This window comes from Actinomadura mexicana (assembly GCF_900188105.1).
Lineage (GTDB): Bacteria > Actinomycetota > Actinomycetes > Streptosporangiales > Streptosporangiaceae > Spirillospora > Spirillospora mexicana.
Genome location: NZ_FZNP01000002.1, coordinates 340990 through 397882 on the forward strand (window position 1 = coordinate 340990; position 56893 = coordinate 397882).

Sequence of the window (56893 nt, forward strand, 5' to 3'; positions counted from 1 at the left end):
CGGGTGTTCGACGCGGCGCAGTTCGTGGACGCGGTCCGCCGGGTCGCCGCGGGCGGCACCGCCATGGACCCCGAGGTCATCTCCCGGCTCGTGGCCCGCAACACCCGCGACACCCCGCTCGGCCGCCTCACCCCGCGCGAGACCGAGGTCCTGGAGCTGATGGCGCAGGGACGCTCCAACGCGGCGATCGCGGAGCGGCTCGTGGTCACCGAGCGCGCGGTGACCAAGCACACCGCGAACATCTTCGCCAAGCTCGACCTGTCCGTGACCGGCGACGACAACCGCCGCGTCCTCGCCGTCCTGGCCTACCTCAACCGCTGAGTCGTCCGCCGACGGGCGCGGCGGTGGCGTAGTCTGCCCCGCGAGCAGGCCCGGGGAGGGCGCGATGACGGTGATTCTGGTTCTGCTGTGCCTGGCCATCGCCGGGCGGGAGCTGTGGCTGGCGTTCGAGCGCGGGCGGACGCCGGGCGCGCCCGAGATCGCCGACATCCGCACGCAGCTGCGCGCCCTCAAGGGGACCCGGGACGAGCTGGCGGAGTTCCGCGCGTCCCAGCGCGAGCGCCTCGACCGGCTCGCCGCCGACCAGGAGAGCGACCGCGCGGCCTTCGGCGAGGCCGACGCCCGGATCCGGTCGCTCGTCACGCAGATCAACGACCGGCTGGTACCGGACGTGAGCGGCCGGCTGAAGGAGCAGCGGGAAGCGGCCGAGGAGCAGCGCGCGGCCGTGGAGCGGCTGGCCGCCGAGATGGCCGTGCTCCGCGGGCACCTCGCCCGGCGGCTCGACCAGGCCGCCGCCGCGTCCCTCGGCGCCGACCCCGCCGACCTGGTCACCGGGTCCCTCGCCGTCGTGCCGGCGGAGGCGCGCCCGGCGCTCTCCGGCCCCTTCGAGCGGTTCGCCGAGCACCACGGGCTGCGCGTCGAGCTGACCGACGGAGACCGCTACTACCTGTCCGGACGCAGCCCACGCGGCCTGGAACTCGACTTCATCGACCTGCTGACCGCGCTGCGCGAGCGCTGCGTGGAGTCCACCGGCCCGGCACCGGCCCTGCTCGGCGCGCTGCGCGACGTCGACCGGGGCGGCGCGCAGATCGGGCCGCTGCTGATCGTGCGGACGCCGGAGTCGCTGGTGTGCGGGGTGCTGCCGCTCGCCGAGCTGCGCCGCCCCGACGCCGCCGGGCTGCTCGGCGACCCGGACGCCGCCGCCCGGCGCCTCCACCGCCTCCCCGAGGGCCGGTTCTGCGACGTGTCCGCCTGGCCCGCGCTCAACGCCTGACCCTCACCACCGGGCTCCCACCACGGGGCTCTCACCGCGGGGCTTTCACCGCAGGCGGGACTTCCAGGGGAACTCGGGCGCGCGGCGTTCGAGGAACGCGGCGATGCCCTCCGAGACCTCCCCGCTGGCGGCGACCTCCGCGAGCCACCGCTGCGTCTTCTCCCCGACAGGGCCCGCGGCGACGATGGCGTCCACGATGTCCTTGGTCGCCTGCTGGGTGAGCAGGGAACGGGACGCGAGGGTCTCGGTGAACGCGGCGACGCGGTCGTGCAGGGCGCCCTCGGGGACGACCTCGTCCAGCAGCCCGATGCGCAGCGCGTGCGCGGCGTCGACCAGGTCGGCGGAGTAGAGCAGGTACTTCGCCGCCGACGGCCCCACCAGCCGGACGAGCCGCGCCGTCGCGGCGGCCGGGTAGACCAGGCCGAGCCTGGCCGGCGTGATCCCGAAACGCGCGTCCCCCGCCGCGAACCGCAGGTCGCAGGCGGCCGCGAGCTGGCAGCCGCCGCCCACGCAGTACCCCTCGATCGCGGCGAGCGTCGGCTTGCCGAACGCGGCGAGCGCCCGCTCGGCGACCGTCGACAGGTGCGAGTCGTCGTCGCGGTGGATGTCGTCCAGCTCGGAGATGTCGGCGCCCGCGCAGAAGTTCCCTCCCGCCCCCGTCAGCACCACGACCCGGACGTCCGGATCGGCGGCGAACCCGTCCAGGATGCCGGGCAGCGCCCGCCACATGTCCGCCGACATGGCGTTCCGCTTGGCCGGCCGGTCGATCGTGACCGTCCCGACGCCCCCGGCCGCCTCGAACCGCAGCCCCTCGCCCATCGTCCTCCCTCGCCCCGCGCAGCGCGGCTCATCGTATGCGCCCGCCGCCCGGTGCCCCGCCGCCGGATGGCCGCCGGAACCCGGGGGCCGGTCCGGTAGTCATAACCATCGTGAGCACGGAACACCGGGGACGCGGGTCGGGGGACGCCGCGGCGCCGGACGGACGCAGGGGGACAACCGCGTGAAAGTCGTCACCGAGCTTGGGGAATGCGAAAGCGCCCTCGATTGCTGTACTGTCGAGACAACGTCCTTGGACTATCACGACTCGCGTCGAGGACGTCTCTTCCCCGCCCGGGCCATCTGAGCGCCCGGTGAGTTTCGGTCCGGCACGCACACGGCGTGCGGGGCCACCGCACAAGGGAGCCGACGTCAGCCCGGTGGACCGAGCTGCATCCTTCGCATTCCTCTCGCGTACGCGCCGCGGGTTCCGCCGCCGTACGCGGACTTCGACTCCGGGCGGCGCCGCCCGCCGCGCGCCCGCCTGAGAAGGGACCCGTATGTCCGCCCCCACACTCGAATCAGAACCCGCGGCAGGCCGCAAGGCCCCCGCACGCGGCGCGCACGCCGTGTCCGCGCAGAGCGCCCGCAAGGACGGGCGGCAGCAGCGGCGCCCGGCCGAGGACGCGCCGACCGTCCCCTTCCACGGCCTCCTCTCCCTCCAGGACAAGCACGCGTTCGTCCGCACGTCCGGCTACCTCGCCGGCCCGGAGGACGTGCACGTCTCCCTCGCCCAGGTCAAGGCGCACCACCTGCGTCCCGGCGACGTGGTCGCCGGCTTCGCCAAGGCGCCCAAGCAGGGCCGGGGCGACTCCCCCTCCCTCGCCCGCGTCGAGACGGTGAACGGCCTCCCGGTGGCGGAGGCGGCGAACCGGCCCGAGTTCGGCGCGCTGACCCCGCTGTTCCCCGACGAGCGGCTGCGCCTGGACACCGGCCCGCTCGCGACCCGCGTCATCGACCTGGTCGCGCCGATCGGCAAGGGGCAGCGCGGGCTCGTCGTGTCGCCGCCGAAGGTCGGCAAGACGATGGTGCTGCAGGCCCTCGCGAACGCCATCGCGGAGAACAACCCCGAAGTGCACCTGATGGTCCTGCTCATCGACGAGCGGCCCGAGGAGGTCACCGACCTGCAGCGGACCGTGCGCGGCGAGGTGATCCACTCGACCTTCGACCGTCCCGCACGCGACCACACCGCGCTCGCCGAGCTCGCCGTCGAGCGGGCCAAGCGCCTCGTCGAGCAGGGCCACGACGTCGTGATGCTGCTCGACTCGATCACCCGGCTCGGCCGCGCCTACAACCTCGCGGCGCCCTCCAGCAGCCGCATCCTCGCCGGCGGCGTAGCGACGACCGCGATCTACCCGCCGAAGAAGTTCTTCGGCGCCGCCCGCAACATCGAGAACGGCGGCTCGCTCACCATCCTCGCCACCGCGCTGGTGGAGACGGGGTCCCGCATGGACGACGTCTTCTTCGAGGAGTACAAGGGCACCGGCAACATGGAGCTGAAGCTCGACCGGAGCCTCGCCGACCGCCGCGTCTTCCCCGCCGTCGACATCGAGGCGTCCGGGACGCGCCGCGACGAGCTGCTCATGTCCCCCGAGGAGCTCGCCCTCTCCTGGCGCCTGCGCCGCGCCCTCCAGGGCCTGGACAAGCAGGCGGCCGTCGAGCAGCTCCTGGAGAAGATGAAGGGCACCTCCTCCAACGCCGAGTTCCTCCTGCGCCTCCAGCAGACGACCTGACCGCCCCCGCGATCCGGCCGGGGCTCAGCCGCCGTTCTCCGGCCTGAACGACTTGAGGATCCTGTCGTAGAGGCGCTGGCCCGGCGTCCACTCCGGGTCCGGCGCGTGGAAGCAGAACTCGTATCCGGCCGCGCGACCGCACAGCACGTGCCGGACGGCGTCGTGCACACCGTCCCGCCAGGTGAACTCCCATTCGGCGGCGCCGTCGACGACCTCGGGCACCGGTTCCAGCCGCAGCCGCTGGTAGCCGGGATAGCGGTGCTCCACCACGGCGCCGCGCTCCTCGGCGCGCAGCCCGGTCAGCGGGTCGCCGGGGACCGGGGCGATGCGCAGCCCCCGTCCGGTGCCGGCGTCCTTCCAGGTCATCACGCTGCCGCGCCGCTCCGCCTGCCAGCCCGCGGGCACCCGCACCGAGTAGGCGCCCGCCTCGTGGTACTTCGCCGTCTTCACCGACACGCCCGCCGCCGGACGCAGCGCGACCGCGTCGCCCTTGCCGATCGCCGTCCACCGGGCCGTCCAGGTGCCCGCCCCGGCCGCGAGCGCCGCGAGCAGCGCCACGCTGGCGACCGTCCCCGGCCGCAGCCGCCGCGACGGCAGCACCGGGACGCGCCACCCCGCCTGCCGCGAACCGCACGGCGGCATGCCGGACCGGTCGCCGGGCGGCCTGCCGCCGCGCAGCGTCCACGGGACCCGCGGCCCGCGCGGGACCGGCGCCCTCGGCGCGTCCCGCGACACCCAGGCGCCGCTGAGCGCCCACGGAACGCGGCGCCGCAGGACGGTGCGGTGCGCGGAGAAACGGCGGGGATGCGGCACCGGCGCGCGGGTGAACCCCGGTTCGGGGACCGTTCCGATAACCCTTTGCAGCATTTCCGCGGTCGCCTCGGCCGTCAATCTGTCCTCCGGCCGCTGCCGCAGCAGCCCTTCGATGACCGCACCGAGCGGCCCGGCCCGTACAGGGCGCGCATAGTCGCCCAGAAGAACCGCCACCATCGACGCGAGGGCGTGGCAACGCAGGAAAGGTGAGAAACCCTCGACCGCCGTGTAGAGCGTCGCGCCGAGCGACCAGAGGTCGGACGCCTCCACGCTCGGCAGGCCGTCCACCCGTTCCGGCGGGAGGTAGGCGGGAGAGCCCTCGATCCCGGCGAGCAGGGTGTCGGCCGGCTGCGGGCCCTTGCCGGTGTGGACGGCCAGCCCGAAGTCGCTGAGCAGGACCCGCCCGTCGTCGCACAGCAGGACGTTGCTGGGCTTGACGTCGCGGTGCAGGATGCCCGCCGCGTGCGACGCGCGGAGCACCGACAGGACCGCCGCGCCGATCTCCGCCGTCCGGCGCACGCCGAGCGGGCCGGCCTCCGTGACCAGCCTGTGCAGGGAGCACGACTCCAGGAACTCCATGACGATCCAGGGGCGGCCGTCCTCGATGATGAGGTCGTGCACCGCGACGACGCCTGGATGGCGCAGGGCGGCGGTGGCGCGGGCCTCGGAGAACAGGCGCCTGCACATCACCCTGCGCTCGCTCTCGGTGATGCGCGGGGGGAGGTGGACCTCCTTGACCGCGACGTCCCGGTCGAGCATCTCGTCGTACGCCCGCCAGACGGTGCCCATGCCGCCTCTGCCGACCACAGAGAGCAGGCGATACCGGCGCGCGAGCGGTATCAGCCGATCCCCACTCATGGGGCGGTTATTCGCCGGAACGCGCCCAAGGCACGCTCCCTCGGCATCAATTGATTCTTGACTGGCAGCCGCTGAGGAAAAAGTGCCTGAGCGTGGTATAACCCGCACACGGCGGCTTCACCAGGACCCTAGGCGAGCACGCTCCTGGCCCACTTGTAATCGGACTTCCCGACGGCGGTTCGCTGCACCTCGTCGACCAGAGTCATCTGCCGCGGGAGCTTGTAGCCGGCGAGACGTTCGCGGCAGTACTCGGTCAGATCGTCAAGGGTCACCGTCGCGCCGGCGCGCGGGGCGACGACGGCGGCGACGCGCTGCCCGAACCGCTCGTCCGGCAGGCCCACGACGACCGCGTCCTCCACGGCGGGGTGGTCCTTGAGCGCGACCTCGACCTCCTCCGGGTACACCTTCTCGCCGCCCGTGTTGATCACCAGGGAGCCGCGGCCGAGCAGGGTGATCGTCCCGTCCTCCTCCAGGCTCGCGAAGTCCCCGGGGACCGACCAGCGCGTCCCGTCTGCGGCGGTGAAGAACGTCGACGCCGTCTTCGCGGGATCGTTGTAGTAGCCGAGCGGGATGTGGCCGCTTCGGGCCAGCCTGCCGATCTCGCCGGGCCGGACGACGTTCAGGTCGTCGTCGAGGACGGTGATGCCGGGCTTCATCATGAACCGGGCCGTCCCCTCCTTGCCGCCGACGGACGGGCCGCACGCGCCGGTCTCCGACGCGCCGTAGTTGTCGAGGAACATGATGTTCGGCAGGTGCTCCCGCAGGGCGGCCTTCGCCCCCTCGGTCAGCGGCGCGCCGCCGGACGCGATCGCCATCAGCGAGGACGTGTCGTGGTCGCCGGAGGCGAGCGCCTTCGCGACCGGGCGCGCCATCACGTCGCCGACCAGCATCATCACGTTCGCCTGCTCCTCGGCGAGCAGCCGCAGGGCCTTGTCCGCGTCGAAGGCGTGGTCGGTGTAGAGGACGACCTTGGCGCCGCTGAACAACCCCATGAACGCTACCCACTGGCCCGCGCCGTGCATGACGGGCGCGCAGTCGAGCACGGCCATCGCGGGCTGGTCGGCGTTGGCGGCCAGCTCATCGGGGCTGCCGATGGGGTCGCCGAGGACGTTCCCGCCGCCGAGCGCGCCGAAGAAGATGTCCTCGCAGCGCCACTCGACGCCCTTCGGATAGCCCGTCGTGCCGCCGGTGTACATGATGTAGCGGTCGTCGCTGGAGCGTTCGGGGAAGTCGTCGTCCGGGGCGGCGCCCGCGAGCGCCTTCTCGTACTCGACCGCACCGGGGATCTCGGCCGCGGAGCCGTCCTCCAGCACGACGACGTGCCGCAGCGCCGGCAGTTCGCCGCGGATCTCCTGCACCCTCGCCAGCAGCGAACGCTCCCCGACCAGCGCCACCGAGTCGGAGTCGGCCAGGACATGGCGCAGCTCGGCGGCGACGTAGCGGAAGTTCACCGGGATCGGCACCGCTCGTATCTTGAACGCGCCGAGCATCGCCTCGATCCACTCGGCCCGGTTGTAGGCGAGGATCGCCACGTGCTCGCCCGGCCGCACCCCGGCCTCCGCGAGATGGTGCCCGACCCTGCTCGCCCGCTCGCTGAGCTGCCGGTACGTCCGCCGCTCCCCGCCGGCCACCAGGGCGGGGCGGTCCGGCCCCGCCGCGGCCAGGATCTCCAGCAGGTCGGCCAGGTTGTAGCTTCGCGCCATGCCACGTCCTCGCGTGTCGGGGTGGGGACTGTCCCCGATCCTCCCTGCGGACCGGCGCCGACTCAATCCTTGTCGACATTCGGTCCAATGAGATGAGTCACATCTCACGTGCCTGATCCGGCCACGCTCAAGGTTCTTACACGGCTCTTATCTGGGTACCGGCATGCTTGGCCGTAACGATTGAGCATCAGACGGGGGTAGTGGTGAGCGCAGCTGCGATGGCGTGGACCCCGCCGACGTGGGAAGAGATCGTCAGCGAGCACTCGACCCGGGTGTTCCGGCTGGCCTACCGGCTGACGGGCAACCGCCACGACGCCGAGGACCTGACCCAGGACGTCTTCATCCGGGTCTTCCGCTCCCTGTCCTCCTACAGTCCCGGCACCTTCGAGGGCTGGCTGCACCGGATCACGACGAACCTGTTCCTCGACCGCGCCCGCCGCAAGCAGCGCATCCGGTTCGACTCCCTCGCCGACGACGCCGCCGAGCGTCTGCAGGGCCGCGAGCCGGGCCCCGCGCAGACCTACGACGAGCGGCACCTCGACCACGACATCCAGAAGGCGCTGGACGGCCTCGCCCCCGAGTACCGCGCCGCCGTCGTCCTGTGCGACATCGAGGGCCTGTCGTACGAGGAGATCGCCGCGTCGCTGAACGTCAAGCTCGGCACCGTCCGCTCCCGCATCCACCGGGGCCGCGCGCAGCTGCGCACCGCCCTGGAGCACCGCCGCCCCGCCGCGTGCGCGGTGACGAGCATCACTAGTGACCGCTGAGTAACTTCCGGCCTAACCTTCGCCCGTGGACACAGCGCGGGTGAACATCGCTTTCGAGCGCCGCGGCGAGGGGCCGCCCCTCGTCCTGCTGCACGGCATCGGCCACCGCCGCCAGGGGTGGGCCCCGGTCATGGACCTGCTCGCCGCCGAACGCGAGGTCTTCGCGGTCGACCTGCCCGGCTTCGGCGACTCCCCGCCGCTGCCCGACGGCGCCCCCTACACGCTGGACGCGGCCGTCTCCGTCCTCGCGGACGCCTTCGCCGCCCTGGGCCTGGACCGTCCGCACATCGCGGGCAACTCCCTCGGCGGCCTGTTCGCCCTCGAAGCCGCCGACCGCGGCCTCGCCAGCTCGGCGACCGCCCTGTCCCCGGCCGGCTTCTTCAACAACCTGGAGTTCCGGTACGGCATGTCGGTGCTGCGCGCGTCGCGGCTCGGCGCCCGCGTCCCCGAGACGTTCCTCACCCGGCTGGCCCGCTCCCCGCGCCGCCGCACGCTCATGTTCGGCATGATCTACGGGCGTCCCGACCTGATGGACATCGAGACCCTCACGGGCGACGCCCGCGCCATGCGCGACGCCCCGGGCTTCGAGCCCACCCTCCGCGCGGGCCGCACCACCCGGTTCCTCGGCTCCTGCGCCGACGTCCCCGTGACCATCGCCTGGGGCACGAAGGACCGCCTGCTCCTGCGCAGCCAGGCCATCCGCGCCCAGCGCCGCCTTCCCGGCGCCCGCTTCGTCTGGCTGGAGGGCTGCGGCCACGTCCCCATGGCCGACGACCCGGCCCTCGTGGCGAAGGTCCTGCTGGAGGGCAGCGCGCACCCGCTGCGCGCCACCCGCCCCGAGGCCGCCGCGTCCTAGGCGTTCTGGGATGCCAGGCGCTCGGCCAGGTAGGCGAGGATCTCGTCCCTGGCCTGGAGCGTGGGGTGCCCGTCCTCGTCCACGAGGTGCGCGGTGACGACGCTGTGGGGGCTCGCGACCACGTCGCGGAAGAACGGCGGCGGGTCGGTGTTCGCGGCGCCGCCGGAGAGCACGCGACCGTCGAAGGCGTCCCCGAGCAGGGCCTGGTAGGCGGCGAACCGCTGACCGGTGCACCACCGGTCGTTGTCGAAGCGGTAGGCGAGGACGGTCAGGCCGTCGCGCGCGACGCGCTCTTTCACCGCGCGGGCGTCGTCGTCACCGAGTTCCAGGCCGGCGGGGTCGTCCAGCGGCAGTGACGGGTGGTTGACGACCGGCGCTATGACGGCCGGTTCGAGCGCCATGGTGAGGGCGAAGTTCCCGGTGAAGCAGAGCCCGATCGCGCCGACCCCCGGCCCGCCGCACTCGGCATGGGCCTGGCGTGCGAGCCCCCGCAGCCATGCCGTGACGGGACTGGTGCCGCCCCCGGCGAACGCGCGGAACTCGGCGCTCACGCACACCCGGCGGAAGACCCGCTCACCGTCCTCGGCCGTGGGGTAGGCGCCGTCGCGGCCGAAGAGCGAGGGAACGTGGACGGTGAAGCCCGCGTCCCGCACCCACCGCGCCAGCCGCAGGACGTCCGGACTGATGCCGGGCATCTCGGGCATCACCACGACGGCCGGGCCGGTGCCCGCGACGTACACCGCCTTCACCACCCCGTCCACGTCCACAAGCCGCCGGGAGAAATCCGCGATCGGATCGTCAAGGTGCCCGCCGCCTGGGGCCACCACACCGCCCGTGCCCTCGTCGGTGCCGGGGGTGTTCTCGGTGTTCGGGGTGTTCTCAGTGTTCGTGGCGTTCTCAGTGTTCGTGGCGTTCTCTGTGCTCATGGAGACAGCGTGGCCGGGCGAAGGCCCGCGGCGGGAGGGGCCGGATCGCCGTGTATGGGGGTAATCTCGCCACCAGTGGACGACGGGAGGCGGGCGCGTGGGCGCGTTGCGGGTGGGGGTGCTGGCCTATCCGGGCTGCTTCGCGTCGGAGGTGTTCGGCGTGCCCGACCTGCTGACGATGGCCGGGCATGTCGCCGGTCCGGATCGCGCCGGCTACGAGGTGTCGGTGGTGTCGCCGCGCCGCCGCGTCGTCGCCTCCGGAGGCGTGGCGCTGGCCGTCTCCCCGCTCCGGGAGGTCGACGTCCTCGTCGTGCCGGGGTTCGAACTCCATCCGGGACTCGACGTGGACGCGAAGCTCGCCGGGCTCGCCCCGGAGATCGCGGCCGTCCGGTCGCACGCCGCCGCGGGAGGCGCGGTGGTCTCGATCTGCGTCGGCGCGTTCCTGCTCGCCGCGGCCGGGCTCCTCGACCGGCGCCGGGCGACGACGGCGTGGCTGTTCGCGGACGAGCTGGCCCGGCGCTGCCCGTCCTGCGACGTCCGGCCCGACCTCCTGGTCGTCACCGACGCGGGCGTGACCACCACGGCGGCGTTCAGCGCCATGTACGACTTCGCCCTGGAGCTGGTGCGCCGGCACAGCGGCGCCGGCGTGGCGCGGGCGACCGCGCGGATGGCGCTCGTGGACGACGCGCGCTCGTCCCAGGCCCCCTACGTCGACGCCCGGCTCCTCCCGCAGCCCGGGCACGAGTTCTCCCGCCGGGTCATGCGGCACCTGGACCAGAGCCTCACCGCCCGGTACGACCTCGCCGCGCTGGCCGACGCGTTCAACGTCAGTACCCGGACGCTGCTGCGGCGCTTCGCGCAGGAGACGGGCCAGAGCCCGCTGGAGTACCTCCAGTCGGCCCGCGTCAGGCGGGCCCGCCATCTTCTGGAGACCACGGACCGGACGGTCGCCGCCATCGCCGCCGCGGTCGGGTACCAGGACCCCGGGACGTTCGCCGCCCTCTTCGCCAAGCACACCGGGCGGCGCCCGAAGGACTACCGCGTGACCTTCCGGCGTCCCGTCCGCTGACGGCCCGCGCCGGACGACCCGCACGGCAAAGGCCGGGGTCCGCGCGACGGCTGCGCGGACCCCGGCCTCATGCGGGCGGGCTCAGCCGGTGACCGGGAGGTCGCCGGGGACCGGGGTCGGGGCCGGGGCCTCGCCGGGCGGGGCCGAGGGCGACGAGGGCTTGCCCGGCTGGGACGGCTGGGACGGCTGACCGGGCTGACCGGGCTCGCCGGGCTGGCCGCCGCTCCTGCCGCAGCCGGCGGACGCGATGCTGATCGTCTGCGTCTTGCCCGCCAGGGTCGCCGACACCTCGATGGCTGTGACCGTGAGGTTCCCGTCGTGGCCGCGGACCTGCTTGTTCAGCGTGACCGTGACGGCGCCGAGGCCCTTCAGGTCGGTGGTGACGGTGGTGTTGGGCGTCGCACCGAGCTTCAGCGCCCGGGTGCCCAGCGTCGCGCCCACCACGTGGGAGACGCCGGTGCCGTTCTCGCACTTGGCGGAGACCGCGTGCGCGGACAGGCCGAGCTTGGCCACCCGCAGGTCGGCGACGGACGCGCGGCCGTGCCCGGCCCAGGCGGAGCCGTTCAGCAGCCGCGCCTCGACGAGCGGGTTGGCGGGCAGCTCCGCCACGCTCTTGCTGGTGGGCCGCTGCGCCGCGGACGCCACCGAGGAGGTCGGCGGGACGACGACGGAGCCGGTGGCGGCTATGGCGACCGCCGAGCCGGCGCCGCCCGGAGTGGCGGACGGGGCGGCGGAGGCGGGGGCGGCGGACAGGGCGAACGGCAGGGCCAGCGCGCCGGCGACGGCCGCGCACTTGGTGAGTGCCTGCAAACGCACGGTTCTCTCCTTAGGGGTTCGTGATCATGGGGTCGGGGGTGGGGTTCGGCGGCCCGGCCGTACGGCCGGGTGGATCGTGGGAGCGTCAGTCCGTGATCTGGACGGACGTACCGAGCGGGACCTTCGCGAGCTGCTTCAGCGCGTCGGCGGGCACCCGCACGCAGCCGTGCGTGACGGCCTTGCCGAACACCGACTTGGTCGGCCAGCCGTGGAACGCGACCGTCCCGGGGCCGCCGCCGAAGGTGTCGAGGGTGGCCGAGTGCGCGCCGACGGGCAGGACCAGCGGGCTGTAGGTCGGCTTCTCGGGGGCGAGAGAGGCGAGCAGGAACGTCCGTCCGGTGGGCGTCGGCGTCTTGGGCGCGCCGACCGCCACGGACCACGCGCCCATCTGGCGGCCGTTCCGGAGCAGGGTCAGCTTCTTGTCGCCGAGGTCCACCTCGACGGTGCTGGAGCTGCGCGCGGACTTCAGGCCGGAGTCGGGGATCCAGCCGGTCACGCCGTTCGGGCGGCTCGGCAGGAGCACCCGCCGCCAGCCGGGGCGGCTCTCCACGACGGGTACCCAGGTGGGGCCCTTGAGCTGGGTGCTCGGAAGCTCGGCCACGGCGGGCGCGCCCGGTTTCGCCGACACCGGGACCGTGTCGTTCGGGTGCACCACGGTCCCGTCGCTCCGGGCGGACGGGGCCTCGTCCCGCGGCAGGTCGTCCAGCGTCGTGTACGTGGTGGCCTCGGGCAGCTTCTCCAGGCCGCCGGCGGGGGACGCGCCGGCGGACGCCCCCTTGTGCCCTCCCCCGCATCCGGTCACGATCAGGGCCGTCACCAGCAGGGCCGGTGCAGCCGTCCGGGCCGTCCGCCAGGCGGCGCGCGGTGGTTCGTCGCTCACGAAGACTCCAAGTGTTACCGCCGGAGAGGGGCTCCGGCTCACCTCTGTGCCCGCTCTCTACGCACGAGGGCACGGGGAGGTTGCACGGTGTGCGGAAGGAGTTGCGATCCGTGCTCCGCCGCCTTGCCCGGCACCGCCGTCTCGGCACCCGCCGCCGCCGTCTCCGGCCGGTGCGGCTTGCCGGGAACAAGCCGGGATTGACATCTGTTTGAACCCTCAACTAACCTTCGACCAGTTCGTTGAAGATTCAAGCATTGTGACAGGAGACCCCATGAGCATCGCCGCCGTCGCCCCCGAGCTGACCGCCGGAACCTGGAACATCGACCCCGCCCACTCCGAGGTCACCTTCGTGATCCGGCACCTGATGTCCAAGGTGCGCGGCACGTTCACCGACTTCACCGGATCCGTACGGATCGCCGAGGAGCTGGCGGAGTCCACCGCCACCGCGGAGATCCAGGTCGCCTCGATCGACACCCGCCACGCCGACCGGGACGCCCACGTGCGGACCTCGGACGTCCTCGACGTGGAGAACCACCCGACCATGACGTTCACGACCAAGGGCGTCCGCGCGCAGGACGGCGAGTACCTCCTGGACGGCGAGCTGACGATCAAGGACGTCACCCGTCCGATCACCCTCACGGTCGAGTACAACGGCGTCGGCGAGGACCCCTGGGGCGGCACCCGCGCCGGCTTCTCCGCCACGACCACGATCAACCGCAAGGACTGGGGCATCGAGTTCAACGTGCCGCTGAAGGGCGACAAGGCCCTGCTCGGCGACAAGGTCGACATCCAGCTGGAGATCCAGGCCGTCCGCGCCTGAGCGTCCGGCCACTGCCGGAAAGGGCCGCCCGTCCCGGGCGGCCCTTTCCGCTATTCCAGGGGCAGGCGCAGGGCGAAGCGGGCGCCGGACGGGTGGTCCTCGACCCGCAGCGTCCCGCCGTGCGCCCGGGCGATCTCGCGGGCGATCGCGAGGCCGAGGCCGGCGCCGCCGGCGTCGCGGCTGCGCGCGGCGTCCAGGCGGGTGAAGCGCTCGAAGACGCGTTCCCGGTCGGCGGGCGCGATGCCGATGCCGTCGTCGGTGACGACGAGCAGCGCCCGGCCGCCCTGCCGGCCCACCTCCACCCCCACCCGCGACTCGGCGTAGCGCCCGGCGTTGTCGAGCAGGTTGCCCAGCAGCCGGACGAGCTGCATCCGCACCCCGCGCACCACGACGCCGCGGGACAGCTCGGTGACGATCTTCAGCTCGGACGAGCGGCGGTGGACCTCGGCGGCGGCGAGCGCGGCCAGGTCGATCGGCTCCTGCGCCGCGCTCCCCCCGGTGCCGATGCGGGCGAGCAGCAGCAGGTCGGTGACGATCGACTCCAGCCGGTCGGTGTCGCGCAGCGCCGAGGCGATGACGCCCCGCAGGTCGTTGTCCTCCGGGTGCATGGAGGCGTCCTCCAGGTTGGCCCGGAGCCCGGCGATCGGGGTGCGCAGCTCGTGCGAGGCGTCGGAGGCGAACTGCCGCTGCCGCGCGACGGCCCGCTCCAGCCGGTCCAGCGTCTCGTTGGCGGTGCGGGCGAGCTGCGCGATCTCGTCCTGGCCCGGCGGCTGCGGCACCCGGCGGCTGAGGTCGGTGGCGCTGATCTCCGCGAGCTGGACGCGGATCGCCTCGACGGGGTCGAGCGTGCGCCCGACGACGCGCCAGGTGATCCCCGCGGCGACGGCGGCCAGCAGCAGCACGCCCGAGCCGAGCACCCCCTCCAGCAGGCCGTCCACCAGGTAGGTCGGCTGCCGCGCGGCCGCGTACACGACGACGGAGTCGCGCGCGGTGCTGACCCGGATGGCCTCGGCCACGAAGCACTCGCGGCCCGGCCATCGGCCGCGGCACTCGGTGAAGTCCTGGACCCGCATGTTGCTCGGCGGCCAGAGTCTGCTCACCGGTGGTCTGTCCGTTGCGGCGGGTGTGGCGTTCGTCACCCGACCGCCGGGCTCGACGACCTGGATGAGGACCCGGCCGCGGGAGTCGTCGCGGATCGCGCCCTCCAGCGTCCCGTCGCGGACGCCGCCGCTGACGCGCCGGGCGTCCACCTGCGTCCGGCGGAGCAGTTCGGCCTTGACGGCGCTGCGCACGGCGACGTCCACGCCGATCGCGCTGACGCCGAACGCCAGTGCGGCGAGCACGGCGGCGACGAGCGTGTCCCTGGCCCGGATGGACCGGGGGCGCATGCGCATGGGCCCTCCACGAGGACGTACCGGTCTCCGGGCGTGACGACACACGCTACCGGCCGGTCACGAAACGGGGAGCCCGAAACGGCACGCCGTGTTTTCACCTTCCCTTACTGGGACATCCCGTTTTATGACGATTCCCTCCGGAGTACAGGGACGGACACACATGGGCAGGGACGTGGCTTCGGTCTCCATCAGCGGCGAGGACCGGCGGCGGTATCGCGACAAGGTGCGCAGGTGCCTCGACGTACTGGCCCGGATGCTGGGCGAATCCCAGTTCGACTTCGAGCGCCCGCACATCGGCCTGGAGATCGAGCTCAACCTGATCGACTCGCTCGGCGACCCGCTGATGCGCAACGCGGACGTGCTCAAGGCGATCGCGGACCCGGCGTGGGCGACCGAGCTGGGCCAGTTCAACCTGGAGATCAACGTTCCGCCCCGCGAGCTCGGCGGCGAGGGCACCGGAGCCCTGGAGACGGAGGTCCGCGACCATCTCGCGCACGCCGACGACCGGGCCCGCGAGGTCGGCGGCCGGCTCGTGATGATCGGCATCCTGCCGACCCTGCGGCGCACCGACATCGGTGAGGAGACCCTGTCCTCCAACGCCCGCTACAAGATGCTGAACGACCAGATCTTCGCCGCACGGGGGGAGGAGATGCGCATCGCCATCGACGGTCCCGAGCCGCTGCGCATGCACACCGACACGATCATCCCCGAGGCCGCCTGCACCAGCGTCCAGTTCCACCTCCAGGTCAGCCCCGAGGAGTTCGGCGCGTACTGGAACGCCGCCCAGGCCGTCGCGGGCGCGCAGGTCGCGATGGGCGCCAACTCGCCGTTCCTGTTCGGGCACCGGCTCTGGCACGAGACCCGCATCACCCTGTTCGAGCAGGCCACCGACACCCGCCCGGACGAGCTGAAGACGCAGGGCGTCCGGCCCCGCGTGTGGTTCGGCGAACGCTGGATCACCTCCGTGTTCGACCTCTTCGAGGAGAACACCCGGTACTTCCCGTCCCTGCTGCCGCTGTGCGACGACGAGGACCCCCGCGAGGTGCTGGACCAGGGCGGCATCCCCGAACTCGGCGAGCTCACCCTCCACAACGGAACGATCTACCGCTGGAACCGCCCCATCTACGCCGTCGTGAAGGGCCGGCCCCACCTGCGCGTGGAGAACCGCGTCCTGCCGGCCGGACCGTCCGTCGCCGACGTCGTCGCCAACGGCGCCTTCTACTACGGCGTCGTCCGGATGCTGGCCGAGGAGGACCGTCCCGTCTGGTCCCGCATGTCCTTCGCCACCGCCGAGGAGAACCTGCACCGCGCCGCGCGCGACGGCCTCGAATCGACCCTCTACTGGCCCGGCATGGGCGAGGTGCCCGCCGCCGAGCTCGTCCTGCGCAAGCTGCTGCCCCTCGCCCACGAGGGCCTCGACCGCTGGGGCGTCGACCCCGCCCGCCGCGACCGCCTCCTCGGCATCATCGAGCGCCGCTGCGTCACCGGCCAGACCGGCGCCGCCTGGCAGATCAACACCGTCCGGGCCCTGGAGGAGGAGCACGGCGTCGGCCGCCACGACGCCCTGCGCATGATGACCCGCGCCTACGCCGAGCACCAGCGCGGCAACGAGCCCGTCCACACCTGGTAGCCCGACGATCTTCACAGCTCCCGCACAGACCACACCCCGCCTCCGCGAACCGGCCTTCTAGAGTCGGTGGCGTGAGTGGACACGAGACGCGCGTCCTCGTCGTCGAGGACGAGCCGACGATCGCGCGGGCGGTGGCCGACCGGCTGGCGGCCGAGGGATTCGGCGTCGAGACCGCCGGGGACGGGCCCTCGGCGGTCGAGCTCGCCCGCGCGTACGAGCCGCACCTCATCGTGCTGGACGTGATGCTGCCCGGGTTCGACGGCCTGGAGGTCTGCCGCCGGGTCCAGGCGGAACGTCCCGTGCCGGTGCTGATGCTGACGGCGCGCGACGACGAGACCGACCTGCTCGTCGGTCTCGGCGTCGGCGCCGACGACTACGTGACCAAGCCGTTCAGCATGCGCGAGCTGGTGGCGCGCATCCGCGCCGTGCTGCGCCGCGTCGAGCGGCCCGCGATGGACACCGGGGGCGGGCCGGTGCGCGTCGGAGAGCTGGAGGTCGACCCGCGGGCCCGGCGGGTCCGCCGCGGCGGCCGCGAGGTGCACCTCACGCCCACCGAGTTCGACCTGCTCGCGTGCCTGCTGCGCAACCGGGGCACGGTGCTCACCCGCGCCGTCCTGCTGGAGCAGGTGTGGGACTGGGCGGACGCGTCCGGGACGCGGGTCGTCGACAGCCACGTCAAGGCCCTGCGGCGCAAGCTCGGCCAGGAGCTGATCCGTACCGTGCACGGCGTCGGCTACAGCCTGGAGGCCGCGCGGTGACCGCCGAGGGCGCCCGGTTCGCCCGCAGGCTGTGGGCGCGGCTGCCCCGGCCGCTGGACCCGCTCCGGTCGATCAAGGTGAAGTTCGGCGTCGTGGTCGTCGTGACCGCGTGCGTCGCCGTCCTGATCGTGCTGTGGGGGTACCCGCTGGGGTTCCGCGCGCGGCAGACGATGCCGGTCGGCGTGCTCATCTCGCTGGTCGTCATCCAGCTGCTCGCCCACGGCATGACCGCGCCGCTGCGCGAGATGACCGCGGCGGCGCGGGCGATGGCGCGCGGCGACTACAGCCGCCGGGTGCGCGCCACCTCGCGCGACGAGGTCGGGGAGCTGGCGCAGGCGTTCAACCGGATGGCCGCCGACCTCGCCGAGGTCGACCGGCAGCGCCGCGAGTTCGTCGCGAACGTCTCGCACGAGCTGCGCACCCCCATCAGCGCGCTGCGGGCCGTGCTGGAGAACGTCGCGGACGGCGTCACGCCCGCGACGCCCGACGTCCTGGAGACGGCCCTCGACCAGACCGAGCGGCTCGGACGCCTCGTCACCCAGCTGCTGGACCTGTCGCGGGTCGAGGCGGGCGCGGCGGCGCTCGACGTGACCGACATCGACATCGCCGCGTTCGTCGCCGACGTCGTCGCGGAGGCGCGGGCGGGCCGCCCGGAGGCGGTGTTCGAGCCGGACGTCACGCCCGGGCTGCGCGCCGCCGCCGACCGCGACCGCCTCCACCAGGTCGTCGCCAACCTGCTCGACAACGCCGCCCGGCACAGCCCGGACGGCCGCCCCGTCGCGGTCACGGCCCGTCCCGCGAACCCGCCCGGGGGACTGGTCATCGAGGTGGCCGACGAGGGACCCGGCATCCCGCCCGAGGAGCGCGCCCGCGTGTTCGAGCGGTTCTCCCGCGGCGCGTCCGGCGCCGGCACGCCCGGCGGGGGCACCGGGTTGGGCCTGGCCATCGCGAACTGGGCCACCGAGCTGCACGGCGGCGACATCACCGTCATGGACACCCCGACCGGCTGCCGCATCCGCGTCGTGATCCCCCCGGACCCCGCTACCCGGCCAGATCCATGGTGAGCAGGGCGTACGCGGCGAGGGTCGAGTCGTCGGTGATGCGGCCGTCCCGGACGAGCGCCCTGAACTCCTCCCGCGACACCCACTTCTGCCGCATGTCCTGCTCCTCGGGCTCCCGGTCGGCCTCCCCGGCCTCCAGGTCGGACGCCACGAAGATGGTGAAGCCCTGACCGCTCGTCCCGTGCGCGCAGTGCAGGTACCCGAGGCGCCGCAGCGTCCCGGCGCGCAGCCCGGTCTCCTCGGCGAGCTCCCGCCGGGCGAGCTCCTCCGGGTCGGCCTCGCGGCGGCCGGGCGCCGAGCCCTGCGGGAAGCTCCACGTGCGCCTGCCGATCGGGTACCGGTACTCCTCGACGAGGTGGTACCCGTCCCCCTCTTCCGGGATGACCAGCACGAAGTCGGGCTTGTCGACCACCCCGTACAGGCCGCGCGAACCGTCCAGGCGCTCGACCTCGTCCTCCCGGACGAGCATCCACGGGTTCTCGTAGACGACACGCGACGCGACCTGGCGCACCGCGGGCCGCTCTTCGCCGCTCATATGCCCGCCCCGTAGCGGTAGACGAGTTCGTGCCGGTCGCCGACCACCACCCGGTGGGTGGCCTCGACGACCCGGTCGCGCTGGTCGCAGGCGCGGCGCCACAGCGTCAGGACCGGCTGGTCGGGCTTGATCTCCAGCGTCTCCTGCTCGTCCGGGCGGGGCAGCCGACACGTCACCGACTCCTCGAACGTGATCCGGTAGCCCGCCTCCTCCAGCCGCGAGTAGATGCCGCCCGGTCCCGTGTCGACCTCGCGCAGGACCGGGATCTGCTCCACGATCTCAAGGATCACCCAGGTCGTCGCCGTCTGGACGGGCGGCTCCCCCTCGACGCCCTGGACGCGCGCCCGCTCCAGCACCCGCGTCCCGACCGGGACGTCCAGGCGGGACGCGAGCCGGTCGTCGGCCTTCACCTCGGCGACGGCCGTGCGGGTGAACGGGGTGCGCCCGTCCCGCCGCGCCGACACGTGGAACCCGCGCCACTCCCCGACCTGCCGCGTGATGTCGGACGCCGCGCGCCGCACCCTCGGAGCCGCCCGCACCTGCGCGCCCGCGCCGTGCCGCAGCTGGACGAGGCCCTGCTCGGCCAGCAGCCGCAGCGCCCGCCGGACGGTGGAGCGGTCGGCCTCGTACCGGCGCGCCAGCTCCCGCTCGGACGGCAGCCAGGCGGCCGGGTCCAGCTCGCCCTCGACGATCCGAGCGGCGAGCGCGTTGCTGATCGCCTGTGCCTTCGCGGGGGGTCGCGGCATACCAGATCCTGCTCCAGGTCGGTGCATTGACCTCATACCGTACAGATCCCACTTGCTCCCGCACCCTCTTGGGGTTGCGGCGAACGCATTGTGGTCAGTGTTTGGTGGTTCTATGGTAGACCTACCATGAACCGACCGAGGGAGCCCCGCTTCATGTCGGCGACCATGTGCATGCCGGGCTGGCACAGCGAACGCTCGGACACCGGCCTGCGCGCCACCCGCGTCACCCCCCTGTCGGACTACCAGCTCCTCAACGGCTGCCTTGAGGAGATCGTCGCGACCGACGAGGGCGAGCTGTGGCTGCTCTGCGACGCGCAGACCCGGCTGGCCGAGCGCGTCGCCACCGCCGAGCGGCTGCGGGCCTCCGGTCGCCTCTGATCAGCTCCGCCGCAGGGTGACGACCTCGCCGGAGTCCCCGACCACCGCGCGGGCCGGCGGCATGATCCGCTCCCCCGCGTTGTCGGCCAGCAGCGCCCGAGCGCGCAGCACGATCTCCAGGTCGAAGCGCAGGTCCGGGTCCAGGAGCTGGTCGCCGAACAGCTCCTCCAGCTGACGCAGCCGGTACCGGACGGTCTGCGGGTGGACGTGCAGCCGCATCGCGACCTCGTTGGCGTTGCGTCCCGACTGCAGCCACGCCAGCAGCGTCTCGGCGAGCCGGTCCTGCTGGCTGGCCCGCAGGTGCGCCAGCGGGGCGAGCCGCAGATCGGCCAGCGAGGTGATGAGCCCCTCGTCCTGGAACAGGATGAGCGTGGACATGTGCTCCACGCTGCGGATCACACCGCTGTCGGCCTCGATCACGCCGCGCTGGACCAGGCACAGCGTCTTGCGCGCCCACTGGATCGAGCGCGCCGCCTCCATCAGCGGGACGGTCGGGCCGACGACGGCGAGCGTCCCGGACAGGGCGCGGTCCACGAGCTTGGCGCGGCCGGGGCCGTCCGGGTCGGGGATGATCAGGCTGGGGGTGCGGCGGGTCAGGTCGGCCAGCACGTCCGGCGGGAACGCGGGCTGGCGGGTGTCGGCGTGGTGCCGGCCGAGCGCGACCGCGGCGACCGTCCGCGGGACGGGCCAGTGCGCGGCGGCGGCGAGGTCGGCGATCGCCTCCTGCGCGGCGGGCGGGTCGGCGAACAGCAGGTCGAGCAGGCGCTTGCGGCGGCGCTGCATCTCGCCCGCGACCGCCGCCTTGGCCTGCGAGAAACCCTCGGCGGCGGCGTGCGCCAACTCGTCCTGGAACTGCATCAGGACCTCGCCGACGGCGCCGAGCGTGCGCGGCGGCACCTGCAGGGCCTCGGCGCCCTCGGTCATCCGGCGCCACGCCACCATGCCGCCGACCCGCATCGCCGTCTGCATCGCGTCGAGGCTGCGCCCCTCCCCGGCCTCGCCACGGCCGATGGCGCGGAAGAAGTCGGTCACCGGAGCGGGATCATGGCCGGGATCGGCCACCCGTTCGACGAAGAAGTGGAGCACGCGCTCGACGGCGAGCCGGAGGGTCCCCGAGTAGGAGCCGTCCCCCGGCCGGTCGTACTCCCTGACGCGCGTCTGAATCTCCTGGATCATGTCGTCCGCCACCTCGTCGAGGTGGGGTCGCATGTGATCCGCCAGTTCCCTCGGCAGATCCGCCCACGGGCGCCCGCTGGTGGTCGAACCGTCGTTCGCCACAGAACCTCCCAGCTCCGTCCCCCTGCGTTGCGCGCCGTTCACACGGGGTAATTACTTACTTATGGGACCTGTGTGGGGCAAATCATGACCCGTGACGGGCCCGGGGCGCAAAGTCTAGGTCGATGAACGACCAGGTTCGGCCGGTGACGTGAGAGTAATTCACAATCTTCCCCCGCCGGGAAGCGCACCGGGCCGGACAGGAACCGAGACACGCGTTCGCCCACTTCGTCCGGCGCCCCGAGGGGCCCGCGAGGTCCTGTAGCGGCAAGTGGCGGCGTCCAACGGTCCGCGCACCGAGGCGTCAGGTGAAGAGATCTTCAGCCGCGTCGGCGCTCACGGCACGCTGGATCCACCGTTCGATCTGCTCGAGATCGGTGCACCTCTCGACCCGAGCACGAACCTCCTGGGGAACCGCGAGACCGCGGGCCTCCAGCAAGAGCAGAAGCGCCTTGACCTCGCCCTTCGCCTCGCCCTCAGCGCGGCCTTCGGCGCGGCCTTCGGCGCGGTGGCTGATGGCGAACTCTGACTGCCACTCGTAGTTGTCGAGCTTCACGATCTCCTCCATGAGCGCGCGCAGCATCGGAGAAATCGGGCACCCCGCGATGGTCGCGGGGGCCCACCGGGCGGAACCGACTCCGGACCGAGGCGTCAGGTGAAGAGATCTTCAGCCGCGTCGGCGCTCACGGCACGCTGGATCCACCGTTCGATCTGCTCGAGATCGGTACACCCCTCGACCCGAGCACGGACGTCCTCGGGAACGTCGAGGCCGCGGGCCTCCAGCAAGAGCAGAAGCGCCTTGACCTCGCCCTTCGCCTCGCCCTCAGCGCGGCCTTCGGCGCGGTGGCTGATGGCGAACTCTGACTGCCACTCGTAGTTGTCGAGCTTCACGATCTCCTCCATGAGTTTGCGGGCGGCGTCAGAGAACCGCGACATCACGTAGTCATAATAGAGCGCCCCTGTGTCACCGGTGAGTGAGCCGATGGCGGTGGACAGGCTTTGGAGGACGGCTTCCGACTGCGGGCCGTCCGCGTGGGCGGGGGCACTGAGGACCGCCAGTTCGGGGAGGCTGCGGGCCTGGTCCGGGTCGGTGATCGGCGGCAGCATCCCGGGATGCACGGTCAGGGGTTCGAGCACCCATCCGGGGTGCCCCATGTCGATGGGGGCGGCGCACCCTCGTGCCGTGGCCTGGTCCGGGCACAGCACGAGGAGCATCACGGGGCAACGGCGCCGCAGACGCAACGAGGCCAGGTAGGCGGGCCAGCTGTAGGTCTTCTGCCTCAAGGCTCGTAACTGGGATTCCACCACGACGCCCAGCGCGGGAGATTTCGGGTCGCCGAGCAGGACGGTGGCGTCACAGCGCAGTTCGGCAGGGTTGGTGTCGGCGTATGACTCCGACGCCAGTGTGGCTCGCGCGTGTCCGGACACGTCGAGTCCGAAGACGCTCCGCAACATCTCGGGGACGAGCTGCGGCCTGTTGCGGACCATCTCCAGCGGCAGCTCGTGTTCGTTGGTAGGCACGAGTGCAAGCTAAGAGTAATCGCTTGGCAACATAGAGCTAACAGACTGATTCCCTCCCTACGAGTCATGGAAGGCGGGATCGCGATAGTCCGATCGCGCCATCGTCATGGCCGGTGGGGGCGATTGTGCGCTGGTCAGGGCAGGAGGTGGTCCAGGAGGAGCCAGGCACCCATGGCTGTCATCGCGGCTCCGGACAGGCGGGCGGCGGTGCGGGCGGCTGCGGGGCGGGACTCCAGGACGGTGCGGGTCAGGGCGCCGAGGCAGAGGTAGAACGCGGCGCAGGTGGCCATGAAGGTCAGGCCCAGGACGGCGAGCTGCGCGGGGACGGGCCAGGCTTCGCGGGGATCGGTGAACTGGGGCAGCAGCGCCAGGAAGATCAGCAGACCCTTGGGGTTGAGGCCGCTCACGCCGATGCCGCGCAGGAAGGTGCTCCAGTCGGTGCCGTCGCCGGCCCGGACGTCGAGTGCGGAGGGGCGGGCGAAGGTCGTCGCGCCGTGCCAGACGAGGTAGAGGCCGCCGCTGACGGTGAGGCCCGTCAGGGCGGACGGGGAACCGGCGACCAGCGCGCCGACGCCCGCCGCGACGATCGCGGTCACCGCGGCGTAGCCGACGACCAGACCGCCCACGGCGGGGACGACCGAGCCGCCGCGCAACCCGGCGCCGATGGTGAAGGCCCAGTCCGCCCCCGGGACGGCGATGAGCAGCAGCGCCACCGCCCAGAACGCGAGCACCGATCCCGTTGCCATCGCGTTCCTCCTCGACTGGCGGGCATTTAAGGGGAGAATACGGTTGAAGTGGCGGAAAGTGGTTCCAAGTTCTGCTCCAAAAGTGCACTTCTGTGGAATAATCTGCTTTGTGGACGCCATAGACCGGCAGATCCTTGCCGTGCTCCAGGAGGACGGACGGCTGACCGTCACCGAACTCGCGGGGCGGGTGGGGTTGAGCGTCTCGCCGTGCCACCGGCGGCTGCGGGAACTGGAGCGCAGCGGCACGATCCGCGGATACCGCGCGGTCGTGGACGCCGCCGCGCTCGGCCTGACCTTCCAGGCGCTGGTGTTCGTCACCATGCGGCAGGAGGACCGCGACACGCTGCTCGGCTTCGAGGCAGCCGTCGCGCAGGTGCCCGAGGTGGTGCAGGCCCAGCGGCTCTTCGGCGATCCCGACTACCTGCTGCGCATCGTCACCGCGGATCTGAAGGCCTACCAGGAGCTGGAGGACGACGTCCTCGCGGCGTTGCCGGGGGTGCAGCGGCTGAACTCCACGCTCGTGATGAAACACGTCGTGAACGATCGGCCGCTGCCCACCTGAGCTACTGCTGGAAATCCAGTGGTCGTTCAAGAGGTACACCGACCAGGCATTGGTGGAGGCGTTCGTCCTGACGAGCTGGACGCTGTAGGCCGGGTGCCCGTTCACGCTCCGGGTGTATGAGCGGACGGCGGGAGCGGAGGGGTCGGTGCTGTGGAGACGGTCGGGGCGGGAATGGCGGTAATGGCGGTGCAGGCGAGTGGGGTTCGACGCCGCATCGCGCGACTCCTTTTGGCGGGGGCGGTCTGTTAACGCGCGCTGATGCCGTCCCGAAGAATCGCCATTCGAGCCTTGTACTGTTTATTCAACTTCTGAATCCGCCTTCAGAAGGCTGGGACGCAAAGGGACGGGCCCGCGCTCCGGGCCCGTCCCGCCGGCGTGCGTCAGCGGCGGTAGAGGTTGAGCTTCTCCTCGCCGATGCGCTCGCGCAGCGCCGGGTCGTCCACGCCCTGGCCCTCGCCGGTGGCGCCGCACAGGACCGCGACCTTGCCGATGTGCTGGTTCGTCTGGACGGCTCGGGTCGCGTCCCCGGCGCCTTCCAGCGGGAAGACCTTCGACAGCGTCGGGTGGATCATGCCGAGCCCGATCAGCCGGTTGATCTCGACGGCCTCGTGGTAGTTGAAGCCGTGCGAGCCGATGATGCTCTTCAGCCGCATCCACAGGAACCGGTTGTCGTACTCGTGCCGGTACCCGGTGGAGGAGCCGCAGGTGACGATCTTGCCGCCGCGCTTGGCGACGTAGACGGACGCGCCGAACGTCTCGCGGCCGAGGTACTCGAACACGATGCCGGGGTCCTCGCCGACGAGCCGGCGGATCGCCTCGCCCAGCATCCGGCCCGCCTTGGGGTGCCGCAGGCCCTGCTCGCCGAGCTCCAGGTCGTTGCGGTTGATGACGTGCTCGCAGCCCTGCGACCGGACGATGTCCGCCTTCTCGTCGGAGGAGACCACGGCGACCGGGATGCCGCCGCCGTTCTTGACGAGCTGCGTCGCGAACGAGCCGAGCCCGCCGGTCGCGCCCCAGATCAGCACGACGTCGCCCTGCTTCATGCGGGCGCCGTGCGACCCGACGAGCATCCGGTAGGCGGTCGCGGCGCACAGCGTGTTCGAGCCGGCCTCCTCCCACGTCAGGTGGGCGGGCTTGCGGATCAGCTGGTTCGCCTTGACGATGCAGTACTCGCCGAGCGATCCGAAGTTCGTCTCGAAGCCCCAGGCGAGCTGGCTCTCCGACATCATGCCGTCGTCGTAGGAGCCGTGGTCCTCCTCGTCCACGTAGGACGGGGACAGCACGACCTTGTCGCCGACCTTCCAGCTCTTCACGCCGCTGCCGGTGCGCACGACGACGCCCGCGCCGTCCGAGCCGAGGATGTGGTACGGCAGGTCGTGCCGGGCGCCGTGCCAGCCCTGCCGGCCGAACTTCTCCAGGAAGGCGAACGTCGGGACCGGCTCGAAGATCGCCGACCAGACGGTGTTGAAGTTGATCGCGGCGGCCATCACCGCGACGACGCACTCGTCGGGCGCGAGCTCGGGCATCTCGACCTCGCCGACGTGCAGGGAGCGGCGCACGTCCTTGTCGGTCTGGCCCTCGAAGATCCCGACCTCGTCCTTGCGGGTGAACGCCGCGCGGAAGCGGGTCGGCAGGTCGATCTCCTGCAACTCGGGACCGCTCGCGCCGGACCGGACGGCGTCGAGCAGGGCGTGGGACGGGCCGGGGTGGGCCATGGGGATGTCCTCCGTGGAACGGGGTTCGGGGGGCGGGCCTCAGCGGGCCGTGATCGGCGTGGGGACGGCGTCGCTCTTCCGCCGTCCCGCGAGCCGGGCCTCCAGGTGCGCGGCGAGAACGCCCACACCGGGCGGATCGAGCAGGTTGAGATGATGCGCACCGGGAATCGTGACGATCTCCAGGTCGGCGCAGAGCCCGCCGAAACCGTTGGTCCCGTCGAGCACGTAGCGTGCGTCCCGCACCGCCCAGGGGGTCTCCTCGGGCGCGTAGTAGAGGACGACGTGCCCGTCGTAGGGCTCCGGCTTGTACGCCTCCAGGGAACGGGTGTCCTGGTGGGACGTGAGCTGGTGGGTGAGCGCCGCCGGGGGGATGTGGTCCACCAGCGGCGCCGCACGCTCCATGACCAGCGCGAACTGCGACTCCTCGTCCAGCCCGGACAGCTCCTCGTAGGTGAGGGAGACCTCCAGGCCGTAGGTCTCGTTGATGTAGTCGGCGAACGCGGAGAAGCGGCGGGCGAGCGTGTCGGACTCGTCGTCCACCGCCAGCGGGAGGCCCGCGTCGAACAGCGCGACGAACTCGACCTCGCGCCCCGCGGCCCTCAGCTGCCGGGCCGTCTCGTAGGCGAGGACGCCGCCGAACGACCAGCCGCCGAGCCGGAACGCCCCCTCGGGCTGCGCCTCCAGCAGGTGCCGGACGTAGCGGGCGGCGCGCTCCTCGACCGGCGGCGCGTCCTCGAACCGCTCCAGTCCGTACACCGGCTGGTCGTCGCCGAGCAGGTCGACGAGCTGGCGGTAGCAGGCGGTGGTGCCGCCGGCCGGGTGCGCGATGAAGATCGGCCGCCGGCCGCCGGACTCGTCACCCTGGAGGGACGACCCCCCACGCCCCCCGGAACGGCTCCTGTTCAGCGGGCGGACGGTCTGCCGCGCCGCCTCCTCGTCGGCCGCCCTGAGGTGCTCGGCGACGTTCTGCGCGGTCGGCGGCTCGAACAGCTCCTCGCGGGCGACCTCGGCGCCGAGTTCCCGCGCGACGAGCGCGACGACCCGGTCGGCGTGGTGGTCCTGCCCGCCGAGCTCGGCGAAGAAGTCGGCGGTGACGCCGACGCGGTCGAGGCCGAGGACGTCCTCGAAGATGCGGACGGCGAGGCGCTCGGCGGCGTCGCGCGGCATCACGTACCCGGACTCGGCGTTCGGGACCGCCGCGGGAGCGGGGGCGTCCGCCAGGCCGAGCTCGCCGGCCGCCCACTCCTCGAACGCGTTCACGCTGGCGCCCTGGAGCAGCACCGACGCCGGGACGGTCAGCCCGAGGTCGTGCTCGACGCCGCTCTTGATGCGGACCGCGACGAGGGAGTCCAGGCCGAGGTCGGTGAGCGGGACGGCCGGGTCCAGGCGCTGCGGGTCGAAGCCGAGCACGGCCGCGATCCGGTGCCTGACCTGCGCGGCGATCATCCGGCGGGCGGTCGCCGGGTCGAGCTCCGCGAGCGCCTCCACGCCGGGCCAGTCGCCGGCGTCGTCCGCGCCCCGCTCGCCGGCCGCCTCGGTGAGCGCGGCGAAGTACGGCATGTTCCGGATCTCGGGGAAGAGCCCGACCGCGGTGGCGGGATCGAAGCGCAGCACGCCCGTCGCCGCCCGGCCGTGCACGAGGAGCGCCTCCAGCGCCTCGGCGCCCTCCGCCGGGCTGATCGGGTCGATCACGGTGACCGACGTCTCGGCGGCCCCGCCGACCTGCGACCACGTGCCCCAGTTGATGGTCGTCCCGGGGCGCCCGTTCGCGCGCCGGTACGCCATGAGCGCGTCGATCGCGGCGTTCGCGGCGGCGTAGGCGGCCTGCCCCGGCGAGCCGAGCAGCGCGGCCGCCGAGGAGTGCATGACGAGCCAGTCGAGGTCGAGGTCCCAGGTGGCCTCGCTGAGCCGCCGCGCGCCCTCGACCTTCGCCGTCCACACCCTGTGGAGATCCTCCGGGCCGAGGTCGGCGATCAGCCGGTCGTCGATCGCTCCGGCGCCGTGGACCACGCCGCACAGCCGGGTTCCACCCTCCTGGGCGACCCGGACGAGGCGCTCGGCCGTGCCGGGCCGGGCGATGTCGCCGAGCACGACGCCGACGTCCACGCCGTCCTCGCGCAGGCGGGCGATCACCTTCTCGGCGTCGGCGTCGGGGCCGCCGCGCCCGGACAGGACGATGCGACCGGCGCCCCGCTCGGCCAGCAGCCGCGCGGTGACCAGGCCGATCCCGCCGTACCCGCCGGTGATGACGTAGGCGCCGCCGCGCCGGACGACGCGCTTCTTCTTGGCCGGCGCCTCGGGCAGGACGGCCTGCGCGAGGCGCGCCACGTGCCGGGTGCCGGCCCGCCAGGCGACCTCCCGCGCGTCGTCGCCCGCGAGGAGTTCGGCGACGAGGTCCGCGGGACGGTCGACGTCCACATGGGTGGCGCGCTGGACGGTGCGTTCGAACGCCAGCACCCTGGTGAGCGCGCTGACGAATCCGTGTCCGGGCACGCCCTCGCCTGCCAGGGGCAAGGCGGCCCGGGTCGCGACGTAGAGGCGGGGGCCGTCCGGCAGCGAGCGGCTCACGCCCGCGACGGCGAGGACGAGCTCCTCGTCCACGAGATCGGCGGACGGGACGAGCACGACGCCCTCGACCGGTGCGTCCATGGCCGGGTGGTCGTCCGGCGGCCGGTTCGTCGGGCGGTGCCGGACGACGCGCTTCCCGCGGTCCTCCAGGCCGGCGGCCGCCGCGGTGCCCAGCGCGTCGTCCTCCTCGGCCAGCACCAGCCAGGTGCCGCCTTCGGACGGCTCGGCGCCCTCCGGAAGGGGCGTCTCGTCCCAGACGAGTTCGACCAGCTTGCCGGCGAGCGGGACGGGGACGTCGTGGCGCTCGACCCGGCGGAGCACGATGCCGGTCGCCTCGGCGAGGACCTGGCCGTCCGCCCCCAGAAGCGCGACCGAGCCCGTCACGTCCTCCTCGTCCCGGACGACCTTCGCCTGGACGTGCCCGCCGCGATGCGTCGGGCCGAACACGCGGAGGCTGCCGATCGTCTCGGCCCGCCACACGCCGCCGTCGCCTCCCGCCGCCTCGTCCGACAGGACGGACAGGCAGCGGTCGAACACCTCGGGGTGCAGCCGGTAGTGGCGGCTGCCGCGCTCGGCGGCGGCGACCTCGGTGGCCGCGCCCGGCCCGGCCGCGGCGGGGGGACGGTGGTCCTCGCCGACGTCCGCGCTGGCCAGCCGCGCCCACGTGCCCGCAGGGGTCAGCGCGTGGATCTCCACCCGCTGCTCCGCCTCGGTGAACGTCGTCGTCACGGTCGTGTGGTCGGCGAGCGCGAGCGGCCGCTCCATCCACAGGCTGTTGACACGGACGCCCTCGGTGCCGAGCGCGGCCGCCCCGGCGGCGAGCGCCATCTCCGCGAACGCCGCGACCGGCAGGGCGTACAGCCCGTGGACGGCCGCCGCGGCCGGCCACGGCCGGGCGGCGAGCCCCACGTCGGCGCGCCAGGCGTGCCGGTCCTCGCCGGGAAGCTCCACATGCGCGCCGAGCAGCGGATGCTCGTCGTGCCCGCCCGGCGTGCGCGCCGACAGGTCGACCCAGTGCCGCTCGTGCCGCCACGGCGACTGCGGGACGTCGACGATCCGCCCGTCCACCGGCCCGCCGGTCGCGTGGCCGTGGGCGTCCAGGGTCGCGAGCTGCGCGTGGAACGTCAGCGTGTCGTCGGTCTCCTGGCCCTTCGGCGCCCGCTTGAGCGTGTGGGTGACGAGCGCGCCCGTCCCCTCCAGCGTCTCGCCGACCGCGTGCGCCAGGATCGGGTGCGCGTTGACCTCGACGAACGTACGGAAGCCGTCCTCGGCGGCGGCCGCGACGGCGTCCGTGAGCCGCACCGCGTTCCGCAGGTTCGCCGCCCAGTGGTCGACGCCGAGTGCGGAGGCGGAGTCGAGGTGGGCGCGGGGGTCGTCCAGGGCGGTGGTGTAGAGCCTGATTCCCTCGGCGAGCGGGGCGCCCCGCTCGGCTCCCACGTCGGCGAGGAGTTCGCGCAGCTCGGGAATGAGCGGATCGACCTGGGGGGAATGGCCGGCGCCCTCGGCCTGCACCATCCGGGCGAGCCGGCCCTCCGCCTCGGCCCGCCCGACGATCTCGGCGACCTGGCCGGCGTCGCCGGTCACCACGGTCTGCTTCGGCGAGGAGTGCACGGCCGCGTAGACCTCGGGCAGTCCCTCGCCGAGGCGCGCCACCTCCGCGGCGGACGCGCCGAGGACCGCCATCGCGCCGCCGCCGACGAGCCGCGTCAGCAGGCGGGACCGGCGGCAGATGACGCGGACGCCGTCCTGCACGGTCAGCGCGCCCGCGACGACGGCCGCCGCGACCTCGCCCATCGAGTGGCCGACCACCGCGCCGGGCGTGACGCCGTACGCCCGCCACATGCGGGCGAGGGCGATCTGGATCGCGAACAGCACCGGCATCGCGTCGGCCGGACCGTCCGGCTTGCGGCCCTCTTCGAGGAGCGCCCACAGGTCGGGGCCGCCCTCCTCGGCGAACAGGCCGTCCAGGTCGTCGATGGCCTCGGCGAACGCGGGCTCCTCCTCCAGGAGCCGCTGCGCCATGCCCGCGCGCTGCGCCCCGTACCCGGAGAACACCCACACGGGACGGCCGGGCGCGCCGAGCGCCGCACCCGTCACCACGCCCGGGTGTGCACGGCCCTCGGCGAGGGCGGTCAGCCCTTCGACGAGCCCTGCGCGGTCTCTGGCGGCGACGGCGGCGCGGGCTCGTCCACGTCCGGCACGCCGGTGCAGCGTGCGGGCGACGTCGGCGAGGTTCACGTCCTGGTCCGGGAGCCACGCGGCCAGGAGGGCCGCATGGTCGCGGACGCGGTCGTCGCTGGTGTCGGACAGCGGGAACGTCCTGACCACGGCCGGATGGACGGTCGTCTCCTGCGCGGGCGCCTCTTCCAGGATGACGTGCGCGTTCGTCCCGCCGAAGCCGAATCCTGACACGCCGGCTCGGGCGGGACGTCCCCGCTCGGGCCACGGCGTCTCGTCCGCGACGACCGCAAGGCGCAGCTCGTCGAACGGGATGTGCGGGTTGGGCTCCTTGTAGTGCGCGCTCGGCGGGATGACCCGGTGGTGCAGCGCGAGGACCGTCTTGATGAGGCCCGCGATGCCCGCCGCGGACTCCATATGCCCGAGGTTGGACTTCGCGGAGCCGAGCAGCAGCGGCTCCTCGGGGGCGCGGCCCGCTCCGAGGACCTCTCCGACCGCCTTGGCCTCGATGGGGTCGCCCAGGAACGTCCCCGTCCCGTGGGCCTCGACGTAGTCGACCTCTCGCGTGTCTATTCCCGCGCTCGCGTACACGTCCCGCAGCAGGGCGCGCTGCGCGTCGGAGTTCGGGGCGACCAGGCCGTTCGAGCGCCCGTCGGAGTTGACCCCCGAGCCGCGGATCACGGCCAGGACGCGGTCGCCGTCCCGCTCCGCGTCCGACAGCCGCTTCAGGACGACGGCGCCGCAGCCCTCCGCGCGGACCATGCCGTCGGCGGACGCGTCGAACGCCTTGCAGTGCCCGTCCGCCGCCGTCCCGCCGGCGAGGTCGAACGTCATCGTGACGGTCGGCGACAGCAGCAGGTTCACGCCACCGGCCAGCGCCACGTCGGCCTCGCCGCTGCGCAGCGCCTGCACGGCGAGATGCGCCGAGACCAGCGACGACGAGCACGCCGTGTCGACGATCATGCTGGGGCCGCGCAGGTCGAGCAGGTACGACAGCCGGCCCGCGATGATGCTGAGCGCCGCGCCCGTCGCCGTGAACGGTTCGAGGGACGCCAGGTCGGACGCCGTGAACGCGGCGTACTCCGGCGCGGACACGCCGACGAAGACGCCCGTGCGGCTGCCGCGCAGCGACGCCGGGCCGATGCCGGCGTGCTCGAACGCCTCCCACGCCACTTCGAGGACGAGCCGCTGCTGCGGGTCCATGACCGCGGCCTCGCGCGGGGTGATGCCGAAGAACTGCGCGTCGAACTCGGCGACGTCCCGCAGGAAGCCGCCGAGCCGCGTGGTGCGGGCGAGCAGGTCGCCGACCTCGGGGGAGCCGTCGTCGAACGCGTCCCAGCGGCCGTCCGGCACCTCGCGGACGGCGTCGCCGCGCCCGGTCAGGAAGCGCCAGTAGTCGTCCGGACCGGTCAGGTCGCGGCCGCCGCCGGGGAAGCGCAGGCCGGCGCCGACGACGGCGATCGGCTCGTCGCCCGCGGCCCGCCGCACGGCCGGCTCCGGCGCCGGGGCCTTCTCGGGGGTCCCGCCGGCCAGCGCGACGGAGAGCTTGTTGATCGTCGGGTGTTCCCAGACGAGGGTGGCGGGGAGGGCCCGCCCGAGCATCTGCTCGAGCTCGCCGGCGATCGCGACCGCGTCCCGGGAGGCCAGACCGAACTCCTCCAGCGGCCGGTCGGGGTCGACCTCGGCGGCGGTGGTCCTGGAGCGGCGCGCGATCTGCTCGATCAGGTGCCGGCGGACCGAATCCTCGCTGATCCGTGTCTCGTCCTGCGCGTTCTCCCGCGCGGCTCCGGAACGATCGTTGCTCTGCATGCGGTGGGTTCCCCCCATGAAACCGGGATCGTTCGTCGAAGCGGAGGGACCACTTTGTCTTACGATGACCGACTCACGATGCGCACCCAGACCACTTTTCTCCCTCTCGTCTTGTCACGGTGATGACAAGACTCGGCAGTAACCAATGTGGCCTGATGGGATAGTTGTGGTACCGCGGCCTGAAGTCAGGGCTGAGTAACGAAGTGCGAACCAATAGTAACAATAGCGACGACTGTTTTTAGGGGGAAGCGGCGGATTTCCGCGGCCGGTGCGGGAGTTCACGCCGTACGGACTGTTGACCCGCGGCCGATACCGATGGGCGCTGGCGGTGGTGGCCGTCAGCGCATTCATGATCACCATGGACAACACGGTGGTCGCGAACGCGCTGCCCACCATCATGAGCGACCTCGACATGTCCAACTCGGCCAAGGACTGGGTCGCCACCGGCTACATCCTGATGTTCTCCTGCCTGATGGTGGCGGGCGGGCGGCTCACCGACGTCTTCGGCTGCCGCGTCACCTTCGTGTCCGGGATGGTCGTCTTCACCGCCGCGTCCGCCGTCTGCGGCCTCGCCCCCGACTCGGCGACCCTCATCCTCGCCCGCGTCACGCAGGGCGCCGGCGCCGCCCTGGCCCTCCCCGCCACGCAGGTCATGGTCACCGTCGGACGCACCGACAAGCAGCGCTCCCTCGGCACGATCGTCTGGGTCGGCGCCGGCTCCAGCGCCACCGCCCTCGGCCCCACCATCGGCGGCTTCATCGTCCAGCAGTGGAGCTGGGGCTGGATCTTCCTGATCAACATCGTCCCCGGCGTCCTGGTCATCCTGCTCGGCCTGGTCGTCCTCACCGGCAAGGGCGAGAACCGCGACGCCCGCGTCGACCTGCCCGGCGTCCTCATCTCCGCCACCATGCTGTTCGCCTTCACCTACGGGCTGGAGTCGGGGAACAAGCACGGCTGGGCCGACCCGTCCGTCCTCAGCGTGTTCGCGCTCGCGTTCATCGCCCTGGCCTGCTTCGTCCTGGTGGAGAGCTGGGCCCCCGACCCGATGATCAATTTGCGGTTCTTCCGCAACCGGGTGTTCGCCGGCGGCCTGCTCTCCCAGATGCTCTACGGCATCGGCTTCAACGGGATGATCTTCTATTCGGCGACGTTCCTGCAGCGCTTCCTCGGATTCTCCCCGCCCCAGGCGGGCCTGGTGATGCTGCCGCCGTCCATCGCCATCATGGTCATGACGCCCGTCGCGTTCTGGCTGGCGACCAAGCTCGGCCCCCGCCCCGCCATCGGCGGCGGCCTCGCCCTCATGGCCTTCGGCATGTTCCTGTTCTCCACCATCCAGCAGGGCGACGGCTACGCCGACCTCATGCCCGGCGTCATGATCGTCGGCGTCGGCGCCGCGATGGGCATGCCGCTCGTCATGTACGTCCTGAAGGCCGTCCCGGAACAGCAGGCGGGCGTCGCGAGCGGCATCATCAACGTCATCCGCGAGGCTTCGGGCGCCTTCGGCATCGCCATCGTCGGCCTGCTCATCCACCACGTCCCCGAGGAGGGCGCGAGCGCCGCCGAACTGGAGACGTTCCGCAGCGGCACCGCCTCCGGCCTCATCCTCGGCGCCGTCCTCGTCCTCATCGGCGGTTTGATCAGCGGCCTCACCCTCCCCAGCCGCCGCGGCTGGCTGGGCCCCAAGCACGGCAAGTCCTCCCCCCTCGTCGAACCCGCGCCCCGCCGCCCCGCCTCTCCCCCCCGCGACCCCGTCCCCGCCCTGACCGCCCCGGTCGCCGTCGCCACCCCGCCGGGCGAGCCTCTCCCACTCCCCCTCACCTGGGAGGAAGACCCCATGCCCGACCCCACCCCGGGCCCCCACTGGTGGACCGACACCCCGAAGCCCCAGGACGACACCTCCGCCTGGACCACCGAAACCCCCTGGCCCCCACCCCCGCCCACGCCCAACCCCTGGAAAGACTGGCCCACCCCCGAGCCGCCCCCCGGCACCCCGGGCACCCCGCCGACCGAGCCATTGCCCGCGCCCTCCGAAACGCCCTTCCACTCCGCCATCCCGGTAAGCCCCCCGCGCCGGGCCACGGCACCGTCCCCAGACGCGAAAGCCCCGCCCAGCGCAGGCTCACAAGACGATCGCGATATCGCCGGAGCGCCCGACTCGCATTCGGACGAAGTACTCCGTCAGTCCGGCTCTGCGCCTGCCTCCGAAGAGCCCGCGCCGGGTATCGCGACCGGGCCCCTCGGCCTTGGTGCCGGTGAGGACACGGCGCCGCTCGGGCAGTCGACGATGCCCGCGGAGGCCGCCCGCCCCGAGGGCGGGGCCGAGGGCCTGCTCGGGAGCGAGGGCGCCGGCGTCGAAGAGCGCGGGGAGCGGTCGGCCGGGCACGCGGGGGCGGCTCCGCGCAGGGAACCGGCGATATCCGGCGAGCCTGCCGAGCCTGCCGGGAGTGGCGAGGCGCTCGCGGGCGGCTCGGAGGGTGTTGTCGGGGGCGGCGCGGATTCGCCGGCGGAGGGGGCGGGTGCCGGTTCGGCGGGTGAGGGTTCGGTGGAGGCCGACGAAGCCGAGGAAGGGGACGGGGGGCGGCCGGCGCCGCCGGAGGGGTGGTACGAGCCCTACGTGCCCGAGAAGGAGCCGGTGGAGGACCCTCACATCGTCCCGCGTAGTGATGCCTGGTAGGAGGTAGCGTGAGCCGGATCGTGATCTTCGCGGCGGGGTCGCGGGGGGACATCCAGCCCTGCGTGGCGCTGGGCCGCGCGCTGCGGGCGCGGGGGGACGACGTGCGGCTGGTGGCGAGTGCGCGGTACTCGCCGATGGTCGTCGCGGCGGGGCTGGAGCTCGCGCCGCTGACGGCGGATCCGGCGGAGATCCTCGAATCGGACGCCGGGCAGGAGCTGCTGGCCGGAGGGCGGAATCCGGTGAAGTTCCTCGGCGGCTTCCGGCGGATCCTCGGGCCGATGGCCGAGCGGCTGCTGGCGGAGTGCTCGGACGCCTGCAAGGGCGCGGATCTGATCTTGGGACCCACGCTGGGGTTCCTTCCCCGGCATCTGGGCGAACATCTCGGTGTTCCGTGGGCGTTGATCCATTTCCAGCCGAGCGAGCCGACCGGGGCGTTCCCGCACCCGTTCGTCCCGCAGGCGCGCATGCTCGGGCCGCGGGCGAACCGGGCGAGCTTCCTCGCGGTCGATCAGATCGCGTGGCAGCTGTCGCGGCCGTTCATCAACCCGTGGCGGGACGAGGCGCTGGGGCTGCCGCGACTGCCGCTGCGGGGCCGGCGGCCCGACGGCGGCCCGGTGCTGGCGTGCTTCAGTCCGGTGGTGGTGCCGCGCCCCGAGGACTGGGCCTCCAACGTGAACCTGACGGGCTACTGGTTCCTTGACGAGCCGGAGTGGAAGCCTCCCGGGGAACTCGCCGAGTTCCTGGCGGCGGGGCCCGCGCCGGTGTACGTCGGGTTCGGGAGCATGGTGCCGAAGGACGTCGAGATGACCGGGATGGCCGTGCGGGCGTCCCTGAAGCTCGCCGGGGTCCGCGGCATCGTGCAGGGAGACCCGGCGACGTCGGACGAGGACGTGTTCGCCGTCCGGGACGTGCCGCACTCGTGGCTGTTCCCGCGCATGGCGGCGGTCGTGCACCACGGCGGCGCCGGCACGACGGCGGCGGGGCTGCGGGCAGGTGTGCCCACCGTGGTGTGCCCGTTCTTCGGCGACCAGCCGTACTGGGGCGAACGCGTCGCGGCGCTGGGAGCGGGGCCCTCGCCGCTGCCGTTCCGCGCGATGACCGTCCCGCGGCTCGCCTCGAAGATCCGGCGCGCGGTCCGGGACCAGGGGATGGCCGACCGGGCGACCGAACTGGGGCGGAGCATCCGGGACGAGGACGGCATCGGACGCGCACAGGAGATCATCGACTCGCTCCTCTGACAGCCTGCTGGGCACGGCGGATCGTTTCGATCTTGCCGAGGACCCCGTGGTGGTAGGGGCCGGGGGCGTCGCCACTCCGGTCGCCGGGCTCGGGGGCCAGTTCCAGGCGCCACCAGACCATGAACCGGTACCGGTCGGGGTGGGCGGTGAAGTAGTCGGACAGCTGCCCGGCGCAGGCCGGTAGATCGGCGGGGTCCAGGTGGACGGTCAGGGCCCCGGCCGGCTGCCCGGCCAGGCCTCAGGGGGTGGCGTCCTCTTCGCCCCAGTGCCAGCCTGAGCCGTCCGGGTTGGGGACGATCACGCGTCTGGTGCGCGGGGCGGTGCGCGGCGCCGGTCGCGGCGGGCCGTCCGCCCACGGCGCCCACGGCGCTCCCTCGGGCTCCGGCGGCCGACCGGGCCGCGCGTCGCCCGGAGCCGTCCGGAAGACCAGCTTCGGCGACTCGCCCGCGCCCGGCTGGGGGGCGGCCTGGAACGCGGCGTTCGTGTCCGGTCGCTGACGGGCGCGCGGCACGTCGGCGAAAGCCCTGCTCGCAGGAGCGACCGGGCCGGCGGGCGCGCCGGACGGTGCGGAGTCTCGGCGGGTGGGAGGCGGCTCCGGGATGGCGGGCCGCATCGCGGCCGGCTCGGCGGTGTCCGGGAGGGGGTCCCCGTCCGGCGGCACGGTGCCGGCGGGAGGCGGGGTCGGTTCCGCCCAGTTGATGGCGTAGGGGAAGGGTTGCTCGTCCGGGAGGCGGGGCGGGGCCACGACGGCGCCCGCCGGGACGAGGGCGGTGCGTTCGCGCAGGTCCATGCGGGCGTGCAGGCCGGCGAGGAAGCCCGGCAGCCACCAGTTGGCCGCGCCCATGAAGCGCATCGTGGCGGGGACGAGGAGAGAGCGGACGAGGGCGGCGTCCACGACGACGGCCACGAACATGCCGACGCCGATCAGTTTCACGACGGTGATCCCGGCCATGCTGAACGCGGCGATGACGAGGAGGAAGAGCAGCGCGGCGCTGGTGATGATGCCGCCCGTGTGCTGCATCCCGGACGCGACGGCGACGCGGTTGTCGTGCGTGAGGTCCCATTCCTCGCGGATGCGGCTCAGCAGGAAGACCTCGTAGTCCATGGACAGGCCGAACACGACCGCGAGGATGAGGATCATGCTGGTGGCCTCGACGCCGTCGGTGGGGGTGAAGTCCAGCAGCCCGGCGAGGTGCCCGTACTGGAAGCCCCAGACGATCGCGCCGAACGAGGCGCCGATCGACAGGACGTTCATGACGATGGCCTTCAGCGGCAGGACGATCGAGCCGAAGAACATGAACAGCAGGACGAACGTGGCGATCCCGACGACGAGCGCCATCTTCGGCAGGGATCTCATCAGGCTCGACATCAGGTCCATCTGGGCGGCGGTGCTGCCGCCGACGTCGATGTGCATCGGGTAGCCGTCCTTGGACAGGCTCAACCCGCGGATCTCGGTGACGAGGTCCTGGGCGTTCTGGTCCATCGGTTCGTACTTGTGGGTGACGGAGATGCGCACGCCCCCGTACGAGCCGGAATAGCCGGTGAACTGGGCCTCGGTGACGCCGGGAAGGGAAGCGAGCTGCTTCCTGAACTGCTCAAGGTAGGGCGGGATGGGGTCGCCCTTGCCGGACGGCGTCCAGTCGCGCGGGATGAGGTCTCCGGACACCACCACGTCGATCGGCTCGACGGATCCGTTGGGGAAGTCCTTCTTGATGGTCTCCACCACGGCGCGGGTGGGGCTGCCCTTGGGCAGGACGCGGGCGTCCACGCTGCCGAACTGGACGTTCAGGAACGGCACGAACATCACGCCCAGGATGACGAGCACGACCGCGAAGTACGGGAGCGGGTGCTTCATCACGCTGTGGCCGAGCCGGTACCAGAAGCCGCTCTCTGGGTCTCGCCGCGCGCGCTTGGACGAGGGTCGCCGCCACCACATCTGCCCGCCTTCGACGCGCGGCCCTAGGAGAGCCAAGAGCGTCGGCAGCAGGACGGTGGCTCCGAACACCGCGACCATGACGGTGGCTATGCCGGCGAGTCCGATCGTCCGGAGGAACATCTGCGGGAAGAGCAGGAGGCCCGCGAGAGCCGCCGAGACGGTGATGCCGCTGACCATGATGGTGCGGCCCGCGGTCGCCATGGTGGCAGCCAGGGCGGCCTCACGTATGGGCTTGAGCGCCGTCCTGTACGCCTTCTTGGCGGCCTTGCGCGCTGCCTTGTCGCGTTCCCGCTTCCAGGGCTTTCCGGGTGGCAGACCTTGCGTGGCCATGCCGCGCTGAAGTTCTTCACGGAAACGGCTGATGATGAACAGCGAGTAGTCGATCGCCAGGCCGACGCCCATCATCGTGACGACTTCCAGGGCGAAGGACGTCACGTCGGCCGCGTACGTCACCACGTGCAGCACGGCCAGTCCGCCGACCGTCGAGAAGACGCCGACGAAGATGGGCAGGACCGAGGCCACCACGGCGCCGAACAGGATGACGAGCAGGAAGAGCAGGGGCAGCGCGGTGATGGTCTCCGCGCGGACGATGTCGGCCACGACCTGCTTGCCGAACTCCTCGCCCAGCGGGACGCTGCCGCCGTACCGGACGTCGAGCCCCGGCGCGACCAGGCGCTCCTTGACGGCGTGGTAGTTCTCCGTCTTGTCCGCGCCCTCCCTGCCCTTCAGCTTCACCGCGACGAAGGTCGAGTGCCGGTCGTGGGAGGCGAACGTGCGCGCGGCCTCGCCGTTGAACGACCAGTAGGAGATGATCTCGTCGACCTGGGCCTTGGGCAGCCGCGCGATGGTGGTGACGACGCTCGCCTCGAAGCGAGGATCGTCCACCGTCATGGTGTCGCTCGAATACAGGACGAGGACGTCGGGGTTGGTGCTGCCGAAGTAGGTCGCGCCCAGCTTGGCGACGAGCGTCGAGGACGCGTCGGGGTCCTCGAAGCCGCCCTCCTTGAACTTGGCGAACACGCCGAGTCCCCAGGCGCCCGCCACCCCGGTCATGATCAGGATCAGGACGAGGCTGGTCCAGCGTCGCCGGTGGATGAGACGCCCCAGCCCCGAAAGCATGATCCTCCTGTTTCGCCACGGCCGCCCGGAGGCTCCCTCGCCCCCGCGCGGCCGGTTCCGTCGTTACCTGCGGGACGCCAGGCGGTCCGCAGTAGTCGCCAGGTCGCCGTCCAGGTAGCGCTGCCGTGTCGCGGCCCGTGCGATCTTCCCGCTGGAGGTGCGCGACACGCCACCCGGTTCGATCAACACGAACGCATGGACGCTCATCTCGTGCTCGACGTTGACGGCCGCGCGGACCGCGGACTCCACCTCGTCCACGTCGAGCCGCCCGAGGGGGACGCGGCGGTTGCGCTCGGCGACGACCACCAGGCGCTCGGTCTCCTCCCCGGTGAGCGCGAACGCGGCCACGTGGTCGGGGCGGACCGCCGGGTGCGCCTCCTGCGCGGTGACCTCGATGTCCTGCGGGTAGTGGTTGCGGCCGTCCACGATGATGAGGTCCTTGATACGACCGGTCACATAGAGCTCACCCTCGTGCACGACCCCGTAGTCACCGGTCTGCATCCACGGCCCGGACGGCAGGTCCCCGGGCTCGGCCAGCTCGCCGCCGAAGGTCTCCTGGCTCCGCTCGGAGTTGCGCCAGTAGCCGGGCGCCGTGTTGGGGCCGTGCACCCAGATCTCGCCGACCCGCCCGTCCGGCTGCTCGACGCGGGCGTCGGGGTCGACGATCGCGACGAGCTGCCCGCACGGGCGCCCGCACGAGACCAGCGCGCTCGTCCCTTCCGCGTCGTCCTCGCGGAGCCGCAGGTCGCCCTGGGTGAGCGCCTCCCGGTCCACCGAAATGATCTTCGGTGGGACGTCCTCGGCGGCGGCCGTGACGAACACGGTGGCCTCGGCCAGCCCGTAGCCCGGCGCCTGCGCGCCCGGACGCAGCCCGGCCGGCGCCAGCGCGTCGGCGAACATCGACAGCGTCGAGGTGCGGATCGGCTCCGCGCCGTTCAGGCAGGTCGTCAGCCCGGACAGGTCCAGGTCGGCGATCTTCTCCGGCGCGGCCATGGACGCGACGTACTCGTAGGCGAAGTTCGGCCCGGCGGTGTAGACGTTCTTGCCGGGACGCTCCGCGATGAGCTGCAGCCAGCGCATCGGGTTCATGATGAACGAGACGGGGTCGGTGTAGATGGCGTGGTCGCCGCGCACCAGCGGCAGCGCCATCGTCGCGATCAGCCCCATGTCGTGGAACAGCGGCAGCCAGCTCACCAGCTCGGGGTCCGGCTTCTCGGGCGCCCACCCCGCCCACAGCTGCGCGGCGTTCGCCGTCACGTTCCCGTGGGTGATCTCCACTCCGGCGGGACGGCGCGTCGAGCCGGAGGTGTACTGCAGGTAGGCGACGTCGTCGAACGCGATCTCCTCGTCCCGCCAGCGGTCCGCCAGGGCGAGGTCGACCTCCTCGGCGAACACGATCTCCTTCGGCTGCGGGACGTCGTGGTCGGCGAGGAACTTCTCCACGTGCGGCAGCGCGTTCCGCGTCGTGACGATCACCGCGGGCTCGGCGTCGGTGTAGGCGCCGATCAGCCGGTCGGCGTGCCCCGGTAGATCGGGCGAGAACAGCGGGACCGCGATGACGTGCGAGTACAGGGCGCCGAGCATGGTCATCATGTATTCGAGCGTCTGCGGCAGCAGCAGCGCGGCGCGCTCCCCGGGCCCGGTGACCTGCCGGAGCGTCACCGCCATGGCGCGCGCCCGCCGGTCGGTCTCGGCCCAGCTCAGCGTGCGGTGCGCGCCGGACGGGTCGGCCGAGTAGTCGACGAAGGTGTAGGCCGGGGCGTCCGGCTTCTCCCTCGCCCACCGCGCGGCCCGCTCGATCAGCGGGGTGCGGCCGGAGCCGCCGGGCAGGAGTTCGGGAAGCAGCGAGCCCAATGCCATTGATCATCTCCCGAGGGGACGGGCCGGACGGTGCCGTGGACGGTGCCGTGAGGGGGTTGCACTCCGCCGGCGGAGGTGCGCCGCGCCCGCCGGACGACTCTGTCTGGGACGCCCCGGTGACCGGCGATGATCATAAAGCTACCGGATGGTAGTCAGTGCGCGATATTAGCTCCCGGTCACATTCGCCGAAGCACGGTTTGTCATCCCCATGACAAGAGGAAATCCCCTTTTACACCTGGGCTTCCGACCGGTCACCGACCGTGCCCGGGGCTACTGATCAGCGGAGAAGATCTGCTCCATGATGCCCCGGCGGTGCCGCCCCTGGTACGTCGTCTCCGGGTTCACCTCGTCCGGGAGCTCGGCGAGGTAGCGGCTCTCCGCGTCGATCAGCTGCTCCAGCTCACCGCGGTCGAGAAAGACGCCCTTGCATCCCGGGCATTCCTCGATCACGACCCCGTGGCGTTCGTGCGTGTCGAGCCCGGAGTCGCACTTCGGGCACTGCAGCGTCGCGTCTGACATACCGGATCCCCTGTCCGTCACGACCGCGTTCACCGTCGTCGGTCAGCATACTGACACCAAACCCTTTTCGGGTCGATACCAGGACACTCGTCCGCCGATTCGGAGGCGGGACCGGGATGCGCATCCGTTCGCGTCGTCCTACCCCCTTCGTCGACATCAGCCCGTTCTGTCCTGCTCTGCCCTGGACTCAGCGCGGCTGAGCGCCGCCCGGCGCCGCGCCAGCACGACGCAGGCCGCGCCCCACAGCAGGCCGATCTCGGCCACCAGGGCCACAGCGAGGACCGCCGCCCAGTCCGTCCCGTCCCCCTCCTCCACTCCGGCCGGGGACATCAGGGTCGTATGACTCTCATCGGCCAGCGGCGGCAGGTTCGGAGGCTTCACCGGCGGAAGGACGACCGGCGCCGACGGTGCCGGCGGCGCCTGCCCGGGCAGATTCGGAGCGATCGGCGCGGCGGGCGCGACCGGAACCCCGGCGGTCGGCTGCCCGACCCCGCCCGGCGCTTCCGGCCCGCTCACGACGGGCCCGCCCCCGGACGGCAGCCCGCCGCCGCCCGGCTCGGCATCCGCCTTCGGCTTACCGTCCTGATTCGGCTCCCCGCCCTCGCCCGGCTTGGCACTGCCCCCGGGCTTGGCACCGCCCCCCGGCTTCCCACTGTGCGACGGCTTCGCGCTGTGGCTCTGCTTAACGCTGTGACTCGACTTAGCACTGTGGCTGGGCTCAGCGCTGTGGCTGGGCTCAGCGCTGTGGCTGGGCTCCGCGCTGTGGCTCGGCTCCGCGCTGTGGCTCGGCTCAGCGCTGAGAGGCGGCAGGACGTTGGAAGGCGGGTTCGCGCTCTGACCTGGCTTGGCATGGACCGTCGTCGGACACGGCCACCCGCCCACGGTCGTGCTGCTGCCCACGCACGGCGTGGACGGACCCCCCGGCCCCACCGGACGCGGATGTTTTCCAGAGCGCGGCTTAACACCATGCGTCGGCGCGCTGCCCGAGTTCGGCCCCCGACTGGGACTCGGCTTGACGCCGTGCGCCGGGTTGCCCCCAGACGGCGATGCGCACGGCCGCCCACCCTTGTCGGAGCTTTCCCTCTCACAATGCGCCGGTGCGCCGCCCCCACTCGGCTGGCGACTCGGGCTCGGCTTGACACTGTGCGCCGGCTCGCCGCCAGACGGCGACGTGCATGGCCGTCCAGCCCCGATGGGAGGGCCGGCCACGCAAGGCGTCGGTGCGCCGCCAGCGCCGGGCTGCGCGCTCGGAATCGACTTGGCATCGTGCGTGGGCTTGCCGCTAGGCGGGCACGGGCGGGCGGCCGTGCCCGTGCTGGTCTGCTTGCAGTTCGTCGGCTTGGTCGGGTCGGGCCTGGTGGCGGAGACTGGTGTGGCGCTGCTCAGTGTGGCTGCCGGACACCACTTCGCGCCGGGGCTCGCCTTGTCGTTGGTGCAGGGCGTGAGCTCATCCTCGGTTGAGGGGCTCTGGGCCGGGCCGGTGCTGGACGGGTTGAGGGAAGCGCCCTTCAACGCGTTCCGGGCGGTCTTGGAGAAGTCGAAGACCGTACGGGTCGAGCGGCGTGGGGCGTTGGAGGCGTCCACGACGGCGAGGATGCTCAGCGGCCTCGCGGACGGCCCCTTCACCATCGAGGCCGGGAATCGGACGGTTCCCCTAGGCTGACGCCCCTCCGAACCCACATTGCCCAGGGCGCAGCGCAACCCCTGGCCGGAGCCGATCGGCGAGCAGCCCGGCGTGCGGCTCGTCCAGGACAGCGGGTTGCCCGCAGTGAGGCGCAGGCCCACTCTGCGGGCGACGCCGCCTTCGGCGCGGATCCGGACGGTGAAGGCCAGCGTGTAGTCGGATCCCTGGGACGCGACCCCGTCGGGTGTCGTGGCCACACGCAACCGGACCTTCGACGGGGCCGCCTCCGGTATCGCCTGGGCGGCGGGGATCAGCGTGAGCGGCGCGGCGAGCGCGCCGCTCACCGTGATCGCACCCCAGCGGGCCCTTCGACGCTCCCCGCGCACACGCTCCCCCTAGCGGTCTCCTCATGGCCACCCGGGGGCGGTGCCACGACGTCCGGACACAAGGAGTTATTGCCACGTCACTCGCCGGAGTAACGCACCTCATCCCGGCAACCCGACCTCTTTCGCACAGCGAAATAGAATCTCCGTAGAATCGGGTTATCGCGAGGAGAGGAGTCACGGGTGGCGGAGGGCGTTCGGTCGCTGGCCCGCGCGTTCGACCTGCTGGAGCATCTGGCGGACGCGGGTGGCGAGATGGCGTTGTCGGAGCTGACGGAGGTCTCCGGGCTGCCCATGCCGACGATCTACCGGCTGATGCGGACGCTGGTCAACCAGGGCTATGTCCGGCAGGAGCCGTCCAAGCGCTACGCCCTGGGTCCGCGCCTCATCCGGCTCGGCGAGGGCGCGAGCCGCCTGCTCGGCACGTGGGCGCGCCCGGTGCTGTCCCGGCTGGTGGAGGAGGTCGGCGAGACCGCCAACATGGCGGTCCTGGAGGGGGACGAGGCCGTGTACGTCGCGCAGGTGCCGTCCAAGCACTCGATGCGGATGTTCACCGAGGTGGGGCGGCGAGTCCAGCCGCACTGCACGGGCGTGGGGAAGGCGCTCCTGGCGCAGCTTCCCGACTCGCGGGTCCGCGAGATCCTCGCCAGGACGGGCATGGACGCGCACACGCCCAACACCTTCACAGACGCAGAAGCCCTGCTCGCGGAGCTTGAGCAGATCCGCCGGCAGGGCTACGCGCTCGACGACGAGGAGCAGGAGGTCGGTGTCCGCTGCGTCGCGGTGGCGCTGCAAGGCGCACCGACGCTGACGGCCATCTCGGTATCGGGGCCTTCAGGACGCATGACGCACAAGGCCGTTCCGAACGTCGTGCCCCTCATGCGCGACGCCGCCGACCGTTTCGCCAAGGAACTCGGCCCGCCTGCCTCCTGACGCCTTGCTGCTGTCAGTCGACGGGCTCGCCGACGATGACGGTGGGGCGCCCGCCGCGCTCCCAGGCGACGAAGTCGCCCGCGGACTTCACCAGGACGGTGGCCAGCCAGAGGGCAAGGCCGGTGTCGTCCGCGATGCCCACGACGGGGATGACGTCGGGGATGGCGTCGATCGGGGAGATGATGTAAACGAGCCCCAAGGCCAGCAGTCCGAGCGTCCCGAAGGACATTCCCTTGTACTGCCCGCGCAGGACCGACTTCAGCATCCTGGGGACGGCGCGGACGCGCTCCCAGAATCCTGGCGCGTCGGGTTCGAGTGTCTCGCGGTAGATATGCCAGGCCTGCCCGGCGGCGGCTGCACTGCGCTTCCTGTCCACCAGCACTCCTTTTATCGGGACTTCTGTGAGGGCGCGCCCCCGCAACGCCCACGTACGACTAGGACGCGACGAGTGCCGCGATTGTTCCCTTCGATCGATCATGAGGCGGGGCTCACAGTCGGACCGTCCCGGCCACCGCCAGGGTGATCGTCGGGCGGATCCCGTGGTCACACTCGATCTGGGTGACCCCAGGTGAGTTTTTCATCACTCTCGTGGTCGGCGTGCGGCGGTTCGCGGCGTGTCGGCTGGTGTCCGCTGCGAGCATGAGGAATCCGGGGGGAGCGCCGCCTCCGCCCGGCACGACCGGCATGGCCCGTCGAGCATCGCAGGAGCTGACGTACCGATATGAGCGGCGACCCTAAGAACCGCCCCGTCCACGGCATCGCGGCAGGCGACGCCTACGTCGCGCTGCCCCCGACGGCCGTCGACGCGACCGCGTCCGGCCCGACCCGGCTGATCGTGGCCTGGCCCGGCTTCGACCCGCCCCGGACGGCGAGTGCGCTGGCGACGGCGATCCCGATGACGGGCGTGCCCGTGTGGCGCGTCTACCTGGACCTGCCGGGGCGCTCGCCCGGCGGCCTCGGCTCCGGAGCGATCCTGGAGACCGAGAGCATCGAGGCGTACTGCGCGGCCGTGGAGCACGCCGCCCGGCGGCTGCCGGACGCGCTCGCGCAGATCCGCCGCGACCTCGACATCCCGGACGGCCCGGTCGGTCTCGCGGGCTTCAGCGCGGGCGGCGCGGCCGCACTGCTCGCCGTGGCGCACGGCGCGGTCCCGGTGAGCACCGCCGCGCTCGTCGCGCCCGTCGTCGCCCCGGCGCGCGCCGCGCGGGCGGTGGAGAAGCGGTCCGGTTCCGAACGCGCCTGGAGCGAGCACGCCGCCGCGCTCGCCGACCGGCTCGACCTCGGGGCCCTCGCCGCCGACATCGCCGGACGGGACGTCCCGGTCCTGCTCGTCGGCGGCGCGAAGGACCGCGTCGTCCCCGCACGGGAGATCACCGCACTCCGCGACGAGCTGCGCAGGCACGGCGGCCAGGCGGAGTCCACCACGTTCCGGATGGGGCACGCGCTGGCCGCCGAGCCCGGAACCGAGCCGCGCCCGCCGATCACCGAGGCCGTCCGGGTCGACGGCGTCCTCACCGACTGGTTCCGCGACCGCCTCGCCACGCCTGCGCCCGGTGCGGCCTCGGAAGCCGCGCAGGCCGGGCCCGGTGACGAACCGGCCGAGGCGACCGGTGAGACGCAGCCGATGGAACGGCGCCACGGTTCGTGGTCGTCCGGCGCCGAACACGTCCCGGACGCGCGGACAGGCGCCGGGCTGGGCCGCGGGTTCTGACCGCCCGGCGGGCACGCTGCGGCGCCCGCCGGGCGGGTGGGAGCCGACGGGTCAGCCCTTGGACAGGACCTCGTAGCGGACGGGGATGACGCCCGATCCGGTGCCGCCGACCTTCTTCATGGCGCCCTTGGACAGGTCCAGGCAGCGGCCGCCCGCGTACGGGCCGCGGTCGTTGATGCGGACGATGACCGAACGGTCGTTGTTCTTGTTGGTCACCCGGACCTTCGAGCCCAGCGGCAGCGTCTTGTGCGCGGCCGTCAGCCCGCTCGGGTCGAAGGGCTCGCCGCTCGCGGTCGTCTGGCCCTCCCAGTAGTAGGAGGCCTCGCAGGAGCCCGACTTCACGACCTTGTACTGCTTCTTCTTCCTGGGCTTCGCCAGGTTCGCGGCCTGGTCGTCGGCCTTCGACGCCTTCTTCTTCCTGCTCTTCCTGGGAGTCTTCGAGGGCGAGGGCTCCGGAGAGCGGGGCCGGCCTCGGTCGGCCCGGGTCGGCTCGCCGTGCGGACGGTCCGCCAGCGGGTCCGCGGCCTGCGGCGCGGTCTGCGCCGCCTGTGCCGAGTCGGCGGGCCCGTCGCGCCCGGCCAGGGCGAACGCGCCCGCGGCCAGGACGGCGACGGCGGCGCCGGAGACGATCAGGATGGTGCGTAGGCGCGCTCGAAGAAGACGCCTGACAGGGCTACCCACAGAGGAGTCCTTTGTTAGGGGACAGGACCCCGGACGCCCGGCGGATCTCACCGCCGTTCTCTCGCGGCGTGGCCAGGCGACGTCGGCCGTCCCCCGGATCACCCGCCGCCCGCGGGCTCCTCAGCCCGCTCCGCGCCACTCGATCAGGCGCGCCCGCTTGATCGCGGATCGGCGTCCGGCAGGTGCGGCTGGAAAGGCATCTTCACTTTTCGAAATAGCTGAAGCGCCGCACAAGTCCCTGACCGTACGTTGTGTCCTCGACAGATCAAGCCCTGGAGCCGTTGTTTGTGGGATTTGTCACCTCACCTTTTGCCCCATGCAGCTGATCAACTTCATGGGGTGACCGCATTTCAAGATCGTCTTTACTGCGCGCATACTGCTGATCTCGGACCGATAACAAAGGATCCGGCACAGCGGAACGGGGCGGTCCGGCGGAAGATCACTTCCGCTGGACCGCCCCGTGAGCTGGGCGGACCGGCCGTGTGTCAGCCGCGCCCCCGGGCGACCGGAACGCCCGGAACCGCGGGCAGCGCCGGCACCTTCGGCACGCCGAGCGCGGACGCGTCCGGCATGGACAGCGGGCCGCCCGCCGGCCCTCCGTCCGCCGTCCTGCGGGCGCCGTCGCGCGACTTCAGCACGTCCACCACGCTGCCGACGCCGCCCTCGGTCTTGCCGAGGCCGCTCCCGGCCTTGTTCACGGTGCCGGCGGCCTGCCCGGCCAGGCCGCCGGACGGGGCCGGCCCGGCGTACCGGGCGGCCGGCGGGAAGAGCGCCGAGCCGAGGGGCAGGCCGCCGGAGGTCGCGCCGCCGAGCAGGGACCTGAGGTCCGGCAGCCCGGAGTTCGGTCCCGGGCCGGCCAGGCTGATGGGCGTCTCGGCGGCGCGGCCGTTCGGCTCGGCCGATCGCGCGGCCTCGCGGCGGCCGAGCTTGTCGGTGGGCAGGAGCTTGCCGGTGGGCAGGCCCTTGCCGAGCTTGCCGGTGGGCAGGCCCTTGCCGAGCTTGCCGGTGCCGCCGAGCAGCGTCCCGGGGACGTCGCCCCCTCCGCCGGACAGGACGGGCAGCGCCGTCCCCGGCTTGCGGTCGCGTGCGTCGCGCTGGGTCGCACCCGGGCAGCCGCCCTGAGAGAGCCCGCCGATCGGGGCCTGCCCGACGGCCGGCGGCTGCGCGTCCGGCAGCCCCAGCCCGGTACTCGACTCGACCGTCTCGGCCGGGCGGACCCGGCACCGGGCGCGGGCGGCGCGCGGCCCCGGCCCCGCCGGAGGAACCGCCCGGGGGACCCCGTCCGCGGCGCCGGCGCCCAGCGCGGCGGTCCGGGCGCCCGCCCCGGTGACCGGGGCCGGGAGCGTGCGCACGACGGTACGGCTCGCGGCGGCGGTCTCGTAGAGGAGCAGCGTGGACGGGCCGGCCGCCGCGCTCGGCGCCGCCTTCGCGGGCGCGGCGTCCGTCGGCGCGGCCGCCACGGCGATCGCGGCGGCGAACGAGGCGAGGACGGAGACCCTCAGCAGACTTCTGGCGGAGCGGTTCATTCTTTCCCCCGGGGTTTTCGGATTGGCCCTGCACATGTGGCGTGCGCCCGAGCGGCTGGTGAATCCCGGCGCACCGTCGAGCGGGGACGCTAGTACACCGCGGTGGCGGACGCGGCCGATTCGAAAATGACTTGGGGAAACCAGAAAGATCTAGATGGACTGATCATAGGTGTTCGGCGAAATGCCAAATGCCGACAATTTCCAATAAAACAAGAGCGGGGGCGCCCCGAGGGGCACCCCCGCCTGGCGCGGGCGGTCCGGGCTACTCGGCGGAGCCGAGGGAGATGGCCTGGTCGACCTCGCCCTTGCGGGCGGCGAGCTCGGTCGCGTAGCGCTCCTCGTCGACCTTCTCGGCGATCTCCTCGTCCTGCCTCATCAGGGCTTCGAGGTCGGCCTTGGCGTTGTCGAGGACGCCCATGTCCTGGTAGGCGGCCTGCACCTTGTCGCCCCAGAGGCCCACATCTCGGACGCACGGGACGATGCGGCTGAAGAGCAGCGACTGATAAAGGGTGTACATGTCGGAGTTGTCGACATACTCCATGCACCGGTCGACCGGCATGTCGAGCTGCTCGAAGATCTCGCGGCCCTTGAAGCGGTCGCGCATCAGGTAGCAGCCCTCGACGACGAACTCCTCGCGCTCGGCCCGCTCCTTGTCGGTGAGCTCGGCGTAGTAGTCCTTGAGCGCGAGCCGCCCGAACGCCACGTGCCGCGCCTCGTCCTGCATGACGTAGGCCAGGAGCTGCTTGACCAGCGGGTTGGTGGACATGTCCCGGTACAGCCCGAACGCGGCGAGCGCGAGGCCCTCGATGAGGACCTGCATGCCGAGGTAGGGCAGGTCCCAGCGGCTGTCCTCCAGCGACTCGGCGAGCAGCTTCGCCAGGTCCTGGTTGATCGGGTAGTACATGCCGATCTTCTCGTGCACGAACTTCGCGTACAGCTCGACGTGCCGCGCCTCGTCCATGGTCTGGGTGGCGGCGTAGAACTTCGAGTCCAGGTCCGGGACGGTCTGGACGATGCGCGCCGAGACGTTCAGCGCGCCCTGCTCGCCGTGCAGGAACTGGCTGAACAGCCACGAGCCCTGGTGGCGGCCGAACTCGTCCTTCTCCTTCTGCGACATCTTGTCCCAGATGTCGGACCCGAACAGCGGGTTGAAGTTCTCCGGCAGCCCGGCGATGTTGATCGGATCGACCTCAAGGTCCCAGTCGATGCGCTTCTGCGCGTCCCACTGCTTGTCCTTGCCCTTCTGGTACAGGTTCAGCAGCCGGTCGCGGCCGTCGTCGTACTCCCAGGTGAAGCGGGTGTCGCCCGCCATCGAGACGTTCCACGTGTCGGTCGGGACCGGCGTGGCGTAGAGATCGTGGGAACTCACGGGGGGATCCTCCTCCGGGGGTGACGCCGCACGATCGCGACGCGGGTGTGCACCGCCCATGGCTTTACATGCCTTCGTAACATGTAAAGCCCGCGGAGACCAGGGAGTCGCCGGAACCCGTGACGGGAGGGCCACCGAGAACAGTCGCCCGAACACGGGCAGGAAGGACGGTCGCCGGAAACACGGTCGCCCGCATCCCGGGGCGGGGGTGCGGGCGAGCGGGCGGAACGGCCCCGGTTCAGCGGGACTGGAGGGCGTCCAGGCCGACGGCCTGGGCGATGACGAGGCGGCGGTCCAGGCGCGGATCGGTGATCTCGACGACGTAGCGGTCGCGGAAGCCGAACTTCTTCTCCACGCTGAAGACGACCTGGTCGCCGGCGTAGAAGTCGAAGTGGTACGGCCACGCGAACGGCAGGTTCTCCGCGTACGGGATGAACTGCCAGATACGCCGCAGCAGGGCGACGAACTTGTTGCGCTCGCTGCCGGTGGTCACGCCGAGGCCCGGCTGCTCCAGATGCCAGGTGGAGGCGAGCAGCGACTTCTTGAAGTCCTTGCGGAACACCCCGATCGGCTGCCCGTGGGCGTCGGTGATGTCGTACGCCGACGCGAGGTCGATGCGCTTGCGCGCCTTGAACCCGAGGATCGGGCGCGTCTTGGAGTCGTCGGAGTACAGGGTGACCTGCTCCTTGAACGCCAGCCGCTTCTGCTGCGCGAAGGCGAGCAACTCGCCCTCCCCGCCGCCCGGCCCCTCCGCGTGCACCTCGTACTGGTTCACCATCAGGCGCACCCGCTGCCGGATCAGCAGCCTGCGCTGTGTCTGGAGTCTTTCCTCGTCCAGCGAACTCACCCGTTCCGTGTCGGTTTGCGGACGGGAGTCTGCCATAGCGAGTCCCTTTCATCCGGCGTTTCCCGGATGCGTCCGACCTCCGGGTCAGGACTCCTGGATGTGCGCGGCGAGGTACCCGTGGATCAGCCGCTCGGCCTCGGCGACGATCTCCGGGTCACCGTCCGGACTGCGGCGGAACGCCATCTTCAGCACGGCGTCGCCGGCCTCGACCGAGATGGCGAGCGCGGTGGCGAGGCCGGGGGTGTCCTGGACGCCGAACGTGTCCACGATCATCCGGCGGAGCCGGTCGGCGACCACCGCGTTGTTGTCGGCGTCGGAGTCGAGCAGGTTGACGTCGGCGACGTCGCCGAAGCGCAGCACCCGGAAGCCGGGCACGGTCCGGTGCATCTCCACGAAGATCTCGATGATCGCGCCGACGGTGTCGGACCAGTCACCGAACCTGCCCGCGGAGAGCCGCGCGGAGATCCGGACGCCGAACTCCTCCAGGTTGCGCAACGCGAGCGCCTGCGCGACCGCGCGCTTGTCGGGGAAGAACTGGTACACCGAGCCGATCGCCACCTCGGCGCGCTGGGCGATGCGCGTCGTGGTCAGGCCGTCGTAGCCGTCCTCGTCCAGGATCTCGGCGCAGGCGTCCAGCATCCGCTGGACGCGTTCGGCGCTGCGGCGCTGGGCGGGGCGGCGGCGGAGCGGGGTTCGGATCTCGGTCACCCCGCCATTGTCCCTCGGCCGCGAGGGTGCCGAGCATGCACGGCGTGCCATACCTCCGGGTCGCGGGAGTCTTCCGCCCGCACCACCTCGCCACTAATATCCGAAGGCTATTCGCATTTCGGTCGGACCATGGGGGAGGAAGCGCGGATGGGTCTTCCGGAGGACTTCCGCTGGGGCGTCGCCACCGCCGCCTACCAGATCGAGGGCGCGGTCGCGGAGGACGGGCGGGGACCGTCCACATGGGACACGTTCTCCCACACGCCCGGGCGGACCCGCGACGGCCACACCGGCGACGTGGCCTGCGACCACTACCACCGCTGGCCCGAGGACGTCGCGCTGATGGCGGGCCTCGGCGTCGACGCGTACCGGTTCTCGATCGCGTGGCCGCGCGTGCAGCCCTCCGGCAGCGGCGCCGTCAACGCCAAGGGCCTCGACTTCTACGACCGGTTGGTGGACGGCCTGCTCCTCGCCGGCATCGCCCCCGCCGCCACCCTCTACCACTGGGACCTCCCGCAGCCGCTCGAAGACGCCGGCGGCTGGATGGAGCGGGACACCGCCTACCGGTTCGCCGAATTCTCCTACCTGGCGGCCGAGCGCCTCTCCGACCGCGTCGACATGTGGATAACGCTGAACGAGCCCGTCGTCGTCACCGCCTACGGCTACGCGTTCGGCGTCTACGCCCCGGGCAGGACGCTCCTGCTCGACGCGCTGCCCACCGCGCACCACCAGCTCCTCGGCCACGGCCTCGCCGTCAACGCCCTGCGCAGCCGGGGCGCGCGCTCGGTCGGGCTGACGAACCACTACTCCCCGGCCTGGGCCGCCTCGCCCGCCGACCAGCCCGCCGCCGACGCCTTCGACGCGTTCATGAACCGGCTGTTCACCGACCCCGTCCTGCTCGGCCGCTACCCGGACCTGATGGGGGACGCGCCGTTCATCCGATCCGAGGACATGTCGGTCATCGCCTCACCCGTCGACTTCCTGGGAGTGAACTACTACAACCCCACACGGATCGCGACCCCGGCCGAGGGCCCGCTGCCGTTCGACATCGTGGACATCACCGAGTACCCGACGACGGGGATGGGCTGGCCGATCGTCCCGGACGCCTTCCTGTCGCTGCTGCGCACCCTCGACTCCCGCTACGACCTGCCGCCGCTCCACATCACCGAGAACGGCTGCTCGTTCGCCGACGAGCCCGGTCCGGACGGCGCCGTGGACGACCCGTCCCGCATCGAGTTCCTGGACGCCCACATCGCCGCCGTGCGGACCGCCGTCGACGAGGGCGTCGACATCCGCGGCTACTTCGCCTGGTCGCTTCTGGACAACTTCGAATGGGCGGAGGGCTACCACCCCCGCTTCGGGCTCGTCCACGTCGACTACGAGACGCAGAAGCGCACGCCGAAGACGTCCTACGGCTGGTACCGGGACCTCATCGCGTCGTCCAAGCGTCGCTGACGGGCCCGGCGGGCGGCCGCTCCTACCCTTGTCGCATGCCCGTCGAAGTGCAGGAACTCGCAGAAGCGGTCAGGCAGGCCCACCACCGGCAGCACCGTGCCCTCGACAGCCGCCTCGCCGCCGCCGGCACGACGCCCGCGCAGTGGGACGCCCTGCGCGCGATCGGCCGCGCTCCCGGGGCGTCGGCCCGCGCCCTCGCGGCGGAGACGCTCCAGAGCGAGCAGGCGTTCGGGACGCTCGCCGGACGCCTGACCGCGCAGGGGCTGATCGACCGGCGGCCGGGCCGGCACCGCAGCGTCGAGCACCGCCTCACCCCCGCCGGCGGGAAGCTCCTCGCCACCGGCCGCGGGATCGTCGACGAGGTCCTCGCCGAGCTCTTCGCGCCCCTGTCCGAGCACGACCGCGCCGCCCTCCTGGCCCTGCTGCTGCGCCTCTCCTGACCCGCCGTGCGGCATGCTGATGCCCATGGAGACTCCTGAAACCCTCGCGGACGTGCGCGCGCGGATCGACGCCATCGACGGGCGGCTCGTCCGGCTGCTGGCCGAACGCGAAGGGCTGGTGCGCGCGGCCGCCGCCTTCAAGCGCGACGAAGGGGCCGTCCGCGCGCCCGACCGGGTGGAGCGGGTCGTCGCGCTGGCGCGGGAGCGGGCCGCGGACGCCGGGCTCTCGCCCGAGGTCGCCGAGACGGTGTGGCGGGCGATGATCGGCGCGTTCATCGACCTGGAGCTGAACGAGCACGCGCACCGCCGCGGATAGGCGGCTCGGACGCGGCTCGGACGGCGTCCCGAAGCAGAAGGTGACGATCAACGAGCTCTGCACGGCCTGATGTGCGAGATCGAGGGGCTGGACGCGGCGGAGGCCGCCGGGGCCGCCTTCGCCCGTGCGGCGGATTAGAACCGGGCTCGCGGCGCGTTGAAAAGGTGGATCCAGCCCCGACCAAGGAGGACGCTCCCTCGATGGCCCTCAAGCGACCGTCCTTCCTGCCGTCCCTGGACGAGCTCGAACAGCAGGCCCAGAGCAGGTCGTCCCAGCGCGGACGCCCCGGTTCCCATTTCGACCACCCCACCGCGAAGGCCCTGTTCGTGGCCGTCCTCGCCGTGACCGTCACCGCCCACGTCGTCGGCGGCATCGTCTTCCTCGTCCTGGGCCACTGACCCACTGGTCAGGTCAGGAAGTCCGCGACGGTCCACGTGAAGCGAGGGGGATCGTCTGGCCACGGGGTAGTGCGCCTTCGCCCGCAATGAGAAAACCAGGTGCCGGGGACGGGCGGAAGGGCCATGGTGAAGGGATGCTGGTCGATCACTTTCCGCCGCTCGGGTTGCGGCTGACGACGCCGCGGCTGGAACTGCGCCTTCCCTCGCCCGAGGAACTCGCCGCGCTGGCCGACCTCGCCGCCGAAGGCGTCCACGACCCGGAGACGATGCCGTTCATGATGCCCTGGACGGACCACCCGCCCGCCGAGGTGGCGCGGGGCGTCGTCCAGCACCACTGGAAGACGCTCGCGGAATGGACGCCCGAGAAGTGGGAGCTCGACCTCACCGTGTTCCATGAGGGCGAAGTCGTCGGGCAGCAGACTCTCTGGGCGCACGACCTCGTCGTCCTCCGGCAGGTCGAGACCGGTTCGTGGCTCGGCCGACGCCACCAGGGGCAGGGCATCGGCACGGAGATGAGAGCGGCCGTCCTGCATCTGGCCTTCGCGGGCCTGGACGCCGAGGAGGCCGCCTCCGCCGCCTTCGAGGACAGCCATGCCTCGAACGCGGTGTCGCGCAAGCTCGGGTACCAGCCCAACGGCATCGAACGCCACGTCATCCGCGGGGCGGTGACCGTCGAACAGCGGTACCGGCTGACCCGGGCCGACTGGGAGCGCCACCGCACCGTCCCCGTCACCATCGAGGGCCTCGCCCCCTGCCGGACGATGCTGGGGCTTCCGAAATGACGGAGCGGACGTTCGATGACCTGCTCGCCGAGGCCGGGACGGTGTCCGTGGCGGGCTGGGACTTCTCCTGGCTGGAGGGCCGCGCGACCGAGCAGCGCCCGTCCTGGGGGTACCAGCGGCTGATGAGCGAGAGGCTGGGCCGGGCGCGGGCGGCGCTCGACATCGAGACGGGCGGCGGGGAGGTACTCGCGGGCGCCGCGGAGTTCCCGCCGGCGATGGCGGCGACCGAGTCGTGGCCGCCGAACATCGCGAAGGCCACGCGCCTCCTGCACCCCAGGGGCGCCGTCGTCGTCGCCGACTCCGGCGAGTCGCCGCTCCCTTTCGCCGACGAGGCGTTCGACCTGGTCGTCAGCCGCCATCCGGCCACCGTCCGGTGGGCCGAGATCGCACGTGTCCTCGCCCCGGGCGGGACCTACCTCGCCCAGCACGTCGGCCCGGCGAGCGTCTTCGAGCTGACCGAGTTCTTCCTCGGCCCCCAGCCCGAGGCCCGCCGCGCACGGGACCCGGAAGTCGAGAGCGCCGGCGCCCGGGCCGCGGGGCTCGACATCGCGGACCTGCGTTCCGAGCGCCTCCGCATGGAGTTCTTCGACATCGGCGCGGTCGTCTACTTCCTGCGCAAGGTGATCTGGATCGTCCCCGGCTTCACCGTCGACGCCCACCGCGACCGCCTCCGCGAACTGGACGAGCGGATCCGGCGCGACGGCGTTTTCACCGCCCGTTCGTCCCGCACCCTCATCGAGGCCCGCAAGCCGACGTGAGACGGGCGCTCGCTACGCGGCGCTGAGTCGGTAGGCGGTGCCGCTGCTGCTCTGCACCCAGGCGTCGGGAAGGGCGGCGGCCAGTGCGTGCTGGGCGCGCCAGCCGGTGCAGTGCCCCGGGACGACGAGCCCCGGCGCGAGGTCGGTGAGGGCGGCGACGGTGGGCGAGATGACCGGTTCGAAGGCCGGACCGCCGAGGTGCAGCCCGCCCACGAGCGCGTGCAGCCTCTCGACCCCCGTCAGCCGCTGCGCGTGCCGGACGATGTTGATCGCGCCCGCGTGGCCGCAGCCGGTCAGCACGACCAGTCCGCGGCCCCGGACGTCGACGACGAGCGCCTGGTCGTCGAGGACGAGGGGGTCGTGCGCCCACTCGGCGCCCGTCCATGCCTGGTGCGGGGGCGGCATGCCGTGCTCGAACTCGGTCGTCCGGTCCACCTCGCCGGTGATCAGGACGCTGCCGTCCAGGAGCAGCGAGGGCTCGCGGCGCTCGATGACCTGGAAGCCCTCCCCGTCCAGCGCCCGCCTGCTCAGCGTGGGCAGTTCCTCGACGTCCCGGCCGGGGACGGCGAGGCGGCGCCTCGTCCAGACCAGCGGATGCAGCACCATCGGCATCGACCGCACGCCGCGCAGGCCCACCATTCCCGCCATCCCGCCCGCGTGGTCGAAATGGCCGTGGCTGAGCACGACGCCCTGGATGTCGCCGAGGTCGATGCCGAGCCTGTCGGCGTTCGTGACCATCGCGTCGGGCGACCGGCCGGTGTCGAACAGCAGCGTGGTGGAGCGGCCGGCCCGGCGCACCGTGACCAGCGCGGAGAACCCGTGCTCGGCGATCATCCCCGCGGTGGTGCGGCCGCCCTCGAACTGCGGTGCCGCCACCACTCCCGCGCCGGAGCCCGCCCGGCGGGTCCGCTCGTCATCGCCCAGCAGGGCGTCGTAGACGTTGTCGACCAGGGTGACGATCTCGACCTCGTCCACCGGCTCCAGCGCGACGGGATCGACCGCCGCCCCGCGCACCGGGCGCGGCGTCGCAGCCGCCGCCTCCCCCACTCCGCCGGCGGTCTCGCACATGACGCCAGCCTAACCGCCGCCCGTCGGCCGCCCTCGCGCGACGCCCAGGGCGCCATAGACTGATTGATCACGATTCGGGCCGGCGAGGAAGGTCGTGGCGACGGAATGGCGAACTACGGAGAAGCCTCCTCCGTGCCCGGTGTGGACACCGGCACGCCGAGCGTGGCACGCATGTACGACTACTTCCTGGGCGGCAAGGACAACTACGCCTCGGACCGCGCCGCGGCGGAGGCGGTCGCGCAGGCGCTGCCCACGGTCGAGGGGGTCGCCCGCGCGAACCGCGCGTTCCTCCAGCGCGCCGTCCGCTACGTGGCCGGACGCGGCATCGACCAGTTCCTGGACATC

Annotated in this window: 50 protein-coding genes and 1 pseudogene (2 of these 51 running past the window's edge); 24 read left to right on the forward strand and 27 right to left on the reverse strand. The window is 72.5% G+C overall.

The window, feature by feature from the left end; genetic code table 11:
• Positions 1-321: the 3' portion of a response regulator gene (locus CHC11_RS05945; protein ID WP_089310572.1), read on the forward strand. Its footprint begins 324 nt before the window's first position; 321 of the gene's 645 nt are visible here — the last part of the coding sequence; its start codon lies off the left edge, out of view; its stop codon occupies positions 319-321.
• A 64-nt stretch (positions 322-385) separates the two neighbouring features.
• A complete protein-coding gene (locus CHC11_RS05950; RefSeq protein WP_089310573.1) occupies positions 386-1273 on the forward strand; it encodes a hypothetical protein in 888 nt (295 codons plus the stop codon).
• Between the two features lie 45 nt (positions 1274-1318).
• Here CHC11_RS05950 and CHC11_RS05955 read toward each other — a convergent pair whose 3' ends face one another.
• Positions 1319-2092, reverse strand: a complete 774-nt coding sequence (locus tag CHC11_RS05955) for an enoyl-CoA hydratase/isomerase family protein (RefSeq protein WP_089310574.1) — start codon at positions 2090-2092, stop codon at positions 1319-1321.
• 541 nt (positions 2093-2633) lie between these two features.
• Here CHC11_RS05955 and rho point away from each other — a divergent pair.
• Positions 2634-3822: pseudogene (gene rho / locus CHC11_RS05960) on the forward strand (transcription termination factor Rho); the annotation flags it as partial.
• 24 nt (positions 3823-3846) lie between these two features.
• Here rho and CHC11_RS05965 read toward each other — a convergent pair.
• On the reverse strand, positions 3847-5493 hold the full coding sequence (locus CHC11_RS05965) for a serine/threonine-protein kinase (RefSeq protein WP_089310576.1): 1647 nt from the start codon (positions 5491-5493) through the stop codon (positions 3847-3849).
• A 128-nt stretch (positions 5494-5621) separates the two neighbouring features.
• Positions 5622-7196 (reverse strand): acyl-CoA synthetase, encoded by a 1575-nt coding sequence (locus tag CHC11_RS05970; protein ID WP_089310577.1) that lies wholly within the window; start codon positions 7194-7196, stop codon positions 5622-5624.
• Between the two features lie 218 nt (positions 7197-7414).
• Between CHC11_RS05970 and sigE the strand changes: the two genes are divergently transcribed.
• Positions 7415-7963: an RNA polymerase sigma factor SigE gene (gene sigE, locus CHC11_RS05975; RefSeq protein ID WP_089310578.1), complete on the forward strand. Its 549-nt coding sequence runs from the start codon at positions 7415-7417 to the stop codon at positions 7961-7963.
• 25 nt (positions 7964-7988) lie between these two features.
• Positions 7989-8819 (forward strand): alpha/beta fold hydrolase, encoded by an 831-nt coding sequence (locus CHC11_RS05980; protein WP_245918790.1) that lies wholly within the window; start codon positions 7989-7991, stop codon positions 8817-8819.
• Here CHC11_RS05980 and CHC11_RS05985 read toward each other — a convergent pair.
• The gene (locus CHC11_RS05985) at positions 8816-9745 is read right to left on the reverse strand and encodes a dienelactone hydrolase family protein (protein WP_089310580.1); all 930 of its coding nucleotides are present in this window, start codon (positions 9743-9745) and stop codon (positions 8816-8818) included. The genes CHC11_RS05980 and CHC11_RS05985 overlap by 4 nt on opposite strands.
• A gap of 97 nt (positions 9746-9842) precedes the next feature.
• Here CHC11_RS05985 and CHC11_RS05990 point away from each other — a divergent pair, with 97 nt between their 5' ends.
• Complete coding sequence (locus CHC11_RS05990) at positions 9843-10814, forward strand: GlxA family transcriptional regulator (RefSeq protein ID WP_089310581.1); 972 nt, start codon at positions 9843-9845, stop codon at positions 10812-10814.
• An 81-nt stretch (positions 10815-10895) separates the two neighbouring features.
• On the opposite strand, the gene CHC11_RS05995 is transcribed toward CHC11_RS05990, so the two are convergent.
• The gene (locus tag CHC11_RS05995) at positions 10896-11630 is read right to left on the reverse strand and encodes a choice-of-anchor P family protein (protein ID WP_143226944.1); all 735 of its coding nucleotides are present in this window, start codon (positions 11628-11630) and stop codon (positions 10896-10898) included.
• An 85-nt stretch (positions 11631-11715) separates the two neighbouring features.
• Positions 11716-12510, reverse strand: a complete 795-nt coding sequence (locus CHC11_RS06000; protein ID WP_179278705.1) for a L,D-transpeptidase — start codon at positions 12508-12510, stop codon at positions 11716-11718.
• 271 nt (positions 12511-12781) lie between these two features.
• Here CHC11_RS06000 and CHC11_RS06005 point away from each other — a divergent pair, with 271 nt between their 5' ends.
• Complete coding sequence (locus CHC11_RS06005; protein ID WP_089310584.1) at positions 12782-13330, forward strand: YceI family protein; 549 nt, start codon at positions 12782-12784, stop codon at positions 13328-13330.
• Between the two features lie 50 nt (positions 13331-13380).
• Here CHC11_RS06005 and CHC11_RS06010 read toward each other — a convergent pair whose 3' ends face one another.
• Positions 13381-14724: a sensor histidine kinase gene (locus tag CHC11_RS06010; protein WP_089310585.1), complete on the reverse strand. Its 1344-nt coding sequence runs from the start codon at positions 14722-14724 to the stop codon at positions 13381-13383.
• 160 nt (positions 14725-14884) lie between these two features.
• On the opposite strand from CHC11_RS06010, the gene CHC11_RS06015 reads away from it, so the two are divergent.
• The 3 genes from CHC11_RS06015 (at position 14885) to CHC11_RS06025 (ending at position 18176) form a co-directional block, all read left to right on the forward strand.
• Positions 14885-16354: a glutamate-cysteine ligase family protein gene (locus CHC11_RS06015; RefSeq protein ID WP_089310586.1), complete on the forward strand. Its 1470-nt coding sequence runs from the start codon at positions 14885-14887 to the stop codon at positions 16352-16354.
• A gap of 71 nt (positions 16355-16425) precedes the next feature.
• Positions 16426-17112 (forward strand): response regulator transcription factor, encoded by a 687-nt coding sequence (locus tag CHC11_RS06020; RefSeq protein ID WP_089310587.1) that lies wholly within the window; start codon positions 16426-16428, stop codon positions 17110-17112.
• Positions 17109-18176 (forward strand): HAMP domain-containing sensor histidine kinase, encoded by a 1068-nt coding sequence (locus tag CHC11_RS06025; RefSeq protein ID WP_245918792.1) that lies wholly within the window; start codon positions 17109-17111, stop codon positions 18174-18176. Before CHC11_RS06020 ends, CHC11_RS06025 begins: the two co-directional genes overlap by 4 nt.
• Here CHC11_RS06025 and CHC11_RS06030 read toward each other — a convergent pair.
• Together CHC11_RS06030 and CHC11_RS06035 are read right to left on the reverse strand one after the other, a co-directional pair.
• Positions 18154-18708 (reverse strand): NUDIX domain-containing protein, encoded by a 555-nt coding sequence (locus CHC11_RS06030; protein WP_089310588.1) that lies wholly within the window; start codon positions 18706-18708, stop codon positions 18154-18156. The genes CHC11_RS06025 and CHC11_RS06030 overlap by 23 nt on opposite strands.
• On the reverse strand, positions 18705-19454 hold the full coding sequence (locus tag CHC11_RS06035; RefSeq protein WP_179278706.1) for a GntR family transcriptional regulator: 750 nt from the start codon (positions 19452-19454) through the stop codon (positions 18705-18707). Before CHC11_RS06035 ends, CHC11_RS06030 begins: the two co-directional genes overlap by 4 nt.
• 126 nt (positions 19455-19580) lie before the next feature.
• On the opposite strand from CHC11_RS06035, the gene CHC11_RS06040 reads away from it, so the two are divergent.
• Positions 19581-19832: a hypothetical protein gene (locus tag CHC11_RS06040; RefSeq protein ID WP_143226945.1), complete on the forward strand. Its 252-nt coding sequence runs from the start codon at positions 19581-19583 to the stop codon at positions 19830-19832.
• On the opposite strand, the gene CHC11_RS06045 is transcribed toward CHC11_RS06040, so the two are convergent.
• The 4 genes from CHC11_RS06045 to CHC11_RS06060 all read right to left on the reverse strand — a co-directional run bounded on the left by CHC11_RS06045 (position 19833) and on the right by CHC11_RS06060 (position 23374).
• Positions 19833-21152: a PucR-like N-terminal domain-containing protein gene (locus CHC11_RS06045; RefSeq protein WP_483860521.1), complete on the reverse strand. Its 1320-nt coding sequence runs from the start codon at positions 21150-21152 to the stop codon at positions 19833-19835.
• 259 nt (positions 21153-21411) lie between these two features.
• Positions 21412-21690: a hypothetical protein gene (locus CHC11_RS06050; protein WP_245918796.1), complete on the reverse strand. Its 279-nt coding sequence runs from the start codon at positions 21688-21690 to the stop codon at positions 21412-21414.
• A 68-nt stretch (positions 21691-21758) separates the two neighbouring features.
• On the reverse strand, positions 21759-22628 hold the full coding sequence (locus CHC11_RS06055) for a hypothetical protein (protein WP_143226946.1): 870 nt from the start codon (positions 22626-22628) through the stop codon (positions 21759-21761).
• Positions 22629-22762: 134 nt separating this feature from the next.
• Entirely contained in the window at positions 22763-23374 is a 612-nt protein-coding gene (locus tag CHC11_RS06060) for a LysE family translocator (protein ID WP_089310593.1), read from the reverse strand.
• A gap of 109 nt (positions 23375-23483) precedes the next feature.
• On the opposite strand from CHC11_RS06060, the gene CHC11_RS06065 reads away from it, so the two are divergent.
• Positions 23484-23936 carry an Lrp/AsnC family transcriptional regulator gene (locus CHC11_RS06065; protein ID WP_089310594.1) on the forward strand — a complete coding sequence of 151 codons (453 nt, stop codon included), beginning with the start codon at positions 23484-23486 and terminating at the stop codon, positions 23934-23936.
• 380 nt (positions 23937-24316) lie between these two features.
• Here the strand turns inward: CHC11_RS06065 and ccrA are convergent, their stop codons facing one another.
• Both ccrA and CHC11_RS06075 read right to left on the reverse strand, forming a co-directional pair.
• Entirely contained in the window at positions 24317-25651 is a 1335-nt protein-coding gene (ccrA, locus tag CHC11_RS06070; RefSeq protein WP_089310595.1) for a crotonyl-CoA carboxylase/reductase, read from the reverse strand.
• Positions 25652-25690: 39 nt separating this feature from the next.
• The gene (locus tag CHC11_RS06075; protein WP_089310596.1) at positions 25691-32206 is read right to left on the reverse strand and encodes a type I polyketide synthase; all 6516 of its coding nucleotides are present in this window, start codon (positions 32204-32206) and stop codon (positions 25691-25693) included.
• 295 nt (positions 32207-32501) lie between these two features.
• Between CHC11_RS06075 and CHC11_RS06080 the strand changes: the two genes are divergently transcribed.
• Complete coding sequence (locus CHC11_RS06080) at positions 32502-34880, forward strand: MDR family MFS transporter (protein ID WP_143226947.1); 2379 nt, start codon at positions 32502-32504, stop codon at positions 34878-34880.
• A gap of 8 nt (positions 34881-34888) precedes the next feature.
• The gene (locus CHC11_RS06085; RefSeq protein WP_179278707.1) at positions 34889-36118 is read left to right on the forward strand and encodes a glycosyltransferase; all 1230 of its coding nucleotides are present in this window, start codon (positions 34889-34891) and stop codon (positions 36116-36118) included.
• Here the strand turns inward: CHC11_RS06085 and CHC11_RS43770 are convergent.
• The 5 genes from CHC11_RS43770 to CHC11_RS40075 form a co-directional block, all read right to left on the reverse strand.
• Positions 36099-36353: a hypothetical protein gene (locus tag CHC11_RS43770; protein WP_179278746.1), complete on the reverse strand. Its 255-nt coding sequence runs from the start codon at positions 36351-36353 to the stop codon at positions 36099-36101. The genes CHC11_RS06085 and CHC11_RS43770 overlap by 20 nt on opposite strands.
• A gap of 3 nt (positions 36354-36356) precedes the next feature.
• Positions 36357-39173: an MMPL family transporter gene (locus CHC11_RS06090; RefSeq protein ID WP_089310598.1), complete on the reverse strand. Its 2817-nt coding sequence runs from the start codon at positions 39171-39173 to the stop codon at positions 36357-36359.
• Between the two features lie 63 nt (positions 39174-39236).
• Positions 39237-41033 (reverse strand): fatty acyl-AMP ligase, encoded by a 1797-nt coding sequence (locus tag CHC11_RS06095; protein ID WP_089310599.1) that lies wholly within the window; start codon positions 41031-41033, stop codon positions 39237-39239.
• A 270-nt stretch (positions 41034-41303) separates the two neighbouring features.
• On the reverse strand, positions 41304-41552 hold the full coding sequence (locus CHC11_RS06100; RefSeq protein ID WP_089310600.1) for a TFIIB-type zinc ribbon-containing protein: 249 nt from the start codon (positions 41550-41552) through the stop codon (positions 41304-41306).
• A 156-nt stretch (positions 41553-41708) separates the two neighbouring features.
• Positions 41709-42068 (reverse strand): hypothetical protein, encoded by a 360-nt coding sequence (locus CHC11_RS40075; RefSeq protein WP_143226948.1) that lies wholly within the window; start codon positions 42066-42068, stop codon positions 41709-41711.
• 790 nt (positions 42069-42858) lie between these two features.
• On the opposite strand from CHC11_RS40075, the gene CHC11_RS06105 reads away from it, so the two are divergent.
• Positions 42859-43215 (forward strand): hypothetical protein, encoded by a 357-nt coding sequence (locus tag CHC11_RS06105; RefSeq protein ID WP_143226949.1) that lies wholly within the window; start codon positions 42859-42861, stop codon positions 43213-43215.
• Between the two features lie 527 nt (positions 43216-43742).
• Positions 43743-44492 (forward strand): IclR family transcriptional regulator, encoded by a 750-nt coding sequence (locus CHC11_RS06110; protein WP_245918798.1) that lies wholly within the window; start codon positions 43743-43745, stop codon positions 44490-44492.
• 13 nt (positions 44493-44505) lie between these two features.
• Here the strand turns inward: CHC11_RS06110 and CHC11_RS06115 are convergent, their stop codons facing one another.
• A complete protein-coding gene (locus CHC11_RS06115) occupies positions 44506-44868 on the reverse strand; it encodes a YkvA family protein (protein ID WP_089311049.1) in 363 nt (120 codons plus the stop codon).
• 345 nt (positions 44869-45213) lie between these two features.
• On the opposite strand from CHC11_RS06115, the gene CHC11_RS06120 reads away from it, so the two are divergent.
• On the forward strand, positions 45214-46203 hold the full coding sequence (locus CHC11_RS06120; protein WP_179278708.1) for an alpha/beta hydrolase: 990 nt from the start codon (positions 45214-45216) through the stop codon (positions 46201-46203).
• A 51-nt stretch (positions 46204-46254) separates the two neighbouring features.
• Here the strand turns inward: CHC11_RS06120 and CHC11_RS06125 are convergent, their stop codons facing one another.
• The 5 genes from CHC11_RS06125 to CHC11_RS06145 form a co-directional block, all read right to left on the reverse strand.
• On the reverse strand, positions 46255-46884 hold the full coding sequence (locus tag CHC11_RS06125) for a septal ring lytic transglycosylase RlpA family protein (protein WP_179278709.1): 630 nt from the start codon (positions 46882-46884) through the stop codon (positions 46255-46257).
• A 485-nt stretch (positions 46885-47369) separates the two neighbouring features.
• Positions 47370-48410, reverse strand: a complete 1041-nt coding sequence (locus tag CHC11_RS06130) for a hypothetical protein (RefSeq protein WP_089310603.1) — start codon at positions 48408-48410, stop codon at positions 47370-47372.
• A 262-nt stretch (positions 48411-48672) separates the two neighbouring features.
• Positions 48673-49779: a ferritin-like domain-containing protein gene (locus CHC11_RS06135; RefSeq protein ID WP_089310604.1), complete on the reverse strand. Its 1107-nt coding sequence runs from the start codon at positions 49777-49779 to the stop codon at positions 48673-48675.
• Positions 49780-50017: 238 nt separating this feature from the next.
• Complete coding sequence (locus CHC11_RS06140) at positions 50018-50662, reverse strand: LURP-one-related family protein (protein WP_245918800.1); 645 nt, start codon at positions 50660-50662, stop codon at positions 50018-50020.
• 48 nt (positions 50663-50710) lie between these two features.
• Positions 50711-51334, reverse strand: a complete 624-nt coding sequence (locus CHC11_RS06145; protein ID WP_089310605.1) for a TetR/AcrR family transcriptional regulator — start codon at positions 51332-51334, stop codon at positions 50711-50713.
• 147 nt (positions 51335-51481) lie between these two features.
• On the opposite strand from CHC11_RS06145, the gene CHC11_RS06150 reads away from it, so the two are divergent.
• The 6 genes from CHC11_RS06150 to CHC11_RS06175 all read left to right on the forward strand — a co-directional run bounded on the left by CHC11_RS06150 (position 51482) and on the right by CHC11_RS06175 (position 55480).
• Positions 51482-52786, forward strand: a complete 1305-nt coding sequence (locus tag CHC11_RS06150; protein ID WP_089310606.1) for a GH1 family beta-glucosidase — start codon at positions 51482-51484, stop codon at positions 52784-52786.
• Between the two features lie 35 nt (positions 52787-52821).
• Positions 52822-53226, forward strand: coding sequence for a MarR family winged helix-turn-helix transcriptional regulator (locus CHC11_RS06155; protein ID WP_089310607.1), 405 nt, complete (start codon positions 52822-52824; stop codon positions 53224-53226).
• 25 nt (positions 53227-53251) lie between these two features.
• Positions 53252-53542 carry a chorismate mutase gene (locus tag CHC11_RS06160; RefSeq protein WP_218825951.1) on the forward strand — a complete coding sequence of 97 codons (291 nt, stop codon included), beginning with the start codon at positions 53252-53254 and terminating at the stop codon, positions 53540-53542.
• Between the two features lie 200 nt (positions 53543-53742).
• On the forward strand, positions 53743-53940 hold the full coding sequence (locus CHC11_RS06165) for a hypothetical protein (protein WP_089310609.1): 198 nt from the start codon (positions 53743-53745) through the stop codon (positions 53938-53940).
• A gap of 134 nt (positions 53941-54074) precedes the next feature.
• Positions 54075-54722, forward strand: coding sequence for a GNAT family N-acetyltransferase (locus tag CHC11_RS06170; RefSeq protein ID WP_089310610.1), 648 nt, complete (start codon positions 54075-54077; stop codon positions 54720-54722).
• Positions 54719-55480, forward strand: coding sequence for a class I SAM-dependent methyltransferase (locus CHC11_RS06175; protein ID WP_089310611.1), 762 nt, complete (start codon positions 54719-54721; stop codon positions 55478-55480). The genes CHC11_RS06170 and CHC11_RS06175 overlap by 4 nt, the downstream gene beginning before the upstream one ends.
• A gap of 12 nt (positions 55481-55492) precedes the next feature.
• Here CHC11_RS06175 and CHC11_RS06180 read toward each other — a convergent pair whose 3' ends face one another.
• Positions 55493-56548, reverse strand: a complete 1056-nt coding sequence (locus tag CHC11_RS06180) for an MBL fold metallo-hydrolase (RefSeq protein WP_089310612.1) — start codon at positions 56546-56548, stop codon at positions 55493-55495.
• Between the two features lie 132 nt (positions 56549-56680).
• On the opposite strand from CHC11_RS06180, the gene CHC11_RS06185 reads away from it, so the two are divergent.
• Positions 56681-56893: the 5' portion of an SAM-dependent methyltransferase gene (locus CHC11_RS06185; protein WP_245918801.1), read on the forward strand. It continues 561 nt past the right edge of the window; the window shows 213 of its 774 coding nt (coding positions 1-213); it begins with the start codon at positions 56681-56683; the stop codon falls past the right edge of the window.

What these genes read in the sequence shown, in the direction of transcription:
- CHC11_RS06040 (WP_143226945.1), top strand. Translation starts at nt 19,581, where the DNA reads ATGAACCGACCGAGGGAGCCCCGCTTCATGTCGGCGACCATGTGCATG.
- CHC11_RS06175 (WP_089310611.1), top strand. Translation starts at nt 54,719, where the DNA reads ATGACGGAGCGGACGTTCGATGACCTGCTCGCCGAGGCCGGGACGGTG.
- CHC11_RS06035 (WP_179278706.1), bottom strand. Translation starts at nt 19,454, where the DNA reads ATGCCGCGACCCCCCGCGAAGGCACAGGCGATCAGCAACGCGCTCGCC.
- CHC11_RS06015 (WP_089310586.1), top strand. Translation starts at nt 14,885, where the DNA reads ATGGGCAGGGACGTGGCTTCGGTCTCCATCAGCGGCGAGGACCGGCGG.
- CHC11_RS06120 (WP_179278708.1), top strand. Translation starts at nt 45,214, where the DNA reads ATGAGCGGCGACCCTAAGAACCGCCCCGTCCACGGCATCGCGGCAGGC.
- CHC11_RS06095 (WP_089310599.1), bottom strand. Translation starts at nt 41,033, where the DNA reads ATGGCATTGGGCTCGCTGCTTCCCGAACTCCTGCCCGGCGGCTCCGGC.
- CHC11_RS06130 (WP_089310603.1), bottom strand. Translation starts at nt 48,410, where the DNA reads ATGAACCGCTCCGCCAGAAGTCTGCTGAGGGTCTCCGTCCTCGCCTCG.
- CHC11_RS06075 (WP_089310596.1), bottom strand. Translation starts at nt 32,206, where the DNA reads ATGCAGAGCAACGATCGTTCCGGAGCCGCGCGGGAGAACGCGCAGGAC.
- CHC11_RS06170 (WP_089310610.1), top strand. Translation starts at nt 54,075, where the DNA reads ATGCTGGTCGATCACTTTCCGCCGCTCGGGTTGCGGCTGACGACGCCG.
- CHC11_RS06050 (WP_245918796.1), bottom strand. Translation starts at nt 21,690, where the DNA reads ATGCTGCGCGCGCTCATGGAGGAGATCGTGAAGCTCGACAACTACGAG.
- CHC11_RS06150 (WP_089310606.1), top strand. Translation starts at nt 51,482, where the DNA reads ATGGGTCTTCCGGAGGACTTCCGCTGGGGCGTCGCCACCGCCGCCTAC.
- CHC11_RS05970 (WP_089310577.1), bottom strand. Translation starts at nt 7,196, where the DNA reads ATGGCGCGAAGCTACAACCTGGCCGACCTGCTGGAGATCCTGGCCGCG.
- CHC11_RS06090 (WP_089310598.1), bottom strand. Translation starts at nt 39,173, where the DNA reads ATGCTTTCGGGGCTGGGGCGTCTCATCCACCGGCGACGCTGGACCAGC.
- CHC11_RS06005 (WP_089310584.1), top strand. Translation starts at nt 12,782, where the DNA reads ATGAGCATCGCCGCCGTCGCCCCCGAGCTGACCGCCGGAACCTGGAAC.
- CHC11_RS06160 (WP_218825951.1), top strand. Translation starts at nt 53,252, where the DNA reads ATGGAGACTCCTGAAACCCTCGCGGACGTGCGCGCGCGGATCGACGCC.
- CHC11_RS06030 (WP_089310588.1), bottom strand. Translation starts at nt 18,708, where the DNA reads ATGAGCGGCGAAGAGCGGCCCGCGGTGCGCCAGGTCGCGTCGCGTGTC.
- ccrA (WP_089310595.1), bottom strand. Translation starts at nt 25,651, where the DNA reads ATGGCCCACCCCGGCCCGTCCCACGCCCTGCTCGACGCCGTCCGGTCC.
- CHC11_RS06100 (WP_089310600.1), bottom strand. Translation starts at nt 41,552, where the DNA reads ATGTCAGACGCGACGCTGCAGTGCCCGAAGTGCGACTCCGGGCTCGAC.
- CHC11_RS05955 (WP_089310574.1), bottom strand. Translation starts at nt 2,092, where the DNA reads ATGGGCGAGGGGCTGCGGTTCGAGGCGGCCGGGGGCGTCGGGACGGTC.
- CHC11_RS05950 (WP_089310573.1), top strand. Translation starts at nt 386, where the DNA reads ATGACGGTGATTCTGGTTCTGCTGTGCCTGGCCATCGCCGGGCGGGAG.
- CHC11_RS06010 (WP_089310585.1), bottom strand. Translation starts at nt 14,724, where the DNA reads ATGCGCATGCGCCCCCGGTCCATCCGGGCCAGGGACACGCTCGTCGCC.
- CHC11_RS06140 (WP_245918800.1), bottom strand. Translation starts at nt 50,662, where the DNA reads ATGGCAGACTCCCGTCCGCAAACCGACACGGAACGGGTGAGTTCGCTG.
- CHC11_RS06155 (WP_089310607.1), top strand. Translation starts at nt 52,822, where the DNA reads ATGCCCGTCGAAGTGCAGGAACTCGCAGAAGCGGTCAGGCAGGCCCAC.
- CHC11_RS06060 (WP_089310593.1), bottom strand. Translation starts at nt 23,374, where the DNA reads ATGGCAACGGGATCGGTGCTCGCGTTCTGGGCGGTGGCGCTGCTGCTC.
- CHC11_RS05985 (WP_089310580.1), bottom strand. Translation starts at nt 9,745, where the DNA reads ATGAGCACAGAGAACGCCACGAACACTGAGAACGCCACGAACACTGAG.
- CHC11_RS06180 (WP_089310612.1), bottom strand. Translation starts at nt 56,548, where the DNA reads ATGTGCGAGACCGCCGGCGGAGTGGGGGAGGCGGCGGCTGCGACGCCG.
- CHC11_RS05965 (WP_089310576.1), bottom strand. Translation starts at nt 5,493, where the DNA reads ATGAGTGGGGATCGGCTGATACCGCTCGCGCGCCGGTATCGCCTGCTC.
- sigE (WP_089310578.1), top strand. Translation starts at nt 7,415, where the DNA reads ATGGCGTGGACCCCGCCGACGTGGGAAGAGATCGTCAGCGAGCACTCG.
- CHC11_RS06165 (WP_089310609.1), top strand. Translation starts at nt 53,743, where the DNA reads ATGGCCCTCAAGCGACCGTCCTTCCTGCCGTCCCTGGACGAGCTCGAA.